Raw genomic sequence first — 56,794 nt, 5'->3', positions numbered from 1 at the left:
TTGGATTGAATTATTCTTAGTCAGCATTTTTTTCACCTCAAGCATTGGTATATCTTATATTTTATAAAAAAATAGACTGTAGGCAAACCCGAATTTCTTCGAGTTTGTCTACAGTCTGAAAGGATCCGTTTCCGGATCCTTTTGGCTGCTATATAGAAGAGGGGGCTTCTGTTAAGCAGAAACTCCTTATTTAATCATGAATTTTTCAATATCATCAAGCATGAGATTGGCTGCAAGGACACCGCCTGCTGTATTCCAGATGGTATCATCCACTTTGTATACATTTCCTGCCTTAGCAACTTCAAGATTTTTGAAGAGCGGGTCTTCAATCCATTCTTTTTCCACATCTGTTGCTTCGCCGTCCCCTTCTTCATAGGTGAAGTAGAAGAGAGCGTCTCCGTCCATGGCAGGAATTCGTTCTTTGGTGGCATTCTTCTCGGCAAAATCATCAACATCCTGGCTTTCAGGGCGGGCAAAACCGATCTGGTCAAGAATGACGCCTGAGAAAGAATCTTTATGATAGATGCGGACATCTCCGGCCATGAAGCGGACCATTGAGATTTCTTTATTTACATCATCGCCAAGCTTTTCCTTTATATCTGTAATGCGCTGATCATAATCGGCAATGACCTGCTTGCCTTCTTCCTCTTTATTGATAGCTTTAGCATAAAGTTCGAAGTTTTCCTTCCAATTGCCGCGCAATGTTTCCGCAAAAACGGTCGGGGCAATGGACTTCAGCTGATCATAAATTTTTTCCTGGCGCATCTTGTTTCCGATGATCAAGTCCGGCTCAAGAGCTGCGATTGCTTCCACATTCACTTCACTTTCAAGTCCGACAACCTGGACATCTTTCATTTGGTCTGAAATGTGGTCATACCAAGGATCACCTGTCCAGGACTGAACAGCCCCAACAGGAGTGACGCCCATGGCGAGAAGTGCCTCAGTGCCTTCGTTTGTCAAGATGACAATTTTTTCAGGTGTTTTTTCTAAAGTTTCTGTTCCCATTGCATGTTCTACTGTGTAGCTTGTATCTTCGCTGCTTCCGGATGATGAATCTTTGCTGTCTGCCGCTTTATCCTCGTCAGCGCCTCCGCAGGCAGCCAGCATCAGGATGGCTATAAGTGAAAACAGGCCAAGATAAATTTTGCTCAACTTCATACTATGTATCCTCCTAAATGTGATTAATTGATAATCATTTTCAATGACTTTCTTATCATAAAATGAAAGCGTTCAAACTGTCAACAGGTTAATGAAAATGATTCTCAAACTCATTGACAGAGTATGCCGATTCCCCTAGACTTATTAATATAGAAAAGCTGTCATTTGTTTTATAAAAGAGTGCAGAAAGGTTTACGCAGGATGCTATTAAAAAAAACAGGACATAAATGGCTGGGGCTGTTTATTTCAATACTGATACTTCTATTACTAATGTGTGCCAGCATAGTGTATGGCTATACAGATACTACCTGGAAAATGGCCTTCGAAGCTTTTTCGGCATTCGATGGATCTAATGAACATATTATTCTCCAATCAGTCCGCCTTCCGCGGGCGCTGATAGGTGCTGCTACAGGAGCAAGCCTGGCGATTGCCGGTGCGCTCATGCAGACGCTGACAAAGAATCCGCTCGCATCGCCGAGCGTTTTTGGAGTGAATGCAGGCGCCGGCTTTGCAGTCGTGCTGGCTGTATCTGTGTTCTCCGTCTCAAGCCTCCAGGCGTACACCTGGATCTCTTTTGCAGGAGCAGCTGCAGCCGCTGCAGCTGTGTATGGAATTGGCTCTGTCGGGCGTGAGGGGCTTACTCCTATGAAGCTGACGCTGGCAGGCGCCGCAATGAGTGCCATGTTTTCAGCCTTCACCCAAGGGATGCTTGTGGTCAATGAAGCGGCATTGGAACAGGTGCTCTTTTGGCTTGCAGGTTCAGTTTCAGGAAGGAAGCTGGAGTCTCTCACAGCTGTACTGCCATACTTTGCGGCAGGCTGGATTGGGTCCCTGCTCCTCGCGAAAAAGCTGAATGTCATATCAATGGGCGAAGATGTTGCCAAGGGGCTGGGCCTTCGCACAGGCTGGACGAAGCTCTTCGCTGGTGCCGCGATCATCCTTTTGGCTGGCGGCGCTGTTGCTGTAGCGGGTCCGATTGTTTTTGTCGGCATTGTCATCCCTCACCTGGCAAGGGCAGTGGTGGGAATCGACCACCGATGGGTAATTCCATTTTCAGCCATTATGGGGGGAATCCTTCTTGTAGCCGCAGATATATCTGCCAGGTACATCATCATGCCGCAGGAAGTCCCTGTCGGCGTCATGACCGCCATCATCGGCACCCCGTTCTTTGTTTATATCGCTAGAAGGGGGTTTGGCAGCTGATGTCCAAGTATATTAATTTCAGGATCTTCAAGGGCAGGATATCCTTCCTGGCTGACCGTAAATCTCTTTTTACCATAATCATTCTCGCTGCCGCTGCTTTCCTTGTCTTTCTTTTCAGCACAGGCACGGGGGAGATGAAAATAAATCCGCTCAAAGTACTGCAGGTCCTTTTTGGCGGAGGGACGAATATGGAGCAGCTGGTTATCAAGAACTTCCGCCTGCCAAGAATTATTGTTGCTCTTATGGTGGGAATAGGTCTTGCCATTGCCGGGGGCATTCTTCAGGGGATGATCAGGAACCCGCTTGCTTCACCTGACATCATCGGGATCACCGGAGGCGCATCTGTCGCCGTTGTGGCTTTCCTGGCGATATTCAGTGATGATAATAATGCCTTGACCGTAAGTATAGAATGGATGCCTGTTGCCGCTTTCGCAGGCGCTGCAGCCATTGCTTTCCTTGTCTATCTTCTGGCATGGAAAAATGGATCATCACCAATCAGGCTTGTGCTGATTGGAATAGGGATATCCACCCTCACCCAGGCGCTTACTAATCTGATGATGATCCTTGGCCCCATCCATCAGGCTTCACAGGCCAATATATGGATCACGGGCACTGTCCACGGATCAAATTGGGATAATGTCAAAATAATTGTCCCATGGATCATCCTATTATCCGCACTGGCCATGATTTTTGCCCGCAACCTGAACATCCAGGAGCTTGGGGATGATGTGGCCACCGGGATCGGCGGAGCAGTGCAGCGCCACAGATTCATCATGCTGATGCTCAGCACAGGCCTGATCGGCGGCTCTGTTGCATTTGCCGGAGGGATTGGATTTGTCGGGCTCATGGCTCCCCATATCGCAAGGAGGCTCGTCGGATCATCTTTCGGTGCCCTGCTGCCGACTGCCGGCCTGATTGGCGGCATACTTGTAATGGCAGCCGATCTGATCGGCAGGACACTGTTCTCGCCCCTTGAAATTCCGGCAGGTGTGTTTACTGCCAGCATCGGGGCGCCGTATTTTATTTACTTATTATTTAAAACCCGAAATGGATAGCATATAAGAATATCAGCCATTGGATGAATAGATAAAAAAGGAGAGAGCGCTATGACAGCCGGGCAGGCTATTTCAACAAAAGAGCTGACACTTTCATATGGGGACACCATTATCATAAATGAACTGGAGCTGGAAATCCCAAAGGGGGAAATCACAGTATTCATCGGAGGGAACGGCTGCGGGAAATCGACGCTGCTGCGCTCGATCGCAAGGCTTCTGAAGCCGAAATCGGGTTCAATCCTGCTTGAAGGAAAAGCCATCTCCAAGCTGTCCACAAAGGATGTAGCCAGAAGGATGGCCATACTTCCGCAATCGCCATCTGCACCAGAAGGGCTGACAGTCCTGCAGCTTGTGAAACAGGGGAGATATCCTCATCAGACATGGCTGAAGCAATGGACCGAAGAAGATGAAACAAAAGTGAACGAAGCGCTTTCTGCAACAGGGATCGAGCACCTGAAGGACCGTACAGTCGATTCCTTGTCCGGCGGCCAGAGGCAGAGGGCTTGGATCGCCATGACCCTTGCCCAGGATACCGATATCATCCTCCTGGATGAGCCCACGACATATTTGGATATGACCCATCAAATTGAAATTCTTGATCTGCTGTTCGAACTTAACGAGAGGGAGAACAGGACAATCCTGATGGTGCTGCATGACTTAAATCTTGCCTGCCGCTATGCCCATAATATAGTAGCAATCAAGGACAAAGAAATTTTTGCCCAGGGCAAGCCCGAGTTCGTCATCAATTGCAGCCTTGTCCGCAATGTGTTCGGAATGGAATGCGAGGTCACGATGGATCCGCTTTTCGGCACGCCATTGTGCATCCCGTACGGGAAAGGCAGATGCATCCTGAAGAAGCCTGAGGCAGCCAGTGTCTGAAACAGCCCAGGCTTTACGCAGGCTTGAAGACTTCCGCCTTGTCCTGGAGGAAAACGATGACCCTCTCTCGGTAAACACAGGGCATCTTCTGCTGCCAGGGGAAATGGAAAAATATCTGAACAGGGTTGCGAAAGAACTTGATGCACCCATTCCTGCCGCAGGTTCACTTTTTATTAAAAGATATAGCTTCCTGGCAGTAATCTATTTATACAGCTTTACGGCCGGAAATTGCAGGCTTGATGTTTCAGTTGCCAATATCACTGTGGTATCGGCCTATAAAAATGGCATGTGGCTACCAGGCTTTTATCTGATGAATACAGGATCTGTTCAAACGGAGTCTGAACCGCACAAAAAAGGGCGGGAAGACTGTTTTAGAGCTTTATTCTCAGAACATATGCAAATTCTGCTGGAAAGAGTGTCTAAAGCTGCCGGAGTCTCCAGATATATTTTGTGGGAAAACATAGCCGTTTATATCTATTGGCTCTACGAATCAGTCCTCGCTGATGAAAATGATGAAGTGAAAGCAAGAGGTGCGGATGATTTTGCCTGTTTGCTGGGACTGCCTGGAAAATTTTTTGGCATGAAGGACAATCCTTTAAAAAAGTACCATTCGCCTGAGCAGGGGGCAAGGATGAGGAAGACATGCTGCCTTTCAAATCTCATAGATGATTCAATGCGGTGCACCACCTGCCCAAAGTCATGCAGGCTGAGTGAAAGGGGAGTTTAATATGGATCCAAAATTCAAAGAAGAAATAGAAGGCCTTTACAGTAAATACACAGAACTTCTTATCGGCGAAGCTAATGAGGAAATGACCGAGAAGGTGAAGGTATGGATCCTTTATAATCACATCGCAAAATCCATGCCTGCTCTTGCCCGCCACTGGAATGGAACCTGCCCGGAATCGAAGGAATCGGTCAAGAAGCTGATCATGGAAATCAAGGAGCTTAATGAGGCCAAGCGGAAAGAAGAGAATAACAGAAACGGCTAATGAAGGATCTTCCAGGGAGGAAGGTCCTTTTATTTTATGCAGCTTTGCTATACAAGAAAAAGCAGGGAGAGCAGAATATATGGCAGACGGCTGCATATAACAGAGGCCGGAATAAAGCAGGATTACAGCTAATAACAGAGTTTGGCCAGCTGCCGACAAATTCCGCTAAATTTCACGGAAAATTATATTCAATAAAGAGAAAGATGATAGAATTATGGTTATCAAAGGCACATTTCAGAAAATTGACCATATACAAAATTGAATGTGATCCATGAATAATGATCCTTTGCCACTGCCCGGATTTTCGCTGAAAGACAGGGCTTAATTATCCAAAATGTATGCGTTTTCAAGGGGGAGCCATTATGGAACAAGTAATGAGGGACTTTTTTCTCTTTTTATCCAAAAATAAATCGCTGACAAAGCTTGCGAAGAAGTACGGCCTTCGTTTTGGGGCAAGCCGCTTCGTTGCGGGGGAAATGATCAGCCAGGCAGTCAACGTAATTAAAGATCTTAACAGCAAGGGTCTAGTGGTGACCATTGATTATTTGGGCGAATTCGTGGACAATGAGGCAGAAGCAAGGGAAATGGCGGATAACTCAATTTTGGCAATCGAAGCAATCGGCCGTGAAGGGATCAATTCACAGCTGTCGCTCAAAATGACGAGCATGGGCCTGGATATTTCCGATGATGTGGTAATGGGGAATATGAGGCGCATCCTGGAAGCAGCCAAGAAAAACGGCGTGTTTGTCACGATCGATATGGAAGACTACTCCCGCTGCCAGAAGACACTTGATATCTTCAAGCAGCTTAAATCGGAGTACGACAATATCGGGACAGTCATCCAGGCTTACCTGTACAGGACAGAAAGAGATATGGACGATCTTAACAGCTACTCGCCCAACCTGAGGCTAGTAAAGGGAGCTTATAAAGAATCCCCGGAAGTTGCATTCCCGGAAAAGAAAGATGTGGATGAAAACTTCAAGAAAATCATTAAAATGCATCTCCTGAACGGCAACTACACAGCCGTTGCCACCCATGATGATGCCATTATCGACTATACAAAGCAGCTTGTCAGGGAACATAACATCCCGAACAGCCAATTTGAATTCCAGATGCTCTATGGCATCCGCAATGAACGGCAGCTGGAGCTGGCCAATGAAGGCTATAAAATGAGGGTATATGTCCCTTATGGAACAGACTGGTACGGCTATTTCATGCGCAGGCTCGCAGAACGCCCGGCCAACGTGGCATTCGTGCTGAAGGGTATGGTTAAGAAATAGGTATGCAAGGCCCAGCGGGGGATCTGCTGGGCTTTTTTGATGTTTTGATGTTTTGATGTGGAGCTGGCTGGTGGTGTCGATGGGAGAGTCGCAAATATAATGTAGAAGTCGCAAATAAAAATTGTGAGCCGCAAATATAATCAGAAAGTCGCAAATAAAAACTGAAACACGCAAATAAATCGGAAATCTCGCAAATAAAGGAGGCCGGATCCGTCGGTTGACTGCCCTTGTGCAAGGAGAAAGTCCCCACATACCGGCAGGCCGCTTAGTAATAGTGGCTGAAAGCGGCCAGTTGCTAATAAAAGCTTAAAGTTGCTAATAAAATCCAGAAGTTGCTAATAAAACAGAAAAGTTGCTAATAAACCACCAAACTTGCTAATAAATCCTAAAAGTTGCTAATATCCGCAAATACAACCCACCCAAGCCCCCGCCAACCCCTCCTCAAACCCCCTGATCCCCCAACTCTCCCCTAATTTCCACGTCGCCATCCCACAATCCCCCCAAACAATCACAAAAAAGAGAGCGGCCTCCCGCTCCCCTGCATCAATTCTTACTTCTTATACTGATTATTTTGGCTGTTTCTCTTGCCTCCGCCGTCGCGTTCAACTGTCGGGCCTGCGTCGCCTTTTACACTGGCTGCGCTCACGCCTGCTTTTGAAGGGTTTTTCTTATGCTTCATCCTGCTCACCTCCTGCCTGCCAATCAAAATTAGTCGGGGATTGCCCGCCCAAAAAACTGCATTTGCCTATAAAGCGCCGTTCACCTTTTGGGGAGCCTCCATACTAGGTTGTCCATTCAAAGATATTCACTATAAGCCAGACATTGTAAATTTTAATAAATTTCACTCCTAAATATTGCGAAAATTTCAGAAATATCTTATAGTAATAACTAACAGTACTCATTCTCTGCCATTTTTTTTAACAAGAAAATGAATGAGTGTTCATTCAAAAGTGTCAAAGGGGGAAACAAAATTGATCCAACAAATTAAGAAGGCAGCAGTATTAGGCTCCGGTGTGATGGGCTCAGGAATTGCTGCACATTTGGCTAACATTGGCATCCCGACATTGCTGCTGGATATTGTGCCTCGCGAATTAAACGAGGCTGAACAGAAGAAGGGCCTTACATTGGAGGATAAGGCGGTCCGCAACAGGATCAGCCAGGGAGCGCTGCAAAAGCTTCTCAAGCAAAAGCCGGCTCCGCTCACATCCAAAAAAAGCCTTGCTCTGCTTGAAGCCGGCAATTTTGAAGATGATATGGAACGTTTGAAAGATGTAGATTGGATTATCGAAGTAGTCGTCGAAAATCTGGACATAAAAAAGCAGGTATTTGCGAAGGTTGACCAGTTCCGGAAGCCTGGCAGCATCATCAGCTCCAACACTTCCGGAATCTCCGTGAACAGCATGGCTGAAGGAAGATCCGATGATTTCCAAAAGCATTTTATCGGCACCCACTTTTTCAATCCGCCGCGCTATCTGAAGCTGCTGGAAGTGATCCCTGCCAAAACGACATCAGCTGAAGTCCTTTCTTTCATGAAGAAGTTTGGTGAAGATGTACTGGGCAAAGGCGTTGTTGAAGCAAAGGATACACCGAATTTCATCGGAAACCGCATCGGGACCTACGGGCTTCTGATCACTGTACAGGAAATGCTGAAGGGCGGCTATAGTGTAGGAGAGGTAGACTCTGTGACAGGACCTCTGATCGGCAGGCCGAAAAGCGCGACTTTCCGGACGCTGGATGTTGTTGGGCTTGATACTTTCATCCACGTGGCGAACAACGTATATGAGCAGGTGGACGGCAAGGAAAAAGAGGCCTTTGAAGTGCCGGCATTCATGAAGCAGATGCTTGAGAATGGCTGGCTTGGCAGCAAATCCGGGCAAGGGTTCTTTAAGAAGGAAGGAAAAGAAATCCTTGAACTCAATCCGGACACGCTTGAGTACGGGCCGCGCCAAAAGCTGAAAGCTGCTTCGGTTGAAATGAGCAAGCAGGAAAAAGGATTGGCTAACAAATTGAAAGCGCTTGTATACGCGGATGATAAAGCTGGCCAGCTTCTCTGGAATATCCTCAGCCCGGCGCTGCTGTACTCAGCTGAGCTGCTAGGCGAAATTGCAGATGATGTCACAAGCATTGATAAAGCAATGAAATGGGGCTTTGGCTGGCAGATGGGCCCGTTCGAAACCTGGGATAGCATCGGCCTCGAGAAATCAGTCGGCAAAATGGAGGCAGAGGGCAAGGAAGTCCCTGCATGGATTAAGGAAATGCTCTCCAATGGACACACATCCTTCTATAAGGAAGAAAACGGAGATATCTTCTTCTATAAAAACGGCGAATATGTACCTGAAGAAGAAAACCCAAAGAATATCAATATAAAGAAGCTTAAAAAACAAAAGGGAGTCATCAGGAAAAATACAGGCGCTAGCCTATTGGATCTTGGAGACGGAGTTGCCCTTCTTGAATTCCATTCACAAAGCAATGCCATCGGTCTTGATATCATCCAGATGATTAATTTTGCTGTTGATGAAGTTGAAAAGAACTATAAAGGCCTTGTAATCGGCAACCAGGGCAAGAATTTCTCCGTGGGTGCCAACCTGGCGATGATCCTGATGGAGGCGCAGGATGATAATGTCTTTGAACTTGATATGGTTGTCCGCCACTTCCAGCAGGCTATGATGAAAATCAAGTACAGCACCAAGCCGGTAGTAGCTGCGCCATTTGCCATGACGCTTGGCGGCGGCGCAGAGATATGCCTGCCGGCAGCACATATCCAGGCTTCAATGGAAACATACATGGGGCTTGTGGAAGCTGGCGTCGGCCTCATCCCTGGCGGAGGCGGCAACAAGGAGCTGTATATCAAGCATCTTGAAGGCATGCCAAACGGAGTGGAGTTTGATCTGCAAAAAGTGGCCAACAAAGTATTTGAAAGCATTGCTATGGCTAAGGTATCGACTTCAGGGGAGGAAGCAAGGGAAAATAACTTCCTGGGAGCTGCAGACGGAATCAGCGTGAACGGAGACCATCAGCTGTATGATGCGAAGCAGGCGGTCCTTGCTCTCCATGAACAGGGCTATACGCCTCCGGTCAGGAAGAAGGTTCCGGTAGTCGGCGAAACGGGATATGCGACACTTCTCCTTGGAGCACAGGCGATGCTGTACTCAGGCTTTATTTCTGAACATGATTTAAAAATTGCCCAAAAACTGGCGTATGTCATTGCCGGCGGCAAGGTGCCATACGGGACAGAAGTTGATGAGCAGTATCTTCTGGATCTGGAAAGAGAAGCTTTCCTCAGCCTCGTAGCGCAGCCGAAATCCCAGCAGCGCATGCAGCATATGCTTGTTAAAGGAAAGCCATTGCGCAACTGACATATTGGCAGATTGATAGATTAAATCTCGAACATCCATAGAAAGAGAGGGAATGAACGATGAGAGAAGCAGTTATTGTTGCTGGTGCCAGGACGCCCGTCGGCAAGGCGAAAAAAGGGACGCTTGCCCATGTCCGTCCAGATGATTTGGGGGCACTGGCTGTAAAAGAAACCTTAAGGCGGGCCGGAGGCTATGAAGGGAATATTGATGACTTGATTATCGGCTGTGCCATGCCGGAGGCTGAGCAGGGGCTGAATATGGCCCGCAATATCGGGGCGCTTGCAGGGCTGCCTCATACAGTGCCGGCAGTAACAGTCAACCGTTATTGTTCTTCTGGCCTGCAGACCATTGCTTATGCTGCTGAAAAAATCATGGTAGGCAGTGCGGACACTGTCATCGCAGGCGGAGCTGAATCAATGAGCCTTGTGCCGATGATGGGCCATGTGGTCCGCCCGAATGCAAAGCTCGCGGAAAGTGCGCCTGAATATTATATGGGCATGGGGCATACGGCAGAAGAAGTGGCCAAAAAATACGGCATCAGCCGTGAAGACCAGGATGCATTCGCGGTCCGGAGCCATCAAAGAGCGGCAAAAGCGATCCAGGAAGGCAAGTTCCAGGATGAAATTGTGCCTGTTGATGTAACTTTCCGTTCAGTCGGGAAAGACAATAAGCTTGTTGAGAAAAACGTTCAATTCACTACAGATGAGGGAGTGCGCCCTGATTCAACGGTCGATACACTCGGCAAGCTGCGTCCGGCGTTCTCTGTCACAGGCTCTGTCACGGCGGGGAATTCCTCGCAGACAAGTGACGGCGCTGCAGCGGTCATGGTGATGGACCGGGAGAAAGCAGACTCGCTCAGCCTGAAACCGATGGCCAAGTTCAGAAGCTTTGCTGTTGGCGGTGTGCCTCCTGAAGTGATGGGGATCGGGCCGATTGTAGCTATTCCTAAAGCATTGAAGCTTGCCGGCCTGGAGCTGTCTGATATCGGCCTGTTCGAACTGAATGAAGCATTTGCTTCACAATCAATCCAGATCATCAGGGAGCTTGGCCTTGATGAGGATAAAGTGAATGTAAACGGCGGAGCGATCGCCCTGGGGCATCCGCTTGGCTGTACAGGTGCAAAGTTGACTCTGACGCTCCTGCACGAAATGAAGCGCCGCAACCAGCAGTTCGGGGTTGTCACAATGTGCATCGGCGGCGGCATGGGTGCAGCCGGGGTATTCGAGCTTCTCTAAATGCCATCTATCATATTTAAAAGGTAATTTTTAATAAAAGGGCTCTGTTAGTGTTCTATGCTGATTTTGGGCATTTGTGTGAAACTCTGTTACGCACTCATTTCAGCACAGCTGAAAAAAGCTCAAAATCAGCAGCAATGTTTAACTTAGCCTAATATAAAACCGGAGCCAGCGCTCCTTCAATTGAATGGAGGAAAAAAGATGTCTAACCAAACAGAAAACGTAATCAAAGGCGGAAGCTTCCTTATTGAAGATGTATCTTATGACCGTGTGTTTACACCGGAGGATTATACTGATGAGCAGAAAATGATTGCCAAGACAACTGAGGATTATGTGGTAAATGAAGTAGTCCCGCAGGTTGAACACCTGGAGAACCATGAATTCGACCGCTCAGTCAAACTGCTGAAGCAGGCAGGGGACCTTGGGCTCCTTGGCGCAGATGTGCCGGAAGAGTACGGCGGGCTTGGCCTTGATAAGGTGAGCTCGGCTCTTATCGCTGAAAAAATGTCCCGTGCCGGCGGATTCTCAATCACCCACGGCGCCCATGTCGGAATAGGATCGCTTCCAATCGTTCTGTTCGGAGATGAAGAACAAAAGCAAAAATATCTGCCTCTTTTGGCGACTGGCGAAAAGATTGCTGCCTATGCACTTACTGAACCAGGCTCAGGATCAGATGCACTTGGAGCAAAAACGACTGCAAAATTAAACGCTGAAGGCACGCACTATGTCCTGAACGGCGAGAAGCAATGGATCACCAATGCCGGCTTTGCCGATGTGTTTGTTGTCTATGCGAAAGTGGATGGCGAGCATTTCTCCGCCTTCATCGTTGAAAGAGAGTATCCTGGCGTTTCCACAGGGCCTGAGGAAAAGAAAATGGGCATCAAGAGCTCTTCCACAAGGACGCTGATCCTTGAAGATGCACAAGTGCCGAAGGAAAATCTTCTGGGAGAACTTGGAAAAGGTCATATCATCGCCTTCAACATCCTGAATATCGGCCGCTACAAGCTTGGGGTAGGAGCAGTCGGAGCTTCAAAGCGCGCGTACGAAGTTACTGTACAATATACCAATCAGCGCCAGCAGTTCAAGACGCCGATCTCCCAATTCAATCTTACGAAAGAGAAGCTTGCCAATATGGCGGCAAAGCTGTACGCGGCTGAGAGCTCTGTCTACCGTACTGTCGGATTGTTCGAGGACCGGATGAGCAGGCTTTCAGATGAAGAAGTGAAGAACGGCAAAGAAGTTGCCAACTCTATTGCAGAGTACGCAATCGAGTGCTCCCTGAACAAGTTCTTTGCCACAGAAGTTCTTGACTATATTGCCGATGAAGGCGTACAGCTGCACGGCGGCTATGGTTTCATGGCTGAATATGAAATTGAAAGAATCTACCGCGATTCCCGCATCAACAGAATTTTTGAAGGTACAAATGAAATCAACCGCCTTCTGGTGCCTGGCACTTACCTGCGCAAAGCTTTCAAAGGAGAGCTGCCTTTATTCCAGAAAGCTCAGGCGCTCCAGGAAGAGCTGATGATGCTGATGCCTGAGGAGCCTGGTGATGAGCCTTTGGCACAGGAAAAATATTTAGTGAAGAATGCTAAGAAAATCGGCTTGCTTGCAGCAGGACTCGCAGCCCAGAAGTATGGCAAAGCCATTGAAAAAGAACAGGAAATTCTTGTGAATATTGCAGACATTGTTTCCAATGCCTATGCAATGGAGTCGGCAGTACTCAGGACTGAAAAGGCTATCAGCAAGGACGGCGCTGAAAAGAGCAAGCAAAAGCTTCTTTACACGCAGATTTTCTGCCAGGAGGCATTCAATAAGATTGAACAGGATGCAAAAGAGACTTTGGTTGCAGCAGAGAACGGGGATGCACTCCGCATGATGCTTTCTGCCCTCCGCAAATTCACACGCCACACACCGATCAATCTTATCGCCAAAAAACGCGAGGCTTCCGAGAAGCTGATTGACGCTGAGCGTTATGTACTGTAATCGGAAGTAAAATCCGATTATCTTTGGAACTAAAATGGCAAAGACGCATTGCTCCTCTACCCGGAGGAGCAATTGCTGTTTTTGAACACCCTCGATCTGACGAAATTTTTAAAACTCAAGGTTATGAATTTTGCCGAAAATATGATAGTATGCAATTAAATGGGTGATTAACCTGTGAGTTTGGATAAGAACGATTGGGTGGTGCAGAATTTGGCGCTGAATTTTTACTGGTATCCTAAATGCGGGACATGCCGCAAGGCCAAAAAATGGCTTGAAGAAAACGGCGTTCCTTACCATGAAGTACATATTGTCGAAAATCCTCCTTCACGCACTGAGCTTGAAGATGCTTATAGAAAAAGCTGCCTTGATATTAAAAAATTCTTTAATACGAGCGGCCAGAAGTACAGGGAGCTTGGTTTGAAGGACAAGGTGAAAGCCATGTCCGACACGGAGCTGCTGGACTTGCTTGCATCTGACGGTATGCTGATAAAGCGGCCTTTGGCATTCGACGGCCAAAAAGCGACAGTCGGTTTCAGAGAAGAGGATTTTGCTAAAACATGGCTTTAAGGCATCATCTGCTATTTCCTTTATAGCAAGGCTTAAGCCCGGTAAAGAACTAGAATCTTGGAGGGATTATTGTGAGCAGCATACCTAAGGAATTGCGTTACTCAGAAGAACATGAATGGGTTAAAGTTGAAGGAGAAAAAGTACGGGTCGGCATTACCGATTTTGCCCAATCAGAACTCGGGGACATCGTTTTCGTTGAGCTTCCTGAAGTCGGGGACAGCATCACGGTGAATGAACCTTTTGGAAGCGTTGAGTCTGTAAAGACTGTATCTGAATTATATGCTCCAATCAGCGGCAAGGTGGTTGAAATCAACGAAGAGCTGAATGACAGCCCTGAATTTGTAAATGAATCTCCTTATGAAAAGGCCTGGATGGTCGTTGTTGAGCCTGCAGACAGCAGCGAAGTGGACAAGCTGATGACTGCTGAACAATATGAAGAGATGACCAACGAAGATTAAAAGATAAGCGCCTGTTACAGGCGCTTTTATGCTTTTTCTTTCCGGTTTTTCTATCCCTCACACAATGTAATTAATTTCCCATAGTTACTTTCAGCTAGAAGGGCATTCTATTGTTAAGAAAGCAAAAAGGGTGGGATTCTAATGACACTGAAACAGCAAAAGATCGATATTACCGATCGGGTTACAGGAAGGCTGAAGGACGGGAAGCTGGAGCTTTATCTTGGGAATGAGATGATCGGGGAAGCGCCGATGCCTGAAGGTGCTTCATTTACCCTTGGCCATCATTTCGAGCAGAATGAACAGAAAATTTACCAGCATATTACTTCAACAGAGCAGCCGGAAGCCCGTTATACGGACTGTGATGAAGGCGGCTGGTGCTAAAGAACAGCGGGCATTGCCGCTGTTTTTTTTGCAGAAAAAAGGGTAAATAAGGATTTGCCGGCTCTTTTATGGGCGGATTTTGATAAGGCTTAACGCAGGGAGGGCAGCTTTCAGCAAGTGAGGGAATGCCCGTTTTCCTAAAGCAAGGCAGGAGTTCAACACCATTTTGCCGAACATAGAATAAGGTAAAGTAAAAATATCAACTCCCGTCAGGTGATGAATATGCATGCAGAAAACATAGAAAAGGTAATTATTGTCGAGGGCACTTCTGATAAGCGCAAGGTGAAGAGCATTATTAAGGAGCCTGTTGAAATCATTTGTACGAACGGGACAATCAGCATAACCCGCCTGGATGAATTGATCGACGAATTATTTGATCGCGATGTCTATATTCTGGTGGATGCAGATGAATCCGGCGAAAAGCTGAGAAAGCAGTTTAAACGGGAATTCCCGGAAGCAGCACATCTATATATTGATAAAATGTACCGGGAAGTGGCGACTGCACCTGAGCAGCACCTGGCAACAGTTCTGCTCGGCGCAAATATAGATGTATATGCTGAGTTTTTAGATAGAGGATGATAGGGTTGCAAGAACTGATAATTGGGGATTTGGAGCGGTATGAAAAAGACAGGGAGACATGGATGCTCTATCTTTACACACCGATGTGCGGAACATGCCAGATGGCTGGACGGATGCTGTCAGTTACCCTTGAGGTACTGCCGGGGATTGAATGCAGGCAGGCAAACTTGAACTATTTTCCTGACCTGGCCGGCAAGTGGTCAGTAGAAAGTGTTCCCTGCCTGCTATTTTTCCGGGAGGGAAAGCTGGCAGAAAAGATATACGCATTCCACTCTGTTCCATACCTGCTGGAAAAAACAAAAGAATATCTGCTGTGAATAAGCAAGCCTGTACTGGAGGGGGGATACCCGACTGGTACAGGCTTTTTACTGTTTGCGCATCTGTCCGCGGCCGGTGTCCAGGGGTTGATATAGCCGATGGATAAAATAATTCCAAAACATTTCACAGAAATAACAGAAGATTCCGAGTAAAAGGATAGCTTTTTTCCCAAAACGATATTATGATTATTTAGGGAAACGAAATAAATTCGAGGAGCATACATAATGGCTTTCTATCAGGAATGGGCTGAACAGATCCGCGGATATAACAGTAATATACGCCGGGCTTTTGCAGCCAATATTTTCACGCAAATCGGAATGGGCATTTTTATGGTCATTTATAATTTTTATATACGGGAGCTTGGCTATTCAGAGCAGGTGAATGGCCAGATTATCGCGATGACTGCACTGGCGACAGCCCTTGTGCTGATCCCTGCCGGCCTCATGAGCGACAGGATCGGCCGGAAGAAGGCTATGCAGTTCGGGGCTGCTGCAACCGGTGTAATCCTGCTTGCCAGGAGCATGGTTGACATGCAGAGCCTGCTTATACTGTTTGCCTTTGGCACAGGGCTGGGGACGGCCTTCATCCAGGTATCTTCCATCCCCTGGCTGACTGAGAATTCAAAGCCTGAGCAGAGAGTGCACTTGTTCAGCATTCATTTCGCTGTCATGACAGGGGCCAATGTTATTGGCAATTTAAGCGGCGGACTGCTGACTGACTTGTTTGCTTTTTATTTCTCCGAGCTGGCGAGCATACGATTTACTTTGCTGCTGGGAGGAGCCATCTATTTGGCGGGAATATTTCCGATACTCCGCTTTCAGGAAAAGCGGATCGATAAAATCCCGCAAATCGGCGGAGCTAAAGGAAGCGCACGGTTTTCTCTGAAGGACGAGGGTTTCAAGATCATCATTCTGTTCGCTGTCGCCCAGCTGTTTATCGGATTTGGGGCAGGCCTTGTCATACCTTATCTGAACCTGTATTTTGCAGATCGTTTCAATGCGTCAAATTCTGCAATCGGCCTTATTATTTCACTCGGGCAGGCAGCTACGGCGGCAGCCATGATCATTGGCCCCCAGGTGGTAAGGAGGATCGGGGAGGTGAAGGCGGTCGTTTTCCTGCAGCTTTCCTCCCTGCCTTTCCTGCTCCTGACTGCTTATACAGAGAATTTATGGCTGGCTGCCATGGGCTTTCTCTTCAGGCAGGCTTTAATGAATGCTGGAAATCCAATCCAGATGTCCTTGATGATGTCGAAGGTGGATGATTCAAAAAGAGGGCTGGCAAGCTCGGTCAATCAGATGGTATTCAATCTGGGCTGGGCAGTAATGGGACCTGTCTCTACAGGCATTGTCATCAAATACGGAGATTATTGGGGATATTCTATTGTCTTCACGATTACTGCGGTATTGTATTTAATAGGCTCTACATACTTTTTTGTCGTATTCAGAAGGCTTTCAGAGCCTGCCGGAAGAACAAATACAGCAAAGATTGTTTAATCAGCAGATATTTCTCGGGAAATTGTCATAAGGCTTTCAATTTGTCGAACGCAGGCTATAACATTATATCTGAACTTTCTAAAAAATCTGTTGACTCTTTTTTGCTGGTTATGATACTATCATTTTAACTTCTAGCACGCTAAAAATTTCATATTTCTTATCAAGAGAGGTGGAGGGACTGGCCCGATGAAACCCGGCAACCGGCATGAACCGGTGCTAATTCCAGCAGAGCATGACTCTGGCAGATAAGTTGAGCGAAAAAGCCCCTCTTCTGCAGAGGGGCTTTTATTTGTCACCAGCAGTGATCCGGCATAATGAAAATATTCGAAAAACCGAAGGAGAGATAACAATGGCAGAGAAGCAAAAGAACTATCGATTTGAAACACTTGGTGTACACGGAGGGCTGCAGCCTGATCCTGCAACAGGGGCAAGGGCAGTGCCGATCTATCAGAATAATGCATATCAGTTCCAAAATACAGAGCACGCCGCCAATCTGTTCGGCTTAAAGGAGCCGGGCTATATCTATACAAGAATCCATAATCCGACAGTTACTGTATTTGAGGAAAGGGTCTCACTGCTTGAAGGCGGCGTGGGGGCACTTGCTGTTGCAAGCGGCCAGGCTGCCATCACTCTTGCCATCCTGAACATCGCCCAGGCCGGAGATGAAATTGTAGCAGCTTCAAATCTTTATGGAGGGACGTATAATTTATTTGCTGTGACCCTTCCTAAATACGGAATCAATGTGAAGCTGGTCAATCCCGAGGATCCGGAAAATTTCAGGGAGGCCATCACCGAAAAAACAAAAGCAGTGTTTGCTGAAACAATCGGCAATCCGAGCTTAAAGGTCCTTGATATAGAAAAAGTGGCCGAAGTTGCCCATGAGGCCGGCATACCGCTGATTGTTGACAATACATTTGCCACTCCATATCTTTGCAGGCCGATTGATTTCGGTGCAGACATTGTGATTCATTCAGCAACAAAATGGCTGCTGGGAAATGGTACAACAATGGGGGGAATCATTGTAGACGCAGGCCGTTTTGATTGGAATTCAGTGAAATTCCCGGGCTTCACCAATCCGGACCCAAGCTACAATAACCTGGTGTACAGTGAAGCAATCGGTGCGGCAGCTTTTATCGTCAAAGCTAGAGTCCAGCTGCTGAGGGACCTGGGGCCGGCACTCAGTCCGCAGAACGCATTCCAGTTCACTCTTGGTCTTGAAACACTGCATGTGAGGATGAAAGAGCATATCAGCAATACAAAAAAGGTGACAGATTATCTAAAGAATCACCCTTCTGTGACTTGGGTGCTTTATCCGGGGGATGAAGACCATCCTGATAAGGCACTTGCTGATAAGTATTTGCCTAAAGGAGCCGGAGCTGTCGCTGTATTTGGGATTGAGGGAGGCAGGGAGGCCGGCGCCAAGCTGATCAACAGCCTGGAACTGTGGGCGCATGTAGCCAATGTCGGCGATGCCAAAAGCCTCATCATCCATCCTGCCAGCACCACTCACCAGCAGCTTGATTCAGAAGGCCTTAAGTCAGCAGGTGTGCCGGAGGATCTGATCCGCATTTCTGTGGGCATAGAAAATGCCGAAGATCTGATCGAGGACCTTGAGCAGGCAATTGAAGCTGCAACGGGAAGCCATTCGCTGGCTGGGAAGGTGTGAACTTCAGGAATCAGCCGGTAATTTTTAGTATTAAACTTTGTTGTTGACACCCTTTTTCATCCATGATACGATAGCACTCGTAATTCAAAAATGGCTAATGAATGAAAATAAATTTCATATATGATAGCTCTTATCAAGAGAGGTGGAGGGATGTGCCCGATGAAGCCCGGCAACCGTCAATGTTTATTGAAATGGTGCCAATTCACACAAAGCTTTTAAAGCTTTGGCAGATGAGAGAAAGGTTTTTCCATCATGCCTTTCTGCTCACATGCAGAAAGGCATTTTTATTTTTACAGAAAAGTCTCCTGTCTTGAAGCCATGGAATAATCTTGCCCTGGTTTCAGGAAACTACTTTTAAGAGGATTAGCAGGAGGTTATATCTCTGTAAAGCCATTTGTCTAATTGGATATAAAAAGAGGTGAATACGGCAATTGATTTCAATAAAAGATGTTAAAAAGATATACTCGTCAAAAAAGGGTCCGGTCAAAGCGGTTGATGATGTCAACCTTGAAATCAGGGAAGGTGAAATTTTCGGAGTGATCGGATACAGCGGTGCAGGGAAAAGCACCTTGATCCGGATGCTGAACGGACTTGAGCTTCCCTCAGAGGGAACGGTCACGGTCGCCGGCAGGGAGATTTCAAAAATCAGGGGTGCAGAGCTGCGCAAAGCGCGCCAGGAAATCAGCATGATCTTCCAGCACTTTAATCTTCTCTGGTCAAGGTCCGTAAAGGACAATATTGCATTTCCGCTGGAAATTGCGGGAGTGCCGCGCCAGGAAAGAGAAAAAAGGGTAACCGAGCTCATCAGGCTGGTCGGCCTCGACGGCCGTGAGGATGCATATCCTTCACAGCTGAGCGGCGGGCAGAAGCAGCGCGTCGGGATCGCCAGGGCACTTGCCAATAACCCGAAGGTGCTTCTGTGTGATGAGGCAACTTCGGCACTTGATCCTCAGACAACGGATTCCATTCTGGACCTGCTTGTGGACATCAACAGCCGTCTTGGATTGACCATAGTACTTATCACCCACGAAATGCATGTGATCAGGAAGATCTGCCATCGGGTGGCTGTCATGGAAGGCGGAAAGGCCGTGGAAATCGGCCCTGTCCTTGAAGTCTTTAAAAACCCGCGCGAGCAGATCACAAAGAGATTTGTCCAGCAGGTCACAGAACCTGAGGAAACAAGAGAGACTGCAGAGGCCTTGCTTGGATTGTATCCGCACGGGAAAGTTGTACAGCTGTCCTTTGTCGGGGAATCGGCTGAACAGCCGCTCATCACGAATCTGATCCGTTCCTTTGAATTGACCGTGAATATCCTTCAAGGTAAAATCTCGCAGACACAAAACGGCTCTTATGGAACATTGTTCATCCATCTTGATGGGCAGGCTGACGAAATTGCCAAAGCGATTGAATATATCCATGCACAGCAGGTTGGCGTGGAGGTGATTTCGAATGCTTAATGAATTTTTTCCGAATGTTAACTGGGATAAGATGTGGGAAGCGACAAATGAAACGCTCTATATGACAGGCATCTCCGTTGTGGTCACGTTTATACTGGGAATCGTGCTCGGCCTGCTGCTTTTCCTTACTTCAAGGGGGAACATCTGGCAAAATGCACTCATCAATAAAATTATTGCGGCGTTTGTCAATGTATTCAGGTCCATCCCGTTCATCATCTTAATTGTATTGTTGATCCCGTTCACGAAATTTCTTGTGGGAAGCATGATCGGAGAAAACGCAGCATTGCCTGCCCTGATCATCGGCGCAGCACCATTTTATGCCCGTATGGTTGAAATTGCTTTGCGGGAAATAGATAAAGGCGTCATTGAAGCAGCAAAGTCGATGGGTGCCAGAACGAGCACAATCATCTTTAAGGTGCTCCTGCCTGAATCCATGCCGGCTCTTGTATCCGGGATTACCGTTACAGCCATCTCGCTTGTGGGCTTTACCGCAATGGCCGGAGTCATCGGTGCAGGCGGACTTGGGAACCTTGCTTATCTGGAAGGCTTCCAGCGGAACCGCTTTGATGTAACCCTGATGGCGACGATCGTCATCCTTCTGATTGTGTTTATCATCCAAGTCATTGGAGACATCATAACTTCTAAACTAGACAAACGATAAAAGGAGACTTTAACTAATGAAAAAATGGTTATCACTTGTATTGGCACTTGCCGTAGCGCTCGTCATTTCAGCATGCGGAACATCCGAAGAAAATGCTGATGGAGGAAACGCGGACAGCGGGAAAGAAGAAACATCCAAACTGGTTGTGGGAGCTTCCAATGTCCCGCACGCTGAAATTCTGGAAGAAGCTAAGCCGCTTTTGGAAGAAAAGGGAGTAGAACTTGAGGTCGTAACATTCCAGGATTATATCCTGCCTAACCAGGCACTGAATTCCGGCGAGCTTGACGCAAACTATTTCCAGCACATCCCGTATCTTGAATCACAAATTGAAGAAAATGATTATGATTTTGTTAATGCAGGCGGGATCCACATTGAGCCTATCGGTGTGTACTCAAAGAAATACAAGAGCCTTGATGAGCTTCCTGACGGCGCAAAAGTCCTGATGAGCAACTCAGTTGCTGACCATGGCCGTATCCTGACTATGCTTGAAAAAGAAGGCCTGATCACTCTTAAAGAAGGCGTAGACAAAGTGAAGGCAACAATTGATGATATTGAAACAAACGAGAAAAACCTTGAGTTTGATACAGAATATGAAGCTTCACTCCTTCCGCAGATCTACAACAACGATGAAGGCGATGCAGTTCTGATCAACTCTAACTATGCTATTGATGCAGGCTTGAATCCAATTGAAGATTCCATTGCAATCGAAGACAAGGAATCCCCATATGTGAACGTAATCGCTGTTAAGAACGGTGACGAAGATAAAGAAGCGGTTAAGGCGCTTGTTGAAGTGCTTCACTCTAAAGAAATCCAGGATTTCATCCTTGAAAAATATGAAGGTGCAGTTGTTCCTGTATCTGAGTAATAAAAGAAAAAAGGCAGCCGCTGAAAAAGCAGGCTGCCTTTTCTTATGCCAAAAAACAGCACATGCGGTTCCATTTGAGCCCGCATAGCATTTCTGAAAATAAAACATACTAACGGTGTTAAAGATTTCAGGAATGGAGTGGACACGAATGGAGCATTCATACGAACCGTCAAATTCAATCGAAGCAGCTCTTCATGACTATAAAATGGGCCTTGGCACATTTACACAAAAAATGCCGGATCTGGCCAAGCATTATAATGCATTCACAGAGGCATGCTTTAAAGAAGGAAGCCTCTCCCAAAAGCAAAAGCAGCTGATTGCCCTTGGAATCAGCCTGTATTCTCAGGATGAATACTGCATTATCTATCATGTGAAAGGCTGCCTAGACCAGGGGGCAAGTGAGGAAGAAGTACTTGAAGCAGTCGGCGTAACAGCGGCTTTTGGCGGCGGCGCAGCAATGAGCCAGGCAGTCACCCTTGTGCAGGAAGCAATGGATGAATTGAATCAGGGGCAGATGAAGCAATAAAAGCAGATCTATATGATAAAGCAGCCCTGCCTGGAAGCAGGGCTGCTTCCTTTTTTGCCTGCTGTATGGGCTCTTGGAAGAGAGACAACCTTTATATGGAAGAATTCAGCCGGAATTGTAAGGATGGCGGAGATGAGGTCTCTTCAACAGGGGATACCTTAATGAATTATAAAAAATGAGGTTTTTTCCTGTTTGAGCGTGGTATATGAGGAGTGTTACGATATTCCATGAGTAAAATAAATCGCGGAAGCGACAAAATCGAAAGGATTGATTTACTATCAGTCAGCTGGACTTGAATTACACAAGTGAAATGGAAAAAGCGATGCATAGTGCCCACGGTGTCGGCTATGAGGTATACAGCCGAAAACATGATGTACGGATGAGCGTAGAAAAAAGGCGCGAGCAGGACTATCTGAAAAGCCAGCGTATGGTAGCGGATCTGGAAAGAAAAGTACATTCTTAAGAATTATATATAATAAGGAAGAAAAACAGTTGAAACCAGTGTGATGCCGCACTGGTTTTTCTTTTAGGATAAAGCGGAACAGGAACAGTAGGAGCCCGGACTATACTTATGTTAAACTGTAGGGACTGCACCCGAATTCATGTACATTGAAAGCCGCTCTGCAGGGAAAAATAGTTTGGACATGCCTGGATTTCCAGTTTTCGATCCAGGGAAGCGGAAAGAGTTTAGCCAATAAAAGTTCTTACCAGATAATTAATACTATCTGCGTGTTGTTAAAGAGTTGCTAACACTTTCTATTTGTTATAAGATTGTAATGAGAATAAAATGAGAATAGAGATTTGCGGCTATTGCCGGTATATACAAATCTTTTTTATTGACGGAGGTATAATGATGGCTGGATCTACACTTAAAATTAATGATCTTCATGTTTCTATTGAGGACAAAGAAATTCTTAAAGGGGTCAACCTTGAAGTGAAAGGCGGAGAAATCCACGCGATTATGGGTCCTAACGGAACCGGTAAATCAACCCTTTCATCTGCAATCATGGGACATCCTAAATATGAGGTAACCTCAGGAAGCATTGAATTGGATAATGAAGATGTACTTGAGATGGAAGTGGATGAGCGTGCGCGTGCAGGCCTGTTCCTTGCCATGCAGTATCCAAGTGAAATCAGCGGAGTTACAAATGCGGACTTCCTGCGTTCTGCGATCAACAGCCGCATGGAGGAAGGCAATGAAATTTCACTGATGAAATTCATCCGCAAAATGGACAGCAAGATGGACTTCCTTGAAATGGACCAGGATATGGCACAGCGCTATCTGAATGAAGGCTTCTCCGGAGGCGAGAAAAAGCGCAACGAAATCCTGCAGCTGATGATGATCGAACCGAAAATCGCCATCCTTGATGAAATCGATTCCGGATTGGATATTGATGCCCTGAAGGTTGTTTCCAAAGGGATCAATGAAATGCGCGGCGAAGATTTCGGCTGCCTGATCATCACTCACTATCAGCGCCTTCTTAACTACATCACTCCTGACCATGTGCATGTCATGATGCAGGGCCGCATCGTTAAATCAGGCGGGCCTGAGCTGGCACAGCGCCTTGAGGCTGAAGGTTATGACTGGATCAAGAAAGAACTTGGCATTGAAGACGAAACCGTAGGGCAAGAAGCGTAAGCGTTAGGGGGATCACGATGACTATTGAAACGAAATTGCCGTTTGACAAAGAGTATATCAGCTCTTTTTCAAAAGAAATGGGTGAACCGGCCTGGCTGACAGACCTGCGTGTAAAAGCTCTTGCTGACGCTGAGACGCTGCCAATGCCGCGACCTGATAAAACAAAGATCGATAAATGGAACTTCACACAGTTTGAAAAGCATATAGTGGAAAGCGAAGATTTTGGCTCACTTGACAATCTTCCGGAAGAAGCAAAATCTTTGATTGACCTGGATAAAGAGAGCAAGAACCTTTATATCCAGCGCAATAACCGTCCGACACATCTTTCCCTTTCGAAAGAACTGCAGGACCAGGGAGTCATTTTTGCGGATATCTTCACAGCTGCACGCGAATACGGCGACCTTCTGCAGAAGTATTTCATGAAGGATGGCGTTAAGGTGGATGAACACCGCCTGACAGCACTTCATGCAGCACTTCTGAACGGCGGGGCATTCTTATATGTGCCGCGTAATGTTGAGGTGTCTGAGCCGATCCAGGCGATCTATCTGCATGATGACAAAGAAGCCAATGTCTTCAACCATGTACTGATCGTAGCTGAAGATAACAGCAGTGTTACTTATGTTGAAACATACCTCTCAACGATCGATTCAGCAGACGGGATTTTTAATATCGTCACTGAAGTGCTTGCAGGAACTAACAGCAGGGTGCAGTACGGAACAGTTGATAACCTTGCAAAAGGAATCACTACGTATGTTAACCGCCGCGGCAGGGCTGAACGGGATTCCCGCATTGAATGGGCTCTCGGGCTCATGAATGATGGAAACACAATTTCCGAAAACGTAACGAACCTGATTGGGGACGGTTCTGTCGGCGATACGAAGACTGTTGTCGTCGGTCGCGGGGAGCAAAAGCAGAACTTCACGACAAGTGTCGTCCATTACGGTAAAAATACAGAAGGCTATATCCTTAAGCATGGCGTTATGAAAGAGAGTGCCTCTTCCATCTTCAACGGCATCGGCAAGATCGAACACGGTGCAACGAAATCGAATGCAGAGCAGGAGTCCCGCGTTCTGATGCTGAGCGAAAAGGCGCGCGGAGACGCAAACCCGATCCTTCTCATTGATGAGGATGATGTAACGGCAGGCCACGCGGCATCTGTCGGCCGTGTGGATCCAACACAGCTGTACTACCTGATGAGCCGGGGAATTCCGCAGACAGAGGCAGAGCGCCTTGTCATCCACGGATTCCTTGCTCCGGTCGTGAAAGAACTTCCGATCGAAGGAGTCAAAAAGCAGCTTGTTGATGTGATTGAAAGGAAAGTAAAGTAATGGATTTCAAGGATATCCGTGAACATTTCCCTATTCTGAACCAGGAAGTCAACGGAAGGCCTTTGGTTTACCTTGACAGCGCCGCAACTTCCCAGAAGCCCGTACAGGTCATCGAGGCATTGGACCAGTATTACCGCGGGTATAACTCCAATGTCCACCGCGGGGTGCATACCCTTGGTACAAAAGCGACGGATGCGTATGAAGGTGCAAGGGAAAAGGCCAGGAAATTCATTAATGCCCGTTCGATTGAGGAAGTTATCTTCACGAGCGGGACAACAAGCGCATTGAATATGGTCGCTTCAAGCTATGGAGGAGACAATCTTTCCGAAGGTGATGAAATTGTCATCTCCTATATGGAGCACCACAGCAATATCATTCCGTGGCAGCAGGCAGCCAAAAGGGCCGGAGCGGTGCTGAAATATGTCCCTCTTCAGGAGGACGGCACCATTTCACTGGAGGATGTCCGCAAGACGGTTACAAGCAGTACGAAGATTGTCAGCATTATGATGGTGTCCAATGTCCTTGGCGTCATGAACCCGATCAAGGATATCGCGAGGATTGCCCATGAAAATGGCGCGATCATGGTGGTGGACGGTGCACAGGCTGCGCCCCATATGAAGGTGGATGTCCAGGATCTTGACTGCGACTTCCTTGCTTTTTCTGGACATAAGATGTGCGGCCCGACCGGGATTGGCGTCTTATACGGCAAAAAGCAGCTTCTTGAAAACATGGAGCCTGTACTCTTCGGCGGAGAGATGATCGACTTTGTTGATCTCTATGATTCTACCTGGAAGGAGCTTCCCTGGAAGTTCGAGGCCGGCACCCCGATTATTGCAGGAGCCATCGGCCTTGGTGCAGCAATTGATTTTCTTCAGGAAGTCGGCCTTGAAAACATTGAAGCTCATGAGCATAAGCTTGCCGCATACGCAATGGAAAAAATGTCATCGGTTGAAGGCATGACCATCTATGGACCGAAGAATGCCGGCGAGAGAGCGGGACTTGTAACCTTCAATCTTGATGATGTCCATCCGCATGATGTGGCGACTGTCCTTGATGCTGAAGGAATTGCGGTGAGGGCAGGCCATCACTGTGCACAGCCGCTGATGAAATGGCTGAAGGCTTCGGCAACGGCACGGGCCAGTTTTTACCTGTACAACACGGAAGAGGATATTGATAAGCTTGTTGAAGGACTTGTTAAAACAAAGGAGTATTTCAGCGATGTCTTTTAATAATTTAGATACCCTGTACAGGCAAGTCATTATGGATCATTACAAGAACCCCCGCAATAAAGGGGTTCTTGAAGAAGATAACAGCTTGACGATCAATATGAACAATCCAACCTGCGGAGACAGGATCCAGCTGACGCTTAAGGTTGAGGATGGGAAGGTGGCGGACGCCAGATTTGACGGCGAAGGCTGCTCCATCTCAATGTCTTCAGCATCTATGATGACCCAGGCTATCAAGGGCCAGAAAGTTGAAGATGCCTTAAAGCTCTCAAAGATCTTTTCAGATATGATGCAGGGCAAAGAGTATGATGAAGACTTGGATTTGGGTGATATTGAAGCACTGCAGGGCGTTTCAAAGTTCCCGGCCCGCATCAAATGTGCGACTCTTTCATGGAAGGCTATGGAAAAGGGCCTGAAGGAAGAAGAACAACAATAAACGGCAAGACAGGGCTCTAAGGCCCTGTCTGCCCTGAATGGAGGAAAACGACGATGGCAAAAAAGATGCCTGAAATCGGTGATTATAAATACGGATTTGCCGATAAAGACGTTTCCATTTTCCGCTCAAAACGTGGTTTGACGAAGGAAATCGTAGAGGAAATTTCAAAGCTGAAAGAAGAGCCTCAGTGGATGCTTGACTTCCGTTTAAAATCTCTTGAACATTTCTACAACATGCCAATGCCTCAATGGGGCGGAGATTTAGCGTCATTAAACTTTGATGAAATCACTTATTATGTAAAGCCTTCTGAAAAGACAGAACGCTCATGGGACGAAGTGCCGGAAGAAATCAAGCAGACGTTTGACAAGCTTGGCATCCCGGAAGCGGAGCAGAAGTACCTTGCAGGTGTTTCTGCGCAGTATGAGTCAGAGGTTGTTTACCATAATATGCAGGAAGACCTTGAAGCAAAAGGAATCGTATTCAAGGATACAGATTCTGCTTTAAGGGAAAACGAAGATATTTTCCGCGAGCACTGGGCGAAGGTAATCCCTCCGACCGACAATAAGTTTGCGGCTCTGAACTCTGCTGTATGGTCAGGCGGTTCCTTCATCTACGTGCCAAAAGGCATAAAGGTGGATACTCCGCTTCAGGCTTACTTCCGCATCAATTCAGAGAATATGGGGCAGTTTGAGCGCACGCTCATCATCGTGGATGAAGGCGCCCATGTACACTATGTTGAAGGATGTACAGCTCCAGTCTATACAACGAACTCCCTTCACAGTGCAGTTGTAGAAATCATCATCAAAAAGGATGCCTACTGCCGCTATACAACAATCCAGAACTGGGCTAACAATGTATACAACCTTGTAACAAAGAGGGCTGTATGTGAAGCCAATGCCACAATGGAATGGATTGACGGAAACATCGGCTCCAAGCTGACAATGAAATATCCGGCTGTTATCCTGAAAGGAGAAGGCGCCCGGGGCATGACCCTTTCCATCGCACTTGCAGGGAAAGGCCAGCACCAGGACGCAGGGGCAAAAATGATCCACCTTGCTCCAAATACTTCTTCTACAATCGTATCAAAATCAATCTCCAAGCAGGGCGGTAAAGTAACATACCGCGGAATCGTGCACTTCGGCCGCAAAGCGGAAGGCGCTCGTGCAAATATTGAGTGCGATACATTGATCATGGATAATCAGTCTACTTCTGATACAATCCCATACAATGAAATCCTGAATGATAATATTTCGCTTGAACACGAAGCGAAGGTATCAAAGGTTTCGGAAGAGCAGCTGTTCTATCTGATGAGCCGCGGCATCTCCGAAGAAGAAGCGACAGAAATGATTGTAATGGGCTTCATCGAGCCATTTACAAAAGAGCTTCCAATGGAATATGCAGTTGAAATGAACCGTCTGATCAAGTTCGAGATGGAAGGTTCAATCGGCTGATCAAGCTTGAGCCCATCCGGGAATTTTGCCGGATGGGTTTTTTGCTTTTATTAAGGCACCTTGAAAGCGGCCTGACGGATGTTCTTGTATAATGGAGCCAAGAGTGCTTCGTGGTTTTTCCAGGCGTGAAAGAGGGAAAATAGAACGTTACATAGAGAACGGGAAGGAGGCGGCAGCATGATCAATATAGGACTTACAGGCTGGGGTGATCATGACAGCCTGTATAAAAAGGGCATATCCCCGCGTGATAAACTGAAGGAATATGCAGCATATTTCCCCATTGTAGAGGTGGATGCTTCTTTTTATGCTGTCCAGCCTCTGAGGAATGCACATAAATGGACAGAAGAAACGCCTGACGGCTTTGAATTCATCGTAAAAGCCTACCAGGGGATGACCGGCCATCAGCGGGGAGAAATCCCTTTTGACAGCAAGGAAGAGATGTTTACAGCGTTTAAGGAGTCCTTGCAGCCTTATATTGCCAAGGATAAGCTCGGCATGGCACTTTTTCAGTTTCCGCCATGGTTTGACTGCCGAAGGGAAAATGTTGATTATCTGCGCTGGTGCAAGGAGCAGATGGAGGATATCCCTTGCGCGCTGGAATTCCGTAATCAAACGTGGTTCTATCCGGGAATGAAGGACAAGACATTAAGGTTCATGGAGCAGGAAAAATGGATCCACAGCATTTGCGATGAACCCCAGTCCGGCGAGGGGTCTGTCCCAACAGTCCTGGAAAGTACCCATCCGGAAAAGGCACTTGTCCGTTTCCATGGAAGGAACGTGCATGGCTGGCAGAAAAAGAATGCGGAGAATTGGCGGGAAGTGAGATACCTCTACCGCTATAATGAGGAGGAGCTTTCCAGCTGGGCCCCGGCGCTCAGGGAACTGGAAAAAAGCACAAAGAAGGTATATGCTGTCTTTAATAATAACTCAGGCGGGGATGCGGCAGATAATGCTCTCCAGCTGGTTGATATGATGGGAATTGAGTATACAGGCCTGGCTCCCCGGCAGCTTGATCTGTTCTAAAATGAGGAAGACTCTGCCTCCCCGTTGTAAGCCGTCTGCTGGCCGGTCTGCATTGGCCTGATGGGAAAAGGAAAGAAGGTTTCATGCTTGAAAGAAGTTATCCATATTTACCATACAAATGATTTGCACAGCCATTTTAGCCGCTGGCCGAGGATTCACCGGCTCCTGACAGAAAGACGCAAATGGCATGAGGAGGCAGGAGAAGATTTCTTCTTTTTCGATATCGGCGACCATGCCGACCGCTGGCATCCGCTTACTGAGGCTACTGGCGGGAAGTGCAATACAGAGCTTCTTAATGAGGCAGGCTGCACTGCTGCTGCCATCGGCAACAATGAAGGAATCACTCTCCCTTTTGACTCTCTGGACACACTCTATGAGAAAGCGGCTTTTGATGTCATTACAGCAAACCTTTTTTACAAAGATGGCAGGAGGCCCGGCTGGGTCAAGCCATACGCAGTTTATGAGACTGTAAGCGGATTAAGGGTGGCTGCTGTCGGTGTAACAGCAAACTATCAACATTTCTATGATCTGCTCGGCTGGAAGCTGACAGACCCCTTCGAAGAGCTTAGAAAGGTGCTTCCAGAGGCAAGGGAGCAGGCCGATATCATCGTCATCCTGTCACATCTTGGCATCCATGATGATGAAAGGCTGGCGGCTGAATTTCCTGAAGCTGATGTAATTCTTGGCGGCCATACCCATCATATTCTGCATGAAGGGAAAATGGTGGAAGGCTCCCTGCTGGCAGCAGCCGGCAAGCACGGGTTTTATGCCGGTCATGTCATGCTGGAAATAGACACGGAAACGAATACAGCCATCGGCAAAAAGGCTCAGCTGTATGACACAAATGGACTGCCCCCGGCCGTTAATGAGGAACTGATCATTGAGGAGCTCTACCGCAAGGGAAAAAGTCTGCTTGATGTACCGGCAGCAGCTTTGCCAAACGGCGGCATCCGCAAAAAGCAGCTTGCTGTTCTCCTGTGTGATGCACTGCTGGAAAAGTGCGGGGCGGATGCTGCCCTCCTTAATGAAGGCTTGATCCTCGAGGGACTGGAAAAGAATGAGGCAACGCTGTATGATCTCCACAGAATCTGCCCCCATCCGATCAATCCATGTAAAGTGATGCTGACCGGGGCCGAGCTGAAGGAAGTGCTTATTCATGCCAAGAGTGATGAGTGGGAGCATTTACAGGTCAAAGGACTTGGTTTCCGCGGGACCCTCATGGGAAAAATGATCAGCGCCGGGATAGAAATGGATTCTTCCGGAAATGTGGAAATAGGCGGGCAGGCGCTCGACAGTGAGAAAAGCTATTCCCTCGCCATCCCGGACATGTTTACATTCGGCCCCTTTTTTCCTGAGATCCGCAGGGCTGCCAGCAAGGAATATTTCTTTCCCGATTTCCTCCGGCATCTGCTGGAATGGAAGCTGCAGCATCAATAATGTGTTTTGGCACCTTTTCCTTTTGCTGACATAATCTGTTTATGAAGCGAAAGGAGTGGATACTTTTGATGGAACTGTCGCCTGTCATCATTGACGGCCATACCTTTTTAAGCGTATCCGTTCAGCTGCCGAAAACGACCCTGCTCGCAGTTTCGAGCGAAAAGGGCTATATTATGTGCGGAGCGCTGGACGTCGCCCTGCTCAATGAAAAGCTGAAGGACCGGAAAGTGATTGCCGGAAGGGCTGTTGGTGTCCGCACGATCGAGCAGCTCCTGGAGGCACCGCTGGAATCGGTCACCTTTGAGGCTGAAGAACTTGGAATCCATAAAGGCATGATCGGCAAGAACGCCCTGCTGAAAATGCTGTAGAGAGCCAGCCGCACCAGGCGGCTCTTTTTTTTGCCTTAAAGGAGCAATCCACTTCAAATAGAAGCTTTAGAAATTCCCTTATGCAAAGATTACCATTATCAGTCGTATTTTGTAGAATTTTCTACTATAATGTGGGTAGGATGAAGGACGTAAAATGAGACAGAAATGATTGGAGCTTTTATATGAGATTAGTAGCTACCTCATCAGTACATCCGGGGGCCATTCTTGCAAAAGCTATTGTAAGCGACAAAGGGGTCGTGCTTGTCAGCGACGGAGTGGCGCTTTCGGAAAAACTGCTTGCAAGGCTCGGGGACCTTGGTGTCACCTATATATATGTAAAGGACCCGAGGACGGACGATATAGAATCAGGCAGCTCGATCGATGCGGCGATGAAGAGGAAAGCGGTTTCTGCAATTGAAGAAACGTTCACCCAGATCAAGAAAGGGGACAAGCTGTCAGACTCGATCATTATTGAAAAATCTTCGAAAAGCTTTAAACAGATCATCAGGGATCTGGTGCAGCAGATTAATGATAATAAAGATTTGTTTGGCATATTGGCGGACGTATGTACATATGACAGTTATATTTTCTCCCATTCGCTGAATGTGACGCTCTATTCACTGGCGATCGGCATAGAGCTGAAGCTGAAGCCGCAGGAGCTGGATATGCTGGGGATCGGGGCTATTCTCCATGATGTCGGCAAAATGAAGGTGCCAACTGATATTCTCTTCAAGACAGGTAAACTGACAGAAGACGAATTCACTGAAATACAGAAGCATGCAGAAGCCGGCTTTGAAATATTGCGCAAAGTACATACATTGCCTCTGCTTGCTGCCCACTGTGCGTATCAGCATCATGAGCGGCTGAATGGAAGCGGCTACCCAAGAAGGCTGGTGGAAGATGAAATCCATCTGTTTGCCAAAATCATTGCCGTTGCTGATGTATTCGATGCCGTTACCTCCAACCGTGTTTACAGGGGGGCCATGCTGCCGCATGAGGGGCTCGAAATATTGTATGCAGGCTCAGGGAAACAATTTGATACAGCTGTGGTAGAAGCTTTCCGGCGCTCTGTGGCTGTGTATCCTTCCGGGATGATGATCCATTTGAATGACGGCAGGTCAGGAGTGGTGGTCCGCCAGAATAAAGGGGTGTCAGACAGGCCAGTCGTCCGCATCCTTGAAAAAGAGGGCCTTCCGGTTGAACCATTCGATCTCGACTTGTCAGAAGAGCTTACCGTGATTGTCACCGGCTGTGAAATGCGGATGCCTGAAACAGCAAATAAAATCTAACTTTTTCTGCTAGTTCCCCCCTTTGCAGCATACATATAGCTTGTAAAGGGGGGATTTGCTTTGGCTAAATTCGGCGGCCGGCTCCCAAGGAAAGGCCCGCTTCCTTTCCGGTATGTTTTTCTGCTGACTTTTGTGTTTTTTATGTTCTCGACCGCAGCCGGAATATGGATCATCAATAAAGGGCTTGAACCTACCCTGATGAGCTACGCTGACTCTCAGACGAGGAAAATTGCATCGCTGGTCATTAACAATGCCATCAACAAAAAAATCACCAATGTAATGGACCTTGAGGAGATGTTTGTTAAAAGCGGCGATGGTTCTGTCATCACCATCAATACCGAAAAGCTAAACCGTGTGAAGGCAGAGGTTACGGAACTGGTTCAGGACAATATCAAAAAGTCTGAACAGGGAGACCTCTCATCACTGGAATCATTCACCGACATAGAAATTGAAACAAAAGGCTCAAAATCAGAAAATGGGATCATTTATTATGTGCCATTGGGCCAGGCAACCAAAAATGCCCTTTTGGGGAACCTCGGGCCCCGTATCCCGGTCAAATTCAACTCTGTGGGATCGGTAACCTCAAATTTTATCACCAAAAGAGAAGATCACGGAATCAATAATGTATACGTGGAAGTGCTTGTCCGCCTGGATGTCCAGGTACAGATTATCATTCCGTTTGCCACCAAAATCATCACTGTGCAGGAGGATGTCCCGGTCGCAATAGGAATCATTCCGGGAGATGTGCCCCAATTCTATAACGGGGGCGGCGGTGATTCTGCTCCTTCTATTGAGCTGCCTGCTAATTAATGGATTTGCCAAAAAGAAGGGTGCCTGTTATAGTATTATAGAAATTAATATGACCTTATCATATCCGGTGGGGTAGAGGTGCAAAATTCAAGAGTAAGATGTGCGAGGATGACAACGTTGACCGCATCAGAAAGGGAATTTTTGCCGAAGCAATTGAAATGTGTCCGCATTCCATTGCTGGGGCTGCTTTGAAGAAGGGCAGCACTGTCATTATAAAGGCAAAGCGTGATTATGCTGGATAAGCCTTATAATGGGGAGCTACAGATCGTGATGGAGAAACCTATTACTTAGAAAGAGTAATGATGGATTTTCTATCATTGCTCTTTTTTTATTGTCTTCAGCGCACAGCAGCCGAACGGCATCTTCGTCTGGAAGTTCCCCCCTGTCATCATCCAAGGAGGAGGAGAGAAATTGGCAAACACGATATTTTCACTGTTGCCACCGCTTGTGGCGATTTTAATGGTCGTTTTGACAAGAAGGGTATTATTATCTTTAGGAGTCGGGATTATAACCGCTGCCTTCCTGCTTGCCGACTTTGGCATCGGGAAAACATTGAGCATCATCTGGGAGGCCGTTAAAGGTATTTTTGCTGCTGATGGCGCACTGAATACCTGGAATGTATATATTATTTTGTTTCTGCTGGTTCTTGGCATCATTACCGCTTTTATAAATATCTCGGGAGGAAGCCGCGCGTTTGGGGAATGGGCGATGAAACGGGTGAAGACCCGGGCTGGCGCCCAGCTTGTCGGAGCAGTGCTTGGCATCATTATTTTCATAGATGATTATTTCAATGCGCTGGCTGTCGGCCAGATCTCACGGCCGATAACGGACCGCCATAAAGTTTCAAGGGCAAAGCTTGCGTATCTAATCGATTCTACATCTGCTCCGGTGTGTGTTGTTTCCCCTGTTTCGAGCTGGGGCGCCTATATCATTGCCCTTATCGGGACAATTCTTGCCGGTCATGGGGTGACAGAGTACTCGGCATTCTCAGCTTTCATGCAGATGGTTCCGATGAACCTGTATGTATGGACAGCTCTTGCCATGGTATTCCTTGTGGCATGGAGAAATATCCAAATCGGGCCGATGAAAGCCCATGAAGAGCGGGCTGTAAAAGAAGGGCTCGTCCTGGATCCTGAAAAGCCTGCCCCAGGGGAGCTGAAGGATGATCTTCCAACAAGCACAACCGGGTCAGTCGGCGATCTTGTCTGGCCGATCCTTGCATTGATCATTGGGACCGTCGGAGCAATGATCTGGACTGGATACACAGCAGTCGAGGGAAGTGCAACCATCCTGAAGATCTTCGAAAATACTGACGTAGCAAAATCCCTTATCATCGGAAGCCTAATCGGGCTTGCTCTAACACTGCTGCTGTTCCTTCGCCAGGCTGTCGTACTGAAGGGCGTAAGTGCAGGTGTATTCGGAAAAGGGATCTGGGAAGGAATTAAATCCATGCTTCCTGCCGTCTATATCCTGATCTTTGCCTGGGCGATCGTTGATCTGATCGGCCAGCTGGAAACCGGGACTTATCTTGCAGGTGTTGTGGAAAACAGCAATATCAGCCTTTCCCTGCTGCCAATCATATTGTTTGTGATTGCAGGGATCATGGCATTCAGTACAGGAACATCATGGGGCTCCTTCGGCATTCTGCTTCCGATTGCCGGCGATGTTGTGGCAGCGACCGATATCTCGCTCCTTCTGCCTGCAATGGCAGCCGTATTGGCCGGAGCGGTATTCGGGGACCACTGCTCCCCTATTTCAGATACAACAATCCTTTCATCCACAGGGGCCGGCTGCAACCATATCGACCATGTGCTGACACAGCTGCCGTATGCACTTATATCAGCGCTGATTGCGGCTGTGGGATACCTGGTGATCGGATTTACCGGAAGCACTATTTTTGCTTTGATTTCTGTGGCAGTTCTTTTAGCTGCCTTTGCCTTCATTGCGGGGCACGGGCAGGGAAAATCTGCTGAATTAACGGATTGATGATGAGAGGCATCCCTCAGAGGGAGCCTCTTTTTTAATGGCTTGAAAGAATAATCTGAAGAACGATTTATATGAAAAACGCCAGAATTTTATGGATAGTCTATCCGGTGGGGGAATATTAGTATATTAAGGAGGTGGATGGGCATTAAGGGGCTTGGAAGTTATTATTTAAAAATAATAATTTTCTAAAAATAAAGCTTTGACACCGCAGGGAAATGTGGCTATACTATGTTTAGATTATACTAAAAAATCAGAAAATATAAAAGTTTCCAACTCTTGAGACATGCTTTTCAAAAGAATTGGAAATGAAACGGGGGTAAATAGAATTATGGATAATCGTCCTCAATGGGGAACGAGAGCAGGTTTCATTATGGCAGCTGTCGGATCAGCAATCGGGCTGGGGAATATATGGAGATTCCCTGCGGTAGCTTATGATAATGGAGGAGGAGCTTTCTTCTTTCCTTATCTGTTTGCACTTCTGACAGCAGGGATACCGATTCTCATCCTCGAATTTACACTTGGCCATAAGTACCGCGGCTCTGCTCCGCTTACTTATGCAAGGCTGAGCAAAAAGTATGAATGGCTCGGCTGGTGGCAGGTAGCAGTATCCTTTGTCATCTCTACCTATTATGCGGTCATCATTGCGTGGGCCATGTCTTTTGCAGGCTTCTCCTTCAACCAGAATTGGGGAGATGACCCGAATGGCTTCTTTTTCGGAGAATACCTTAAGCTTTCAGATGCACCGGGCTCCATAAGCACTATCGTCCCAGGCGTATTCTTCCCATTGCTCCTTGTATGGCTCATCACTCTTGGAGTTTTGTTTAAAGGGGTTAAAAAGGGAATAGAAGCAGCGAACAAAATCTTTATTCCGGCACTTGTTATCTTATTCTTAATTATAGTTGTTCGCGCGCTGACTCTTGACGGAGCTGTCCAGGGGCTTGATGCCTTCTTCAAGCCGGATTGGAGCAAGATTGCAGACCCTGGTGTCTGGGTGGCCGCATATGGCCAGATCTTCTTCAGCTTATCAATCGGATTTGCGATCATGATTACGTATTCCAGCTATCTGCCAAAGAAGACGGATCTGACAAACAGTGCATTCATCACTGGATTTGCAAATTCCGGGTTTGAGCTTCTCGCCGGGATCGGCGTCTTTGCAGCTCTAGGTTTCATGGCTGCACAGCAGGGCGTGCCAATCAATGAGGTTGTCAGTTCCGGAGTAGGCCTTGCTTTCGTGGTATTCCCGCAGATCATTAGTGAATTCCCTGCTTTAAACGGGCTGTTTGGCTTCTTCTTCTTCCTATGCCTGGTCCTTGCAGGTCTTACATCACTAATCTCAATCGTGGAAACTTTTGTCGCCGGTGTACAGGATAAGTTCAAAGTGTCCCGTACAAAAGCAGTATTATTCGGAGGCGGGGCTTCTGCCATCATTTCGGTACTGTTTGCGACAGACAGCGGGCTCTATTTCCTTGATGCAGCTGATTACTTCATCAACCAGTTCGGCGTAGCTCTTGCAGGCCTTGTAGAGGTTGTCGTGATTGCCTGGGTGCTGAGGGAGCTGAAAAGCATCCAGTCGCATGCAGACAGCGTCTCAGATATCCTGCTCGGCGCATGGTGGAGAATCTGTCTGACTGTTATCACACCGCTGATTCTTGGCTATATGATGATTCAGAATATCTACACTAATATCAAGGACAATTACGAGGGCTACCCGACAGGCTTTATCATTTATTCAGGGTGGGCAGTCGCGGTCGGCGCCATTGTACTCGGATTTATCTTCATGGCATTCAAGTGGGATAAAGATACCATTTCTGTCCCTGATAAGAAGGGGGTTTCTCAATAATGTCCGGTAGTGCAATTACAATGATGATCGTTGGGATGCTTATTATCTGGGGAGGGCTTGCTGCAAGTATTTCCTTTGCAGTTTCAAAAGCAAAAAAATCATAATAGCAAAGGCTGCCGAATCTGCTTCGGCAGCCTTATTTATTAACCAGCAAGATGCTTACAGGCTTTTATTTCTTTTTCCGGGATTGGATCTTATCCTGCCTCTCCCACAGCCTTAGATGCGGATAAGGATCATAGGACCATTCCGTATACCCGTTGTCTTTGTACATCCCGTAATGAAGATGCGGCGGGAATTTCCCTGATGTTCCCGGAGGGCCATAGCCGGAGCTGCCTACGCCGCCTATCAGCATGCCTGGTTCAACAATCTGCCCTGCTTTCAGATCCTTGGCAAAGCCGCTCAAATGCGCAAAATAATGATAGTTATTATTGATATCTCGAATGCCTATTCTCCAGCCGCCATATTTGTTCCAGCCTTTCATTTCTATAATGCCGTAGCTGGTGGCCCTTACAGGGACGCCGTAGTCGGCAAAAATATCTGTACCTTCATGAATCCTTCTGCCTCCCCAGCCCCTTGCATCGCCCCAGGTATTTTTGTAGCTGTGATTGCTTCTGAACGGAACGGGAAATGCATGACCGTCCAGGTCCAGCCGGCCGAAGTGTTTATAGATCTCAGCATGCCCGATGATGATCCCGACGGTTTTATCCCGTTTATAATAATCCCATAACCCGATTTTTATATTGTCATGGTCAACTCCATAGGAAAGAAGGAAGTGGGCAAAAGCATAAATGACATCCTGGTCATCCTTTAATGAAGCCTTGCCATCACCATTCCCATCGACTCCAATGCCTTCGAAAAATTGGATGGAAGCAGGATTATCATCCTCCAGATTGGGGTTTAAGAGGCCCGCCCACTCTTCCGGCTTAAAATAAATGCCTGTCAGTCCCTCTGCTTTCGGGAGGTCCCGGCGCGCCTTGCGGATGCTGCGCTCATACTGGTCGACAGCCGCCAAATAATACCACGGTACATTGGTGATGGCCTCTGTATTTCTGTATAATTGCATTCTTTTGCTGTAAATCTCCGCCAGATCCGGGCTTTCAGCCGCATCTGTCCTGGCCGGATAAAGGGAGAACAGCAGCAGAAGGGTCAAAAGTATGCGCATGGAAACCTTCCTTTCGGTCTTGTTTGCAGTTTAGTTTGTGAAAGATAGCGGCATTTCATCTATATCAATTAATGGTAATGATGAGAGGAATGGCTTGTTCTGCCTTCTTCATTATGTTAAAGTGACATCATGAAGTCTAAATCAGTCCGGTTTTCTGGGGACAAGATTGAATGGATGGAGTGGGAATAGTGAGCCAAAAAGAAGAACATATCCGTAAGCCTGAATGGCTGAAAATAAAATTAAATACAAATGAAAATTACAATGGCCTCAAAAAAATGATGAGGGAAAAAAACCTTCATACCGTCTGTGAAGAAGCGAAATGTCCGAATATCCATGAATGCTGGGCAGTCAGAAGAACGGCAACATTCATGATCCTGGGTGGCGTATGCACACGTGCATGCCGTTTTTGTGCGGTTAAAACAGGCCTTCCAAATGAGCTGGACTTACAGGAGCCAGAAAGAGTGGCAGACTCTGTTGCCTTGATGAACCTTAAGCATGCAGTTGTTACAGCCGTAGCAAGGGATGACCTGAAGGATGGAGGGGCAGCTGTATTCGCTGAAACTGTAAGGGCAATCCGACGCAAGAGCCCGTTCACAAGCATCGAGGTGCTGCCATCAGATATGGGCGGTGTTTATGAAAACCTTAAAATGCTGATGGATGCCCGCCCGGATATCCTGAACCATAATATTGAAACAGTTGAAAGGCTGACTCCAAGAGTCCGTGCACGTGCTACATATAAGCGCTCATTGGAATTCCTGAAGCGCGCCAAAGAAATGCAGCCGGATATTCCGACAAAGTCCAGTCTGATGATCGGCCTTGGCGAAACAAAAGAAGAAATCATCGCAACCATGGATGACCTTCGTGCCCATGATGTAGATATCATGACAATCGGCCAGTATCTGCAGCCTACCAAGAAGCACATAAAAGTCCAGAAGTACTACCACCCGGATGAATTCCAGGAGCTGAAGGAAATCGCCATGAGCAAAGGCTTCAGCCATTGTGAGGCTGGCCCTCTTGTACGCTCTTCCTACCATGCCGATGAGCAGGTCAATGCTGCAGCAAAGCAGAAGCAGCTAATGGGCGAGGAGCAAAGCGTCCAGCAAGCTTAAAGCGGGAAAATAATTAGAGCATACTAAAAAGAGTTCAGCTCCTGCTGAACTCTTTTTTTCAAAAATAAGAAAGTTTATTTTTTCTACTTTGATTACTGTCCAGCTCCAGCGCCTACCCCCTCGAGGTCACAAGCCAAACCTCCCAAAAAGGCAAAGAACGCCTTTTCGGGAGGATTGTCTTGTGCTTGTCGGGGGTGACCAAGGCGCTTGCGCTTTTCTGAGTCATACCATTATTTCATTTGAGGGCTGCTGCCCTTTTTTGCTTTCTTTTTGTCCAAAGCTTCGCTAATATCGTCATGATCAGTATCGTCATTCATTTCACCCTGGGCTTCACCATTTTCATTTTCGCCAGAGGACATTTTTCTGCCCTGCGGGGACTGGAGCATTTCTTTGATCGTTTCATTGATGGCATATTCCATGTTGCGGCTGTCTGCATCCATGGTCGCATAGTTTTCCACATTTTTGCGTAAGTTGGTATTGTCAGAAACGTATACATGGTACCAGCGCGGTATGACGGACATGGCCATTTTTTTCACCTGGTCTGCTGTTTCAGCACGGTCCTTTGAATCTGTATCATATACGAGCAGGACTTCTTCATCCGTTACAAGAGCTGATACATCATCAACATTAGGGACATCTGTGCAATATTTGGCAATGATATCGGCAACCTGCTCCCTGTTGATGGCAGCGTAATGGTCATTGGAAGAGTTGTCTCCCGGTATCGGACTTCTTTGGTGGCGGACATAGCCAAAGCTTTCGCTCATATTATTGCCGCGCCTGTAATTCTGGTTATACAATTCAGGCCGCTGATCATTCACGTTGATCGTATTGCCGCTTTCCTCATACATTTCATCCTTGGAGGAAAAATTCTGGCAGGCAGCAAGAGCTGAAAGGCTGCAAAGACCTGCAATTATGATGGACTTCTTCAATTAAAACACCCCCTTATTACTATCATGACCATGTGTATACTTTTTTTTCTTAGTAATTGATGGGGAATCAGTTATAATTTAAGTAGCAGGAAGACATGAGAGGTGATATACATGGTTTGCATAAATAATATCTGTTATGAGCTGATTGAAGAGAGGACAGATGGTTTTAATGAAGAGGCCTTCCGCGGAAGGTACAGCGAGATCCTTACAAAGTATGATTATATTGTGGGGGACTGGGGCTATGGGCAGCTGAGGCTCAGGGGCTTTTTTGACGACCAGAACCAGAAAGCCACTTTTGATACGAAGATAAGCACGCTGACTGAATATCTTTATGAATATTGCAATTTTGGGTGCCCATACTTTGTTGTTAAAAAGATAAAAGCCTGACAAGAGCCGCTGAACGGCTCTTGTTTTGCCTTATTTTGACGTATATGGCGGCTCTTCATTCTTATCTGGATCATCATGGGTCGGATGGGCACCCTCCATCTGCCTGGGGAGGTTTTGATGGAAGGATTTGAACTCATAATTAAAGGCGCTGTAATAGCGCTGGCCCTCGCGCCATGGAGTGCTTTTATTCTCAACAGGCTTATCCTTCCCTCTCGGGGAGCCATAAGGACCTTCCGGAAGCGTCTCAGGCACAAGGAAATTGCGCTGTGTCTCCACATTCGAAAAGTCAGTATAAGTTTCTTTTTCTTTATCATCGCTCATTCTATCACCTCTTGCCTAGTATCTGCATTCCTTTACAAGATATAAGTGGCAAGCTGGCATTTAAGGGCATTAAACCATTTCATATAAGAAGGAGCGCAGTTCTTCCGCATCTTCTTCAGACAGCTTGAAGGCATATTCAAGATATCCTTCTTCTTTCAGGTCATCAGGTCCTATGATGGCAAAGCGGCTGCCCTGAATATCAAGAACAAGCTGCTTTCCATAATAGCGGGACGACTGGATAATCGCCAAATCAAAACGCTGATTTTCCCCCATAAAACTGACGAATCTCGTTTTCGTTTCTTCTAAATCATCATATAAAAAAAATCTTTCGGACATCCTGCCGATTCCTCCTTAAGCTTTCTTATTAACCTTATCTTATCAGAAGCTCCCCCCTTGAAGTACTGTGATTTTATTCTATTTTGCCGAAATGAAAAAACGAATTCTGAGAAATTATGGTACAATAGATTCATGAAAAATGCCGACTCCTGAGAGGAATGAGACAAATGGTCCATAAAAGCAGACAAAAGCTCCGCAATTTCTTCAACTGGGGAAAAATTGTATTCCCGCTATCCAGCATCCGTTATTATCCTCCCCAGTTTATCCTTAGGGACCCGATCATCCAGGGGGTTAAACGGGCATTCCGTAAAGGATCTGAGGTAGCTGTCGCGGTCTTTACAATCAAGAATCTGAGAGAGATTTCCGACCAGCTTGGACAAACCGGCTATTTTGCTTACATATCAAGCATCAAAAGGGAGTTCTGCCATACAATCCAGGACGAATTGAAGGAAGAGGAGGTCATTCTCCTTCATGACCATTACAGCGACGGACTTACTCTTTTCATTGAAGTAGGGCATGAGCGCTATTGCATTTCGGAGATTGAGGGGATCATGAAAAAAATCCTCAGGGAATCAGAACGGAATCTCCTGCTGAGCCATCCGGCAGTCAATCCCCAGATTGAAACCGGATACATGTTTATTGAGAAAAAGCATTATTCTATAGAAGAGGCTGTACTGAAGGCCCATCAGCAGGCACTAGCCATGGCGGAAAAAAGGGTGCAGTCCGATTTCAATGAAATGCTGTACAGCATGAGCAAAATCGTCGCCAAGAAAGAGATCCGCCTTCTCGCCCAGCCTATCCTTGATGTAGCTACAAAGGAAGTAAAGGCATGGGAGATGCTGACTCGCGGTCCGGAGGGGACCCCGCTTGAAAATCCGCTTCAGCTCTTTTCAGTCGCAAGGCAGACAGGCATGCTTTATGACCTTGAAATGATCGTGATGGAAAAAATAATTGAACAGATTGAGACGACAGGCTGCCAGCAGGATATTTTCATAAACTTCACCCCGATCACCCTGGGCAATCAGCTTTTTGTCAGGGATATCAAAAAGCTGCTTGCCAGGCATAAAGCAATCAGTCCGCGCCAGATGACAATCGAGGTGACTGAAAGGGATTCAATTGAAGGAATGGAGTATTTTATTTACAATATAAAGGTACTCAGGACTTTGGGATTCCGGATTGCCATCGATGATACAGGAGCAGGATATGCCAGCCTGAACTCCATTACGGAAATCATGCCGGACATCATCAAGATCGACCGTTCCGTCATTCAGAATATCGACAAAAATACGGTGAAGGAATCCATGCTTAAAGGGCTGCTCCTGGTGGCAAAAGAAACCGGCTCCCTGGTGGTGGCAGAAGGTATTGAAAGCGAAGAAGAGGCAATTGTCCTTTTCCGCAATAAAGTGGACCTGGCGCAGGGGTATTTTTATGCCCGGCCTGATCTGCTTCAGAAAGGCCTGTTGTCATCATAGGGGCCAATTGAAAGGATGAACCTTTATGTATTTTGTGGACAGGGAAAAGATTGAAGAGATACTCGTATTTTTTGAAAAGCAAACTGCCCTTTTCGAGGGAAAGGACAATTGGGACAGCGAGATTGAACAGGCAGCACTGGAGCGTGTATCCCATCTTTTGATTGAAGCGATCCTTGATGTCGGCAATAGCATGATAGACGGCTTTATCATGAGGGATCCGGGCAGCTATGAAGATATCGTGGATATCCTTGAAGATGAAAAAGTAATCTCAAGCGAGATGGCAGGCAGCTATAAAGCGATCATCCAATACCGCAAGGAGCTTGTCCAAAACTATACAAGCATCGATCATGCGGAGCTGCAGAAGGCTTTTGCTGATAATCTGGAGGATATTAAAAAATTTGCCCCTGCTGTAAGGTCCTATATCCTTAATGAGCTTGGACCGGTATCGGCTTTCAAGAACTGACCGGAGGAAGCTGAATCCTTTGGAGGGAAAAAGCTTTTCCTATATACTTGAAGTCAGGACCTTATGGATTTGGCCTTGGCAGAATAATATGCTAGTCAAAAAAGGCTCTTGGAAGAGGGCTTTTTTTGCATTTTTATTTTTAAACAGGGGCAAAACAAATTATGAATGAGGCAATTACAGGCAGGAGTTGGATATTTTGAAGGATTATAAAGGCTATTTAATTGATTTGGATGGGACTATGTACCGCGGAACTGAACTGATCCAGGAAGCCGCTGATTTCGTCAAGAAGCTTAAAGAAAGAAGCATTCCTTATCTGTTCGTGACCAATAACTCTTCCCGCACTCCCCAGCAGGTTGCTGCGAAGCTGAGGGATTTTGACATCCCTGCTGAAGAAGAGCAGGTCTTTACGACAAGCATGGCAACAGCAAGCTACATTGCAGAAGAAAAGAAGGGTGCCTCTGTGTATGTCATCGGAGAAGAAGGGATCCGCACCGCGATTGAAGATGAAGGCCTTTCATTTGCAGATGAAGATGCCGATTATGTGGTTGTGGGGATCGACCGTTCAATCAACTATGAGAAGCTTGCCATCGGATGCCTGGCAGTGCGCAGGGGAGCAAAATTCATCTCCACCAATGGCGATATCGCACTCCCAACAGAAAGAGGCTTCCTTCCGGGCAACGGATCCATCACCTCTGTAATCACCGTTTCGACTCAAACCGAACCGCTGTTCATCGGCAAGCCGGAATCAATCATCATGGAGCAGGCATTAAAGGTAATAGGCACCAGCAAAGAAGAGACATTGATGGTTGGCGACAACTATGATACCGACATCCTGGCAGGCATGAATGCAGGGATGGATACCCTTCTTGTCCATACAGGCGTTACTACAAAGGAACTGCTCGAAGGTTATAAAGAGAAGCCGACATATGTCATGGATTCGCTCGACCAATGGAAGCTTTAATATAGACTTAAAAAGAATGGGCTGCAGAAATTCTGCGGTCTTTTTTTGTGCCTGAATTCTTCCCATATTCTTCTGTATCCCTTCCCAATTTGGTAACAGTTTGGTCATATTTGCCCGGTAATATAAAAAATAAGCAAAAGCTTAATCAACATATTAGGAGGATTCAGAATGATGGATTCCAGCAATAAATATAACCATGAAGAAACTAAACCAAAGCAAAGGAAGGGCAAGGGGATATTATCAGTTGTTGCTGCCGGGGTGGTCGGCTCCGCTCTGACATTATATGCGGCTCCTTATACTGATTATATTAGGGATCAATTCCCTCAGGCAGCCGCAAGCCAGGACGTTACAGGAGGACAGGCATCCAGCTCGGCTAATGCCAACAATACGGGCATCATTCCTGAGCAGACAAGTGCTCATACAGACGGCTCTCTTGCTGATATAGTCGAAGGTGCATCAAAAGCGATTGTCGGAATCGTAAAGTCGGAGAATCGGACCAATCAATTTTCAAACACCAGTCAGACGGTAGAAAGCGGTTCAGGCTCAGGTGTAATATTTAAAAAAGAGAATGGAAGCGCCTATATCCTGACAAATAACCATGTTGTCGAGGGGGCCAGCAAGATTGATATTTCCCTTCATGACGGCCAGAAAACAACGGCTGAGCTGGTTGGGGCAGATGCACTGACAGATTTGGCTGTGTTAAGGATGGATGATAAGTATGCCGATAACCTGCTGGGCTTTGGCGATTCTTCCAAGCTGAGGCCTGGTGATCAGGTGCTCGCGATAGGAAACCCGCTCGGACTCGACCTTTCAAGAACAGTCACACAGGGAATTGTCAGTGCGGTGAACCGCTCAATCTCTGTTGATACCTCTGCCGGCAGCTGGGATATGAATGTCATCCAGACTGATGCAGCAATCAATCCGGGGAACAGCGGCGGGGCACTGATAAATACTGCAGGTGAAGTAATCGGCATCAACAGTCTGAAAATCTCCGAAAGCGGGGTAGAAGGCCTTGGTTTCGCCATTCCTTCAAATGATCTTCAGCCAATCGTGAAGGAAATCATGGCAAATGGAAAAGTAGAGCGCCCTTATGCAGGGGTCGGTCTTGCCGGTCTTCAGGAAGTTCCCCAAGGATATCTGCAAAACCTGCCGCAGAATGTTTCTGAAGGAGCATTCATTGCCAATATAGATCCTGAATCTGCGGCAGCCAAGGCAGGCCTGAAAACGGGGGACGTGATTGTTTCCATTAATGATACAGAGGTTGGCAGTCCGGATGACTTTAGGAAATATTTGTATACCGAGCTGAAAACGGGTGATAAAGCAGAGCTGTCACTTTACCGAAATGGGGAAAAAATGAATATAACAATGGAATTGGGGACTAAAACAATTACAGATTAAAAGGGAGCATAGATCCCTCACCGGCCTATGCCGGCGTACATTTTAAATAACAGACTGGAAAGGAAGTTATGATGGGGTTTTTAACAAAGAAAATCGGGTTAGGGATATTGGTGCTTATTTTGGCAGCTGCAGGTACTGCTGCCTTCTTTTTTTCGAAGGAGCCGGCCGTAGCAAGTGTGGGCGGCGAAGATATTCAGAAAGAAGAGCTTTACAGCCTGCTGGTCAAGCAATATGGAAATGAGGCTCTGGATGCGCTTGTAACGGACAAGATCATTGAAATGGAAGCAAAGAAGGAAAAAATAACAATAAGCGACAAGGAGAAAGAAGATGAGCTGAAAGATCTGAAAGAATCATATGGCGGCGAGGAGGGCTTCAAAGCTGCCCTTGAGCAGAGCGGTGTTACAGAAGCCGGCATAGCAGAGGATATTGAAAAATACTTGAAAACAGAAAAGCTTCTTGAGCCGCGGATAGATTTAAAAGAAGAGGAGATTAAAGCTTATTTTGATGAAAATAAAGACCAGTTTGCCCAGCAGGAGCAGGTAAAGGCAAGCCATATCCTTGTAGAAGATGAAGCGGCAGCAAAAGAAGTCAAATCCAAGCTGGACAAAGGAGAGAATTTTGCTGATCTGGCAAAAGAATACTCGACCGATGCTTCCAATGCCGAATCAGGCGGCGAGCTTGGCTATTTCGGAAAGGGAGAGATGGAGGCCGCGTTTGAGGAAGCTGCGTTCTCATTGAAAGCAAATGAAATAAGCGGGCCGGTCAAAACCGATTACGGATACCATATCATCAAAGTAGAAGATAAAAAGGAAGCAAAAGAGGCTGTATACGAAGACAGCAAAGAAGCAGCAAAAAAGGCGCTGTTTGACGAAAGGATGCAGACTGAGTACTACAACTGGCTTGAAGAGAAAAAGGAAGAATATAAAATCGAGAAAAATATGAATGCCTAAGATTTGGACCAGCCTTCCCCCTAATATCTGGACAATAGACAACAGCAAAGCGAAAGAGCTTGGATTCCGATTTGGGATATAAGGCAGTGACTGTCCGAATTAATTAGAGAAATCATTCTGGACAAAGCCTGATAGACAGTCTATCAGGCTTTTGTGTGTAAGTTTAAACAGGCTGCACGGGCTGTCTGATGACCAGGTCTGCCCCTTTCAGAGGCTGGATAGTTTCTAAATAATGATCTTCGGCCTTCCAGTATCTGTTCTTGAATTTGTCCATTTTTTGTCTGGTGGCTTCTTTTTCGCGTTTGAATCTTGCCTCTCTAGGACAGTCCAGGTAAACGATATAATCAAGATGGCTTTTCCATTCGGGACGCTGCAGAAAAACGCCTTCGATGATGATGAGGCATTTTTGGGGGATGCTGGTCTTTTTAAGGAAATGGCTGTCCTTTTGTTCATCGTACACTCTTAAGGTAAGTTCTTTTACTGTATGTACCTTTGAAAATAGTTCCTGCTTCAGGTATTCTGCATCCCATTGAAGGGTGTAGTATTCGTACCATTCCTCGTTTCCTGTGTTATATCTTTTTTTCCGGTCTTCTATATAATCATCCAGATGAAAGATGATAGCGGTATGTCCTTCTGTCTGCAGCCATTGTTTCAGGCTATTGACGAGTGTGGTTTTTCCTGAGCGGCTGAGTCCGTCTATTCCTAGGAAGAACCGGTCGTGCTGGAGCCCTTGTTTGAGGGCTTGTTTCAGAGGTTTAATATCCATTTTTGCTCCTCCAGTTTCTAAATTATCTATCTAAAATCGTAGCATGGAATTTTTATTGTGTACAATTTTTCCAGGATTGTAAAAACACTGCCTAAATGGGGGCTGTTGATTTGCGTTCCAGGCACTGCGCTTTCCGCGGGGCGGCGCTGAGCCTCCTGTCGCGCTGCGGGGTCTCAACATTTCCGCTATTTCCCGCAGGAGTCTGCGTGCCTTGCACTCCAATCAACAGGGTTTTCATAAATTTTTGGGCAAATTTCTCTTTAAAAAACGCAGAGTTTTTTGAAGTCTCTCTGTTTTGTTATGGGGATTGTACATAAGAAAACACAGCCTCCAACAGAAGGCTGTGTTTTCTTGTCTTCTATTCTATTCCACCTTTGCAGCACCATGGGCCAGGCGGCTGGAGGCGGCGGCTGCGATGGCGCCAACGATGTCATCGAGGAAGGTGTGGCATTTGCCGGAGGATTTATCGTTTAAGTCTTTCAGGATGCCGGGCTTCAGTTTATCGATATATCCATAGTTGGTAAAGCCGATGCTGCCATAGACATTGACGATTGAGAAAGCGAGTACTTCGTCGACGCCGTAGAGGCTTTCATCGGTTTCAATGATTTTTTGGAGAGGCTGGTCAAGCATTCCCTTTTCGCCGAGCATGTCAAGCTGGATCCCGGTCAGGATGGCGTTTTGGACTTCCCTTTTGGACAGGACGCGCTCCACATTGTGAAGGCAGTCCTTCATATCAAGATTCGGGTGGTACTTTTCCTGAAGAAAGAAAACTAAATCTGCGATATCCTGTATGGTTACCCCTCTTTCAAGCAGCCATCTGCGCGCTGTCTGTTCTGTCAGGTCAACAACTTCTTTTTGTTCTTCAGACATTTGCCTCACCTTTTCTTGTTTTTTCTAATGTATATACCGGTACAGCCGCAAATATACCTAAACAGGACATGCGGCTCCTCTGGCCTGTCTACTTCATTTTTTCCCGGAAGGCATGTGTTATGCAAGAAACAAACAAGTTTTAGCGGCGGGCACATATAAATGAGGTATAAGCCACTTAGCGAATGAAGAGGTGTTTCTATGCTCAGGCAAATGCTTAAGCAACATTTTGGCATACAGGCGGAGGAAGAATTGAGGATCGGTCTGCATGAAGCGTTTAAAAAGGATAACCAGCTTTATATTCCGATGGAGGTTGGCCTGGAAGAAGAGGATCTGGCGGAGCTTAGCCTGATCGCCAGTCACCTGCAGCAAACCGGCGATAAGACGGTAAGCACTTTCCTGCAGACATCCGAAGGTAAGCATTCAAGTGTGTGGGAGCAAAAGAGCTATTGTGTATTGAAGTGCCCGAATGCCCAGCCGCGAAAAGGCTATCAGTCAGGCAGGAAGCTTGCCAAATTCCATTATCGCGGCAGGCTTATTTCCTCACCGATCACACGGACAAGCAGGATCGGGCAGTGGAAGCAGCTCTGGGAAAAGAGGCTTGATCAGATGGAGAAGGTTTGGAATAGCATGCTTTTTCAGCAGCCGGAGCATGAACTGGACCGGATGTTCCTGGAGACATTTCCCTACTATATGGGCCTTGCTGAAAACTCCATCCAATATCTGGCCGATGCGGAGCTGGATGATGAGCCCGGGCCTGCGGACAGCGGAACTGTCTGCCACGAGCGCTTTGTTTCCTCCACATGGGGAAGTAATGACTATCTGATCAAAAGTCCGTTTGATTGGGTATTTGATCATGCAAGCCGCGATCTGGCAGAATGGTCGAGGGAAAGGTACTTCCGGAACATTAAAACATACCAGCCAGGGCTTTCCCAGTACCTGAAGGAGTATCAGACAGTGGAGCCTCTGACTTCTTTTTCATGGCGGCTGCTGTATGCACGCCTCCTGTTCCCGCTTCACTATTTTGAATGCATCGAGAATTATTATGGGAATCCGACAGAGCATCAAAGGCATCTATCAGAAGAGCAGCTGGGCCGTTTCCTGCAGCATACAGGCGACCATGAAGAATTTCTTGGAAAATTCTTTGAGATGGCAGAAGTTCCTGCTGCCAAGCTGAAACTTCCTCCTGTAGACTGGCTGAAACGATAGAGGACTCAGCCGGGCTGTGAAAGGGCTTTTCCTTTGAATTGCCATTTCTTCCTTTTATAATGAGGAGGTAACGAATTTTTATGGCAACTGCTGGGAGGCTCATAATTGATGAAGGATAGAGTGTATATTACAAGAAAGCTGCCGGAAGAAACGATTGCCGGCTTAAAAGAACATTATCGTGTGGAGATGTGGGATAAGGAAGATATACCTGTCCCTGCTGAAGTCCTCGGGGAAAAGGCTAAAGAGGCATCAGCACTCCTAACGATGCTTTCAGATTCCATAGATGGTGATTTACTGGCGGAAGCGCACCGATTGAAGGTTGTAGCCAACCTTGCAGTCGGTTATGACAATATTGATGTGAAGGCTGCAGCGGAAAAAGGGATCACTGTGGCGAACACCCCTGATGTCCTTACGGATACTACAGCCGATCTGACGTTTGCTTTATTAATGGCGGCTGCCCGGAGGATCACGGAAAGCGCTGAATATGTGAAAGAAGGGAAATGGAAGAGCTGGAGTCCGCTCCTTCTTGCAGGCCAGGATATCCATCATAAAACCATCGGGATTGTTGGAATGGGGAATATCGGCCAAGCTGTGGCAAAGCGGGCAAAAGGCTTTGACATGAACATCCTTTACCATAACAGGTCAAGAAGGCCGGAGGCGGAAGAAAGTCTCGGTGCTGTCTACGTTTCATTCGAGGAGCTGTGCGAACAGTCGGATTATGTTGTTTGCCTTGCACCGCTGAATGACTCGACGAAAAATCTTTTCACTGAAGAGGCCTTCCGCAGAATGAAGAATTCCGCGATTTTCATTAATGCAGGCCGCGGCGCCATTGTGGATGAAGAGGCGCTTTACCGTGCCCTTGCTGATGGGGAAATCAGCGGAGCCGGACTTGACGTCTTTGTAAAAGAACCGATTGGAAAGGACCATCCTCTCCTCAGCCTGCCGAATGTTGTCGCCCTTCCGCATATCGGCAGCTCCAGCACGGAAACAAGAATGGAGATGGCAAGGCTTTGTGCCGAAAACATCGATCTTGTTTTATCAGGCAAGCAGGCAAAAACGGCAGTACATATGTAAATATTGGATGAGGGCCCGGCATTTTGCCGGGCCTTTTGTTTAGTGTAGAGAGGGGCGGCTTATGGCTGGGGATAGTGCTTTGGCGGAGAGGCAGGCTGGTTATCCAAAGGAGTTTCAGGAGTAAAGGACAGGCTTGGATTCTGAATGTCGTGTATCCCAGAAGAGCCCCTGAGTACATGACAGAGAGAAAAATGCATGTGTTATGTACCCCGGAAGAGCTACTGAGCACATGACAGAGAGAAAAACGCATGTGTCGTGTATCCCGGAAAAGCCCCTGAGTACATGACCGAACGAAAAACGCATGTGTGATGTATCCCGTAAGAGCCCCTGGATACATGACCGAGCGAAAAATGCATATGTCATGTATCCCGTAAGAGCCACTGAGTACATGACAGAGAGAAAAACGCATGTGTGATGTATCCCGTAAGAGTCACTGGATACATGACAGAGGGAAAAACGCATGTGTGATGTATCCCGGAAGAGTCACTGGATACATGACCGAACGAAAAACGCATGTGTGATGTATCCCGTAAGAGCCCCTGAGTACATGACAGAGAGAAAAACGCATATGTCATGTATCCCGTAAAAGCCCCTAGTATATAACAGAGAGAAAAACCCACATGTCATGTATCCCAGGCAGGATCAACATCCTATCAGGATGTTCTGTTCATGTATACTAACTCCACTAAACATATTAATAAGGCGACCCTGGCCGCCTCTTTATCCCTAAACAGAAAAAATTTAAAACCTGCCAATACATACTCCCCCAATACAGTAAGCGATTCCACAAAAATAATTCTGAATATTTACTATTGTAAAATTATCTGCCAAATTCTATAATGTCTACTATATAAATACAAATGTACACCTTAAAAGAACAACGGCGAGGGGGATATAGAGTGGAAGCTATTTCAGTTGGATTGTTAGGATTGGGGACTGTTGGATCGGGTGTTGTGAAAATCATTAAAAATCACCAGGATAAGCTGATGCATCAGGTAGGCTGTCCGGTTGAGGTAAAAAAAGTGCTGGTGCAGGATCTGAATAAGCAGCGCGAAGTGGATATTGAAGCTTCTCTGCTCACAGGAAGCCCGGAGGAAATCATTAATGATCCGGATATCGATATTATCATTGAGGTCATGGGGGGGATTGAGGATACAAGGAAGCATCTCCTTAAGGCGCTCGCGAACAAAAAGCATATCGTGACAGCCAATAAGGATTTAATGGCGCTGTATGGTTCAGAGCTTTTGACTGCCGCGTCAGAAAATGGCTGCGATTTGTTTTATGAAGCGAGCGTAGCCGGAGGCATCCCTATTCTAAGAGGCCTTGCAGACGGTCTGGCCTCTGACCGGATCACCAAAATGATAGGCATCGTTAATGGGACAACCAATTTTATTTTAACGAAGATGAGCCAGGATGGCAGCGCCTATGAAGATGTGCTGAAAGAAGCCCAGGAGCTGGGTTATGCCGAAAGCGACCCGACCTCAGATGTGGAGGGGCTGGATGCTGCAAGGAAAATGGCGATCCTGGCCACACTCGGCTTCTCGATGAAAGTTGATCTGGATGATGTGAAAGTAAAAGGCATCACCCATGTAACGGAAGAGGATCTTCAGTACGGGAAGCAGCTGGGCTATACGATGAAGCTGATCGGCATTGCCCACCGTGAAGGGGAGAAGGTGGAGGTCAGCGTGCAGCCGGCGCTTTTGGCAGAATCCCATCCGCTTGCCGGGGTGAATAATGAGTATAATGCGATTTATGTATATGGAGAAGCGGTTGGCGAAACGATGTTTTACGGCCCGGGTGCAGGCAGCCTGCCGACTGCTACAGCAGTTGTATCGGACCTTGTCGGTGTCATGAAAAATCTGAGGCTTGGCGTGAACGGGAAGAGCGCTGTCAGTCCGCAGTATCCGAAAAAGCTTAAAGATCCGTCCGAGATTTACTCTAAATACTTCCTGCGGCTTCATGTCAAAGATGAAGTCGGTGTCTTCGGTGAATTGACATCGATTTTTTCCAAGCATTCCGTCAGTCTTGAAAAAATACTCCAGCTGCCTGTGGAAGAAAAGGGGCTGGCCGAAATTGTCCTCGTCACCCATCAATCTTCTTTGAAGGATTATGAGGACATCCTGTCCAGCTTAGAGGATCTGCCTGCTGTTAAAACGATTGAGAGCTCATACAGAGTAGAGGGGAGTGGAAGCTGATGCGATGGGAAGGACTTTTGTCTGCCTACAAGGAATATCTGCCGGTCAATGATGAAACACCCATGCTCTCCCTAAATGAAGGCAATACACCGCTTATCAAGCTGAACAGGATATCCCAGGAATGGGGAATCGATCTGTATGTGAAAACGGAGGGCAGCAATCCGACGGGCTCATTCAAGGACCGAGGCATGGTCATGGCTGTTGCCAAAGCAAAGGAAGCCGGCAGCAGTACGGTCATTTGTGCATCGACAGGGAATACATCTGCCGCAGCAGCGGCATATGCGGCAAGGGCCGGCATGAGATGCATTGTCGTCATTCCTGAAGGCAAGATTGCCATGGGTAAGCTTGCTCAGGCAATCATGTACGGTGCCGAGATCATTTCGATTGAAGGCAATTTTGACGAGGCGCTTGCCATGGTGCGCAGCATCAGCGAAACGGAGCCGGTCACTCTTGTGAATTCTGTTAATCCATACAGGCTGGAAGGGCAGAAAACGGCTGCCTTCGAAATTTGCGACCAGCTTGGAAGTGCGCCTGACATTCTCGCAATCCCTGTAGGAAATGCCGGCAATATCAGCGCCTACTGGAAAGGCTTTAAAGAGTACAGCCGTGCAAAACAGACTGGCCTTCCCCGGATGTTTGGCTTTGAGGCAGAAGGGGCGGCAGCCATTGTCCATGACAGAGTCTTTGCAGAGCCCGAAACGATCGCTACCGCCATCAGGATCGGAAACCCTGCAAGCTGGCAGCTTGCCGTGGATGCGAGGAACGAGTCAGAAGGGAAAATCGATGAGGTCAGCGATACAGAGATCCTTGGGGCATACCGAAAGCTTGCAGCTTCAGAGGGCATATTTGCAGAGCCGGCATCCTGTGCATCGCTTGCTGGCATCTATAAAAAGCTGCGCCAGGGGGAAATACCGCATGGGAGCAGAGTTGTTGCAGTCCTGACTGGGAACGGGCTGAAAGATCCGAACACAGCAATCGATACAAGCCTTGTGAAACCGGTCCTTCTGCCGAACGAGCTTGAAGCGGTCGCCGGCCATATCAGGGGAGCCGTGCATACATGATGGAGGGAGAGATGCTTACCATCACTGTGCCGGCAAGTACGGCCAATCTTGGGCCTGGCTTTGATTCTGTCGGCCTTGCACTGAGTTTATATTTGACGGTCGAAGCGGAGCGTGCCGGCCAATGGGAGGTTGTGCCGGAAAGCAGCTGCCTGGAGGGCTTGCCTGGGGACGGCAGGCATTTGATCGTCCAGGCTGCAAAGATGGCAGCCGAATATTATTCTGCGGATCTCCCGCCCTGTATTTTAAGGGTAAAAAGCGAGATCCCCCTGGCAAGGGGTCTTGGCTCGAGCGGAGCAGCGATTGTCGCCGGAATCGAGCTGGCTGATTCATTATGCGCCTTAGAGCTTTCCCGGCATGAAAAGCTGTCCCTCGCAGCCCGTATGGAGGGGCATCCGGACAATGTAGGCGCCTCCCTCTTTGGCGGGCTGGTGATTGGCTATCAAGCGGGTGAAGAGGTGCTGGCAGCCGCTTTCCATGACCTTGCCTTTGAGGTGCTGGCAGCCGTTCCCCAGGAGGAGCTGCTGACAAAAGAATCGAGGGGTGCCCTGCCGGCAAGCTTGACCCATCAAGAGTCGGTCCAGGCCGGTGCTGCAGCCAATCTCCTCATTGCCGCTCTTCTTCAGGGAGATTATGAGCTGGCGGGGAGGATGATGCATAAAGATCAGTATCACCAGCCCTACAGAAGAAAGATTGTTCCCCATCTTGCCATGATCGAACAGAAAGCAACAGCTCTTGGCGTCTTCGGAACCGCCCTGAGCGGAGCGGGGCCTGCAGTGGTCTGCTTCTGCTCTCCTGAAAAGGGAGATGAAGCTGCTGAAGGACTCAGCAGGATGCTGCCGCAGATGGACGTGCTTCGCTTAGCCATTGATCAAAAGGGCAGTACAGTATCCAGGCATGCAGTTTCCGGCCGGTAATATAAGCAGAGGCGTCATCCGATTCCATAAAAAAAAGCGATCCGCCGCAGGCGTGATCGCTTTATTATTGGAATTTCTTAGAATACCTGTTCTACTTCTACAACTCCAGGAACTTCTTCTAAAAGGGCACGTTCAATCCCTGCTTTTAAAGTAATGGTTGAACTAGGGCAGCTGCCGCACGCTCCAAGCAAACGAAGCTTAACGATGCCATCTTCTACATCAACCAATTCACAGTCTCCTCCATCGCGAAGAAGAAACGGACGCAATTTATCTAATACTTCCTGAACATCTGATATGATATCTTGTTCCATTAAAATCGACTCCTTTCCTACTACTTATTATAATCACTGTCGAGCTAAAAATCTATTCCCCAATCCTTAAATCCAATAATCGTTAATTTTTTTCTACATGATTATTAATCTTCCATCAGGTAAAATAGACATAAAGGGGTGGGAAAAATGGACAGGAAGTCAGTTGAAATCATTGTTTACGGGGCAGAGCAATTATGTCCCAGCTGTGTAAATCTGCCATCATCTAAGGAAACTTATGAATGGCTGGAGGCTGCGGTCAGCCGGAAATTCGCAGATCAGCCTTTTTCCATCGTGTATGTGGATATCCATAATCCTCCTGATGATGAGGAAAAGAGGGACTTTGCGCTTAGAGTGATTGAGGAGGATATGTTCTATCCGGTCGTTCTAATCGGCGGTGAGGTGGTCGGCGAGGGCAATCCGAAGCTGAAAACCATTTTCGCTAAAATGGAGGATTACGGTTATACGCCGGCTTCATAAATGGGAAAAAGCGGGCCTGTATTTATCAGGGTCGCTTTTTTGTTGAAAATACGGCTTCCTGAATGGGGGCTGTTGATTTCCGCTGCAGGGACTCCGCTTTCCGCGGGGCACGCTGAGCCTCCTCGGCGTACCTTTTGCGGGGTCTCAGCCCTGCCGCTAATTCCCCGCAGGTGTCTGGGTGCCTTGTACTTCAATTTGAGTTTATTTGCAGGAGTTTTGCATTTTGTGGCACTTTTCAAATCCATAAATAAAGTAAGCTTTACATATCTACACTTAAATTAAAAAGGAGTACGGATGCTTCAATCCGTACTCCTTTGTCATGCTTGATCAGCCATTATGATATTTATACATCCACAATATCCCGGATTTAAGCAGTCTGGCAACCCGGCCTGTGATTGGCCTTTCGGCGACAAGGCCGAAGCCGTGCTTTTTGCCGAGTGAGCCAAGGACGCCTTTTAACTTGATCACCGGCAGGGATTCCGGCAGCTCCTCGCCTTTCCAGCGCTTCAGGAGAATCTGGACAATTTGTTCTGCCTGGCCCTCGGCAAGCTGTGCGCTTGGTGCATGCGGCAGGCTTGCGCAGTCTCCTACAACGTACACATGCTCATTGCCTGGAATGTTATGATGCTTGGTAAGCACGACACGACCCTGCGCATCTTTTTCCACCGGCAGGTCGCGGACAACCTTGCTTGGCTGGATGCCTGCTGTCCATACAATGGCATCGCACTGCAGGGGCTCGTCATGGTTATAAAGGATGTTTTCCTCTACATGGGTGATGTTGGAATTATTAATGATTTCAACTCCGTGATTGTCAAACCAGTTTTCCACATAAGTGCTCAATCTTTCCGGGAAAGCAGAAAGAATATGATTCCCCCTGTCAAACAGCTTTACCTTCAGATCCGGCCGGCTTTCATTCAGCTCAGATGCCAGCTCAACTCCGCTCAGTCCTGCCCCAACGATGGCAACGACAGATCCCGGCGACAGATTGTTCAATGTTTCGTATGTGCGGCGTGATTTTTCGATTGTCTGGATGCTGTAGGTGTGTACATCTGCCCCTGGAACATTGTGGTACTTATCCTCGCATCCAAGTCCGATGATAAGGTCATCGTAGGAAACAGGCTTTTCATTTGCCAGGTTTACCTGCTGTTTTTCAAGGTCGATCCCGGAAATTTCTCCGTATTTGATCTTAAGGCGAGGATGCTCAGGGAAAGCAACCCGTACATGCTGATCAGAGATCGTTCCTGCTGCCAGTGCATAATATTCAGTTTTAAGGCAGTGGTATGGCACCCGGTCAATCAGTGTAATGCTTGTATCTTCCGGCAATGAGTTCGGCAGCAGACGGGCAAGTGCTCTCATGCCGCCATATCCTCCGCCAAGTATGACAAGATTTTTCATAACCAAATTTCCCCTTTTGTCCAGTATGTAAGCAGCTATAGTAATATATTAAAATAATAGAAAACACAATGACTGAATAAGAGTTAAACGTT

At 47.1% G+C, this 56,794-nt stretch carries 57 protein-coding genes, 1 pseudogene and 3 riboswitches; of the genes and pseudogenes, 48 read left to right on the top strand and 10 right to left on the bottom strand.

What is annotated here, in order from left to right; translation table 11 throughout:
- Window positions 1–186: 186 nt before the first annotated feature.
- Window positions 187–1,158, bottom strand: a complete 972-nt coding sequence (locus LCM00_RS18420) for an ABC transporter substrate-binding protein (RefSeq protein ID WP_224904794.1) — start codon at window positions 1,156–1,158, stop codon at window positions 187–189.
- Window positions 1,159–1,359: 201 nt separating this feature from the next.
- On the opposite strand from LCM00_RS18420, the gene LCM00_RS18415 reads away from it, so the two are divergent.
- From LCM00_RS18415 to LCM00_RS18385, 7 genes are all read left to right on the top strand, one after another.
- On the top strand, window positions 1,360–2,361 hold the full coding sequence (locus LCM00_RS18415; protein WP_224904813.1) for a FecCD family ABC transporter permease: 1,002 nt from the start codon (window positions 1,360–1,362) through the stop codon (window positions 2,359–2,361).
- Complete coding sequence (locus LCM00_RS18410) at window positions 2,361–3,416, top strand: FecCD family ABC transporter permease (RefSeq protein ID WP_224904792.1); 1,056 nt, start codon at window positions 2,361–2,363, stop codon at window positions 3,414–3,416. Before LCM00_RS18415 ends, LCM00_RS18410 begins: the two co-directional genes overlap by 1 nt.
- A 51-nt stretch (window positions 3,417–3,467) precedes the next feature.
- Window positions 3,468–4,295: an ABC transporter ATP-binding protein gene (locus LCM00_RS18405; protein WP_224904790.1), complete on the top strand. Its 828-nt coding sequence runs from the start codon at window positions 3,468–3,470 to the stop codon at window positions 4,293–4,295.
- Window positions 4,288–5,022 (top strand): IucA/IucC family C-terminal-domain containing protein, encoded by a 735-nt coding sequence (locus LCM00_RS18400; RefSeq protein WP_224904788.1) that lies wholly within the window; start codon window positions 4,288–4,290, stop codon window positions 5,020–5,022. Before LCM00_RS18405 ends, LCM00_RS18400 begins: the two co-directional genes overlap by 8 nt.
- A 1-nt stretch (window position 5,023) precedes the next feature.
- Window positions 5,024–5,284, top strand: coding sequence for a YusU family protein (locus LCM00_RS18395; RefSeq protein ID WP_224904786.1), 261 nt, complete (start codon window positions 5,024–5,026; stop codon window positions 5,282–5,284).
- Window positions 5,284–5,559, top strand: a complete 276-nt coding sequence (locus tag LCM00_RS18390) for a hypothetical protein (RefSeq protein ID WP_224904784.1) — start codon at window positions 5,284–5,286, stop codon at window positions 5,557–5,559. The genes LCM00_RS18395 and LCM00_RS18390 overlap by 1 nt, the downstream gene beginning before the upstream one ends.
- 87 nt (window positions 5,560–5,646) lie before the next feature.
- Entirely contained in the window at window positions 5,647–6,564 is a 918-nt protein-coding gene (locus LCM00_RS18385) for a proline dehydrogenase family protein (protein ID WP_224904782.1), read from the top strand.
- A 550-nt stretch (window positions 6,565–7,114) separates the two neighbouring features.
- Here LCM00_RS18385 and LCM00_RS18380 read toward each other — a convergent pair.
- A complete protein-coding gene (locus LCM00_RS18380) occupies window positions 7,115–7,243 on the bottom strand; it encodes a YuzL family protein (protein ID WP_009791500.1) in 129 nt (42 codons plus the stop codon).
- A gap of 295 nt (window positions 7,244–7,538) precedes the next feature.
- Between LCM00_RS18380 and LCM00_RS18375 the strand changes: the two genes are divergently transcribed.
- From LCM00_RS18375 to LCM00_RS18235, 28 genes are all read left to right on the top strand, one after another.
- A complete protein-coding gene (locus LCM00_RS18375) occupies window positions 7,539–9,920 on the top strand; it encodes a 3-hydroxyacyl-CoA dehydrogenase/enoyl-CoA hydratase family protein (protein WP_224904811.1) in 2,382 nt (793 codons plus the stop codon).
- Window positions 9,921–9,979: 59 nt separating this feature from the next.
- Window positions 9,980–11,155, top strand: coding sequence for an acetyl-CoA C-acetyltransferase (locus LCM00_RS18370; protein WP_094769825.1), 1,176 nt, complete (start codon window positions 9,980–9,982; stop codon window positions 11,153–11,155).
- A 201-nt stretch (window positions 11,156–11,356) separates the two neighbouring features.
- A complete protein-coding gene (locus tag LCM00_RS18365; protein WP_224904779.1) occupies window positions 11,357–13,141 on the top strand; it encodes an acyl-CoA dehydrogenase family protein in 1,785 nt (594 codons plus the stop codon).
- Between the two features lie 210 nt (window positions 13,142–13,351).
- The gene (locus LCM00_RS18360) at window positions 13,352–13,708 is read left to right on the top strand and encodes an arsenate reductase family protein (RefSeq protein WP_224904809.1); all 357 of its coding nucleotides are present in this window, start codon (window positions 13,352–13,354) and stop codon (window positions 13,706–13,708) included.
- 71 nt (window positions 13,709–13,779) lie between these two features.
- Window positions 13,780–14,166 carry a glycine cleavage system protein GcvH gene (gene gcvH, locus LCM00_RS18355; protein WP_009791493.1) on the top strand — a complete coding sequence of 129 codons (387 nt, stop codon included), beginning with the start codon at window positions 13,780–13,782 and terminating at the stop codon, window positions 14,164–14,166.
- A gap of 141 nt (window positions 14,167–14,307) precedes the next feature.
- Window positions 14,308–14,547 (top strand): YusG family protein, encoded by a 240-nt coding sequence (locus LCM00_RS18350; protein WP_224904778.1) that lies wholly within the window; start codon window positions 14,308–14,310, stop codon window positions 14,545–14,547.
- A gap of 222 nt (window positions 14,548–14,769) precedes the next feature.
- A complete protein-coding gene (locus LCM00_RS18345; RefSeq protein WP_224904776.1) occupies window positions 14,770–15,126 on the top strand; it encodes a toprim domain-containing protein in 357 nt (118 codons plus the stop codon).
- Entirely contained in the window at window positions 15,123–15,443 is a 321-nt protein-coding gene (locus LCM00_RS18340; RefSeq protein ID WP_224904774.1) for a thioredoxin family protein, read from the top strand. Before LCM00_RS18345 ends, LCM00_RS18340 begins: the two co-directional genes overlap by 4 nt.
- Window positions 15,444–15,668: 225 nt before the next feature.
- The gene (locus LCM00_RS18335) at window positions 15,669–16,937 is read left to right on the top strand and encodes an MFS transporter (protein WP_224904772.1); all 1,269 of its coding nucleotides are present in this window, start codon (window positions 15,669–15,671) and stop codon (window positions 16,935–16,937) included.
- Window positions 16,938–17,091: 154 nt separating this feature from the next.
- A riboswitch (SAM riboswitch) is annotated at window positions 17,092–17,189 on the top strand.
- Window positions 17,190–17,286: 97 nt separating this feature from the next.
- Window positions 17,287–18,603 (top strand): O-acetylhomoserine aminocarboxypropyltransferase/cysteine synthase family protein, encoded by a 1,317-nt coding sequence (locus LCM00_RS18330; protein WP_224904770.1) that lies wholly within the window; start codon window positions 17,287–17,289, stop codon window positions 18,601–18,603.
- 127 nt (window positions 18,604–18,730) lie between these two features.
- A riboswitch (SAM riboswitch) is annotated at window positions 18,731–18,840 on the top strand.
- Between the two features lie 194 nt (window positions 18,841–19,034).
- Window positions 19,035–20,060 (top strand): methionine ABC transporter ATP-binding protein, encoded by a 1,026-nt coding sequence (locus LCM00_RS18325; RefSeq protein ID WP_224904768.1) that lies wholly within the window; start codon window positions 19,035–19,037, stop codon window positions 20,058–20,060.
- On the top strand, window positions 20,053–20,721 hold the full coding sequence (locus LCM00_RS18320; protein ID WP_224904766.1) for a methionine ABC transporter permease: 669 nt from the start codon (window positions 20,053–20,055) through the stop codon (window positions 20,719–20,721). The genes LCM00_RS18325 and LCM00_RS18320 overlap by 8 nt, the downstream gene beginning before the upstream one ends.
- 16 nt (window positions 20,722–20,737) lie before the next feature.
- Entirely contained in the window at window positions 20,738–21,586 is an 849-nt protein-coding gene (locus LCM00_RS18315) for a MetQ/NlpA family ABC transporter substrate-binding protein (RefSeq protein WP_224904764.1), read from the top strand.
- A gap of 148 nt (window positions 21,587–21,734) precedes the next feature.
- Window positions 21,735–22,112 (top strand): carboxymuconolactone decarboxylase family protein, encoded by a 378-nt coding sequence (locus LCM00_RS18310; RefSeq protein WP_224904762.1) that lies wholly within the window; start codon window positions 21,735–21,737, stop codon window positions 22,110–22,112.
- 292 nt (window positions 22,113–22,404) lie between these two features.
- Window positions 22,405–22,575 carry a hypothetical protein gene (locus LCM00_RS18305; RefSeq protein ID WP_156917020.1) on the top strand — a complete coding sequence of 57 codons (171 nt, stop codon included), beginning with the start codon at window positions 22,405–22,407 and terminating at the stop codon, window positions 22,573–22,575.
- Window positions 22,576–22,965: 390 nt separating this feature from the next.
- On the top strand, window positions 22,966–23,751 hold the full coding sequence (gene sufC, locus LCM00_RS18300; RefSeq protein ID WP_009791479.1) for a Fe-S cluster assembly ATPase SufC: 786 nt from the start codon (window positions 22,966–22,968) through the stop codon (window positions 23,749–23,751).
- 17 nt (window positions 23,752–23,768) lie between these two features.
- On the top strand, window positions 23,769–25,079 hold the full coding sequence (gene sufD / locus LCM00_RS18295) for a Fe-S cluster assembly protein SufD (RefSeq protein ID WP_224904760.1): 1,311 nt from the start codon (window positions 23,769–23,771) through the stop codon (window positions 25,077–25,079).
- The gene (locus LCM00_RS18290) at window positions 25,079–26,308 is read left to right on the top strand and encodes a cysteine desulfurase (RefSeq protein WP_224904758.1); all 1,230 of its coding nucleotides are present in this window, start codon (window positions 25,079–25,081) and stop codon (window positions 26,306–26,308) included. Before sufD ends, LCM00_RS18290 begins: the two co-directional genes overlap by 1 nt.
- Entirely contained in the window at window positions 26,298–26,741 is a 444-nt protein-coding gene (gene sufU / locus LCM00_RS18285; protein ID WP_009791476.1) for a Fe-S cluster assembly sulfur transfer protein SufU, read from the top strand. Before LCM00_RS18290 ends, sufU begins: the two co-directional genes overlap by 11 nt.
- A gap of 53 nt (window positions 26,742–26,794) precedes the next feature.
- A complete protein-coding gene (gene sufB / locus LCM00_RS18280) occupies window positions 26,795–28,192 on the top strand; it encodes a Fe-S cluster assembly protein SufB (RefSeq protein ID WP_224904756.1) in 1,398 nt (465 codons plus the stop codon).
- A gap of 177 nt (window positions 28,193–28,369) precedes the next feature.
- Window positions 28,370–29,215: a DUF72 domain-containing protein gene (locus LCM00_RS18275; RefSeq protein ID WP_224904754.1), complete on the top strand. Its 846-nt coding sequence runs from the start codon at window positions 28,370–28,372 to the stop codon at window positions 29,213–29,215.
- Window positions 29,216–29,302: 87 nt separating this feature from the next.
- Window positions 29,303–30,652 (top strand): bifunctional metallophosphatase/5'-nucleotidase, encoded by a 1,350-nt coding sequence (locus tag LCM00_RS18270; protein ID WP_318247628.1) that lies wholly within the window; start codon window positions 29,303–29,305, stop codon window positions 30,650–30,652.
- 68 nt (window positions 30,653–30,720) lie between these two features.
- The gene (locus LCM00_RS18265) at window positions 30,721–31,020 is read left to right on the top strand and encodes a YunC family protein (RefSeq protein WP_404802178.1); all 300 of its coding nucleotides are present in this window, start codon (window positions 30,721–30,723) and stop codon (window positions 31,018–31,020) included.
- Between the two features lie 182 nt (window positions 31,021–31,202).
- On the top strand, window positions 31,203–32,309 hold the full coding sequence (locus LCM00_RS18260; protein ID WP_224904749.1) for an HD-GYP domain-containing protein: 1,107 nt from the start codon (window positions 31,203–31,205) through the stop codon (window positions 32,307–32,309).
- 60 nt (window positions 32,310–32,369) lie between these two features.
- Window positions 32,370–33,119 carry a sporulation protein YunB gene (gene yunB / locus LCM00_RS18255; protein ID WP_224904747.1) on the top strand — a complete coding sequence of 250 codons (750 nt, stop codon included), beginning with the start codon at window positions 32,370–32,372 and terminating at the stop codon, window positions 33,117–33,119.
- A 65-nt stretch (window positions 33,120–33,184) separates the two neighbouring features.
- Window positions 33,185–33,388: riboswitch (Lysine riboswitch) on the top strand.
- A gap of 142 nt (window positions 33,389–33,530) precedes the next feature.
- The gene (locus LCM00_RS18245; RefSeq protein ID WP_224904742.1) at window positions 33,531–35,105 is read left to right on the top strand and encodes a Na+/H+ antiporter NhaC family protein; all 1,575 of its coding nucleotides are present in this window, start codon (window positions 33,531–33,533) and stop codon (window positions 35,103–35,105) included.
- Between the two features lie 328 nt (window positions 35,106–35,433).
- Window positions 35,434–36,945: a sodium-dependent transporter gene (locus LCM00_RS18240; RefSeq protein ID WP_224904740.1), complete on the top strand. Its 1,512-nt coding sequence runs from the start codon at window positions 35,434–35,436 to the stop codon at window positions 36,943–36,945.
- Window positions 36,945–37,049: a methionine/alanine import family NSS transporter small subunit gene (locus tag LCM00_RS18235; protein WP_224904738.1), complete on the top strand. Its 105-nt coding sequence runs from the start codon at window positions 36,945–36,947 to the stop codon at window positions 37,047–37,049. Before LCM00_RS18240 ends, LCM00_RS18235 begins: the two co-directional genes overlap by 1 nt.
- Window positions 37,050–37,114: 65 nt before the next feature.
- Here the strand turns inward: LCM00_RS18235 and LCM00_RS18230 are convergent, their stop codons facing one another.
- Window positions 37,115–38,107 (bottom strand): M23 family metallopeptidase, encoded by a 993-nt coding sequence (locus LCM00_RS18230; protein ID WP_224904736.1) that lies wholly within the window; start codon window positions 38,105–38,107, stop codon window positions 37,115–37,117.
- A gap of 188 nt (window positions 38,108–38,295) precedes the next feature.
- On the opposite strand from LCM00_RS18230, the gene lipA reads away from it, so the two are divergent.
- The gene (gene lipA / locus LCM00_RS18225; RefSeq protein WP_224904734.1) at window positions 38,296–39,216 is read left to right on the top strand and encodes a lipoyl synthase; all 921 of its coding nucleotides are present in this window, start codon (window positions 38,296–38,298) and stop codon (window positions 39,214–39,216) included.
- A 230-nt stretch (window positions 39,217–39,446) separates the two neighbouring features.
- On the opposite strand, the gene LCM00_RS18220 is transcribed toward lipA, so the two are convergent.
- Window positions 39,447–40,145: a YhcN/YlaJ family sporulation lipoprotein gene (locus tag LCM00_RS18220; RefSeq protein ID WP_224904733.1), complete on the bottom strand. Its 699-nt coding sequence runs from the start codon at window positions 40,143–40,145 to the stop codon at window positions 39,447–39,449.
- A gap of 111 nt (window positions 40,146–40,256) precedes the next feature.
- Here LCM00_RS18220 and LCM00_RS18215 point away from each other — a divergent pair, with 111 nt between their 5' ends.
- On the top strand, window positions 40,257–40,532 hold the full coding sequence (locus LCM00_RS18215; RefSeq protein ID WP_009791458.1) for a YutD family protein: 276 nt from the start codon (window positions 40,257–40,259) through the stop codon (window positions 40,530–40,532).
- Between the two features lie 30 nt (window positions 40,533–40,562).
- On the opposite strand, the gene LCM00_RS18210 is transcribed toward LCM00_RS18215, so the two are convergent.
- Both LCM00_RS18210 and LCM00_RS18205 read right to left on the bottom strand, forming a co-directional pair.
- Complete coding sequence (locus LCM00_RS18210) at window positions 40,563–40,853, bottom strand: cytosolic protein (RefSeq protein ID WP_224904731.1); 291 nt, start codon at window positions 40,851–40,853, stop codon at window positions 40,563–40,565.
- 69 nt (window positions 40,854–40,922) lie between these two features.
- On the bottom strand, window positions 40,923–41,189 hold the full coding sequence (locus LCM00_RS18205; protein WP_224904729.1) for a DUF3055 domain-containing protein: 267 nt from the start codon (window positions 41,187–41,189) through the stop codon (window positions 40,923–40,925).
- 158 nt (window positions 41,190–41,347) lie between these two features.
- Here LCM00_RS18205 and LCM00_RS18200 point away from each other — a divergent pair, with 158 nt between their 5' ends.
- From LCM00_RS18200 to LCM00_RS18180, 5 genes are all read left to right on the top strand, one after another.
- Window positions 41,348–42,661 (top strand): EAL domain-containing protein, encoded by a 1,314-nt coding sequence (locus LCM00_RS18200; RefSeq protein WP_224904727.1) that lies wholly within the window; start codon window positions 41,348–41,350, stop codon window positions 42,659–42,661.
- 25 nt (window positions 42,662–42,686) lie between these two features.
- On the top strand, window positions 42,687–43,124 hold the full coding sequence (gene hepT / locus LCM00_RS18195; RefSeq protein ID WP_224904725.1) for a type VII toxin-antitoxin system HepT family RNase toxin: 438 nt from the start codon (window positions 42,687–42,689) through the stop codon (window positions 43,122–43,124).
- Between the two features lie 196 nt (window positions 43,125–43,320).
- On the top strand, window positions 43,321–44,085 hold the full coding sequence (locus LCM00_RS18190; protein WP_224904723.1) for a TIGR01457 family HAD-type hydrolase: 765 nt from the start codon (window positions 43,321–43,323) through the stop codon (window positions 44,083–44,085).
- 168 nt (window positions 44,086–44,253) lie between these two features.
- Complete coding sequence (locus tag LCM00_RS18185) at window positions 44,254–45,483, top strand: S1C family serine protease (protein WP_224904721.1); 1,230 nt, start codon at window positions 44,254–44,256, stop codon at window positions 45,481–45,483.
- Between the two features lie 68 nt (window positions 45,484–45,551).
- A complete protein-coding gene (locus LCM00_RS18180; RefSeq protein WP_224904719.1) occupies window positions 45,552–46,433 on the top strand; it encodes a peptidylprolyl isomerase in 882 nt (293 codons plus the stop codon).
- A 163-nt stretch (window positions 46,434–46,596) separates the two neighbouring features.
- Here LCM00_RS18180 and LCM00_RS18175 read toward each other — a convergent pair whose 3' ends face one another.
- Together LCM00_RS18175 and LCM00_RS18170 are read right to left on the bottom strand one after the other, a co-directional pair.
- Window positions 46,597–47,199, bottom strand: coding sequence for a kinase (locus tag LCM00_RS18175; protein WP_224904717.1), 603 nt, complete (start codon window positions 47,197–47,199; stop codon window positions 46,597–46,599).
- A 363-nt stretch (window positions 47,200–47,562) separates the two neighbouring features.
- Window positions 47,563–48,069: a phosphatidylglycerophosphatase A family protein gene (locus LCM00_RS18170; RefSeq protein ID WP_224904715.1), complete on the bottom strand. Its 507-nt coding sequence runs from the start codon at window positions 48,067–48,069 to the stop codon at window positions 47,563–47,565.
- Between the two features lie 210 nt (window positions 48,070–48,279).
- Here LCM00_RS18170 and yutH point away from each other — a divergent pair, with 210 nt between their 5' ends.
- The 5 genes from yutH (at window position 48,280) to thrB (ending at window position 54,519) form a co-directional block, all read left to right on the top strand.
- On the top strand, window positions 48,280–49,275 hold the full coding sequence (yutH, locus tag LCM00_RS18165; protein ID WP_318247626.1) for a spore coat putative kinase YutH: 996 nt from the start codon (window positions 48,280–48,282) through the stop codon (window positions 49,273–49,275).
- 108 nt (window positions 49,276–49,383) lie between these two features.
- Window positions 49,384–50,349 carry a 2-hydroxyacid dehydrogenase gene (locus LCM00_RS18160; RefSeq protein WP_224904807.1) on the top strand — a complete coding sequence of 322 codons (966 nt, stop codon included), beginning with the start codon at window positions 49,384–49,386 and terminating at the stop codon, window positions 50,347–50,349.
- An 899-nt stretch (window positions 50,350–51,248) separates the two neighbouring features.
- Window positions 51,249–52,544, top strand: coding sequence for a homoserine dehydrogenase (locus LCM00_RS18155; RefSeq protein ID WP_224904710.1), 1,296 nt, complete (start codon window positions 51,249–51,251; stop codon window positions 52,542–52,544).
- The gene (thrC, locus tag LCM00_RS18150) at window positions 52,544–53,605 is read left to right on the top strand and encodes a threonine synthase (protein ID WP_224904708.1); all 1,062 of its coding nucleotides are present in this window, start codon (window positions 52,544–52,546) and stop codon (window positions 53,603–53,605) included. Before LCM00_RS18155 ends, thrC begins: the two co-directional genes overlap by 1 nt.
- Window positions 53,602–54,519 carry a homoserine kinase gene (thrB, locus tag LCM00_RS18145; protein ID WP_224904706.1) on the top strand — a complete coding sequence of 306 codons (918 nt, stop codon included), beginning with the start codon at window positions 53,602–53,604 and terminating at the stop codon, window positions 54,517–54,519. Before thrC ends, thrB begins: the two co-directional genes overlap by 4 nt.
- 77 nt (window positions 54,520–54,596) lie before the next feature.
- On the opposite strand, the pseudogene LCM00_RS18140 reads toward thrB, so the two are convergent.
- Window positions 54,597–54,809, bottom strand: a pseudogene (locus LCM00_RS18140) (NifU family protein); the annotation flags it as partial.
- Window positions 54,810–54,977: 168 nt separating this feature from the next.
- On the opposite strand from LCM00_RS18140, the gene LCM00_RS18135 reads away from it, so the two are divergent.
- The gene (locus LCM00_RS18135) at window positions 54,978–55,307 is read left to right on the top strand and encodes a YuzD family protein (protein WP_224904704.1); all 330 of its coding nucleotides are present in this window, start codon (window positions 54,978–54,980) and stop codon (window positions 55,305–55,307) included.
- 327 nt (window positions 55,308–55,634) lie between these two features.
- On the opposite strand, the gene LCM00_RS18130 is transcribed toward LCM00_RS18135, so the two are convergent.
- Window positions 55,635–56,702, bottom strand: coding sequence for an NAD(P)/FAD-dependent oxidoreductase (locus LCM00_RS18130; RefSeq protein ID WP_224904703.1), 1,068 nt, complete (start codon window positions 56,700–56,702; stop codon window positions 55,635–55,637).
- Window positions 56,703–56,794: the final 92 nt, after the last annotated feature.

Source organism: Bacillus infantis (assembly GCF_020171945.1).
In the GTDB taxonomy this organism is placed as follows: domain Bacteria; phylum Bacillota; class Bacilli; order Bacillales; family Cytobacillaceae; genus Bacillus_AB; species Bacillus_AB infantis_A.
Note: the sequence above shows the minus strand (reverse complement) of the source record. Positions and strands in the feature narration are given on the sequence as shown.

What these genes read in the sequence shown, in the direction of transcription:
- LCM00_RS18130 (WP_224904703.1), bottom strand. Translation starts at nt 56,702, where the DNA reads ATGAAAAATCTTGTCATACTTGGCGGAGGATATGGCGGCATGAGAGCA.
- LCM00_RS18405 (WP_224904790.1), top strand. Translation starts at nt 3,468, where the DNA reads ATGACAGCCGGGCAGGCTATTTCAACAAAAGAGCTGACACTTTCATAT.
- LCM00_RS18260 (WP_224904749.1), top strand. Translation starts at nt 31,203, where the DNA reads ATGAGATTAGTAGCTACCTCATCAGTACATCCGGGGGCCATTCTTGCA.
- LCM00_RS18240 (WP_224904740.1), top strand. Translation starts at nt 35,434, where the DNA reads ATGGATAATCGTCCTCAATGGGGAACGAGAGCAGGTTTCATTATGGCA.
- LCM00_RS18330 (WP_224904770.1), top strand. Translation starts at nt 17,287, where the DNA reads ATGGCAGAGAAGCAAAAGAACTATCGATTTGAAACACTTGGTGTACAC.
- LCM00_RS18420 (WP_224904794.1), bottom strand. Translation starts at nt 1,158, where the DNA reads ATGAAGTTGAGCAAAATTTATCTTGGCCTGTTTTCACTTATAGCCATC.
- thrB (WP_224904706.1), top strand. Translation starts at nt 53,602, where the DNA reads ATGATGGAGGGAGAGATGCTTACCATCACTGTGCCGGCAAGTACGGCC.
- LCM00_RS18230 (WP_224904736.1), bottom strand. Translation starts at nt 38,107, where the DNA reads ATGCGCATACTTTTGACCCTTCTGCTGCTGTTCTCCCTTTATCCGGCC.
- LCM00_RS18265 (WP_404802178.1), top strand. Translation starts at nt 30,721, where the DNA reads ATGGAACTGTCGCCTGTCATCATTGACGGCCATACCTTTTTAAGCGTA.
- LCM00_RS18215 (WP_009791458.1), top strand. Translation starts at nt 40,257, where the DNA reads ATGGTTTGCATAAATAATATCTGTTATGAGCTGATTGAAGAGAGGACA.
- LCM00_RS18340 (WP_224904774.1), top strand. Translation starts at nt 15,123, where the DNA reads ATGATAGGGTTGCAAGAACTGATAATTGGGGATTTGGAGCGGTATGAA.
- LCM00_RS18350 (WP_224904778.1), top strand. Translation starts at nt 14,308, where the DNA reads ATGACACTGAAACAGCAAAAGATCGATATTACCGATCGGGTTACAGGA.
- LCM00_RS18135 (WP_224904704.1), top strand. Translation starts at nt 54,978, where the DNA reads ATGGACAGGAAGTCAGTTGAAATCATTGTTTACGGGGCAGAGCAATTA.
- LCM00_RS18320 (WP_224904766.1), top strand. Translation starts at nt 20,053, where the DNA reads ATGCTTAATGAATTTTTTCCGAATGTTAACTGGGATAAGATGTGGGAA.
- LCM00_RS18395 (WP_224904786.1), top strand. Translation starts at nt 5,024, where the DNA reads ATGGATCCAAAATTCAAAGAAGAAATAGAAGGCCTTTACAGTAAATAC.
- LCM00_RS18390 (WP_224904784.1), top strand. Translation starts at nt 5,284, where the DNA reads ATGAAGGATCTTCCAGGGAGGAAGGTCCTTTTATTTTATGCAGCTTTG.
- thrC (WP_224904708.1), top strand. Translation starts at nt 52,544, where the DNA reads ATGCGATGGGAAGGACTTTTGTCTGCCTACAAGGAATATCTGCCGGTC.
- LCM00_RS18345 (WP_224904776.1), top strand. Translation starts at nt 14,770, where the DNA reads ATGCATGCAGAAAACATAGAAAAGGTAATTATTGTCGAGGGCACTTCT.
- LCM00_RS18185 (WP_224904721.1), top strand. Translation starts at nt 44,254, where the DNA reads ATGATGGATTCCAGCAATAAATATAACCATGAAGAAACTAAACCAAAG.
- LCM00_RS18200 (WP_224904727.1), top strand. Translation starts at nt 41,348, where the DNA reads ATGAGACAAATGGTCCATAAAAGCAGACAAAAGCTCCGCAATTTCTTC.
- LCM00_RS18205 (WP_224904729.1), bottom strand. Translation starts at nt 41,189, where the DNA reads ATGTCCGAAAGATTTTTTTTATATGATGATTTAGAAGAAACGAAAACG.
- sufB (WP_224904756.1), top strand. Translation starts at nt 26,795, where the DNA reads ATGGCAAAAAAGATGCCTGAAATCGGTGATTATAAATACGGATTTGCC.
- LCM00_RS18180 (WP_224904719.1), top strand. Translation starts at nt 45,552, where the DNA reads ATGATGGGGTTTTTAACAAAGAAAATCGGGTTAGGGATATTGGTGCTT.
- LCM00_RS18275 (WP_224904754.1), top strand. Translation starts at nt 28,370, where the DNA reads ATGATCAATATAGGACTTACAGGCTGGGGTGATCATGACAGCCTGTAT.
- LCM00_RS18315 (WP_224904764.1), top strand. Translation starts at nt 20,738, where the DNA reads ATGAAAAAATGGTTATCACTTGTATTGGCACTTGCCGTAGCGCTCGTC.
- LCM00_RS18370 (WP_094769825.1), top strand. Translation starts at nt 9,980, where the DNA reads ATGAGAGAAGCAGTTATTGTTGCTGGTGCCAGGACGCCCGTCGGCAAG.
- LCM00_RS18335 (WP_224904772.1), top strand. Translation starts at nt 15,669, where the DNA reads ATGGCTTTCTATCAGGAATGGGCTGAACAGATCCGCGGATATAACAGT.
- LCM00_RS18380 (WP_009791500.1), bottom strand. Translation starts at nt 7,243, where the DNA reads ATGAAGCATAAGAAAAACCCTTCAAAAGCAGGCGTGAGCGCAGCCAGT.
- LCM00_RS18415 (WP_224904813.1), top strand. Translation starts at nt 1,360, where the DNA reads ATGCTATTAAAAAAAACAGGACATAAATGGCTGGGGCTGTTTATTTCA.
- hepT (WP_224904725.1), top strand. Translation starts at nt 42,687, where the DNA reads ATGTATTTTGTGGACAGGGAAAAGATTGAAGAGATACTCGTATTTTTT.
- LCM00_RS18160 (WP_224904807.1), top strand. Translation starts at nt 49,384, where the DNA reads ATGAAGGATAGAGTGTATATTACAAGAAAGCTGCCGGAAGAAACGATT.
- LCM00_RS18385 (WP_224904782.1), top strand. Translation starts at nt 5,647, where the DNA reads ATGGAACAAGTAATGAGGGACTTTTTTCTCTTTTTATCCAAAAATAAA.
- yutH (WP_318247626.1), top strand. Translation starts at nt 48,280, where the DNA reads ATGCTTAAGCAACATTTTGGCATACAGGCGGAGGAAGAATTGAGGATC.
- LCM00_RS18310 (WP_224904762.1), top strand. Translation starts at nt 21,735, where the DNA reads ATGGAGCATTCATACGAACCGTCAAATTCAATCGAAGCAGCTCTTCAT.
- LCM00_RS18175 (WP_224904717.1), bottom strand. Translation starts at nt 47,199, where the DNA reads ATGGATATTAAACCTCTGAAACAAGCCCTCAAACAAGGGCTCCAGCAC.
- sufU (WP_009791476.1), top strand. Translation starts at nt 26,298, where the DNA reads ATGTCTTTTAATAATTTAGATACCCTGTACAGGCAAGTCATTATGGAT.
- sufC (WP_009791479.1), top strand. Translation starts at nt 22,966, where the DNA reads ATGGCTGGATCTACACTTAAAATTAATGATCTTCATGTTTCTATTGAG.
- LCM00_RS18410 (WP_224904792.1), top strand. Translation starts at nt 2,361, where the DNA reads ATGTCCAAGTATATTAATTTCAGGATCTTCAAGGGCAGGATATCCTTC.
- sufD (WP_224904760.1), top strand. Translation starts at nt 23,769, where the DNA reads ATGACTATTGAAACGAAATTGCCGTTTGACAAAGAGTATATCAGCTCT.
- LCM00_RS18290 (WP_224904758.1), top strand. Translation starts at nt 25,079, where the DNA reads ATGGATTTCAAGGATATCCGTGAACATTTCCCTATTCTGAACCAGGAA.
- LCM00_RS18235 (WP_224904738.1), top strand. Translation starts at nt 36,945, where the DNA reads ATGTCCGGTAGTGCAATTACAATGATGATCGTTGGGATGCTTATTATC.
- LCM00_RS18170 (WP_224904715.1), bottom strand. Translation starts at nt 48,069, where the DNA reads ATGTCTGAAGAACAAAAAGAAGTTGTTGACCTGACAGAACAGACAGCG.
- LCM00_RS18365 (WP_224904779.1), top strand. Translation starts at nt 11,357, where the DNA reads ATGTCTAACCAAACAGAAAACGTAATCAAAGGCGGAAGCTTCCTTATT.
- LCM00_RS18210 (WP_224904731.1), bottom strand. Translation starts at nt 40,853, where the DNA reads ATGAGCGATGATAAAGAAAAAGAAACTTATACTGACTTTTCGAATGTG.